The following is a 57,671-nucleotide window of genomic DNA, read 5'->3' as shown; positions in this document are numbered from 1 at the left end:
CCTTTCCAAACGAACGTATCGTGCGGCATCCGGTTATATTGACTCCAGCTGATTTTGGTCGTCATAAATGAAGTGATTCCGGATTTGCGCAGGATCTGCGGCAGCGCCCAGCTGTAACCGAATACGTCCGGAAGCCAGAGGTAAGAATTTTCCACCCCGAACTCTTCCCGGAAGAAGATGGTGCCATGCAAAATCTGACGCACCAGCGATTCTCCAGAGCTCAAGTTGCAGTCCGCTTCCAGCCACATGGCTCCGCCGGCTTCCCATTGTCCGGTGCGCACTTTCTCCCGGATTTGAGCATACAGCTCCGGATAGTCCTGCTTGATATAAGCGTACAGCTGGGGCTGCGTCTGAAGGAATACATAATCCGGATAATGCTTCATTAACTCCAATACGGTGGAAAACGAGCGCGCCGCTTTCTCCCGCGTATGCCGCAGCCTCCACAACCAAGCTACGTCGATATGCGTATGCCCGATACAGCGAACGGTTATGGGATCGGCCGGCTGAGGATAATCGGTACGCAGAGCGTCCAGACGGCGCTTCAACTCCGTAAGAGCTTCTTCCGTCGAGGCGTAGAAGGATTCCGAACCTGGCCGCGACCAGTCGAGCAGACGCAGCGAACGGTCCAGCGCAAGCAGCAGTTCGTGCCGCTCGGCTCGGTCGTCGCCGAGAACGAGCGCCGTTTCCAAGGCCGCCCGGCCGGTGTAATACAGATCGTCCGCCGCCTCATGCAGCAGCGCAATATCCGCCCGGGCCAGTACATGTTCCTGCGGCGTCTTCGGTCCGCCTCCTTCCAGACCGGACCACAGCCGGAAATGCAGCTGGACATTTCCACCGGCCAGATCGCCGAGAAAGACCTCGCGGTGATTCGTATCAACCCCTTGTCGAGGCTGCCCGTTCACGAACAGCAGCGATTCAAAGCCACGGCTGTTCCCGTGATGGGTACGGCCGAAATCGAACACGCCGACAAGCCGATGCCCGGGCGGCTCCTGTGGAAGTTCAGCATTCAGGCGCAGCCATAAATAACGATCTCGTCCGATCCAGCGTTCGCCGAGGGAGACACTTCTCCAGTCCGGCGCCTCTGCTTCCGGCGGAAACGCCGCAATCTCGCCGCTCTGATCCGGCAAAATATCGAGCTTATCGAATATCAGCTGCGTCCGATGCCGAAACACCTCCAGTTCTTCCAAGCGAGCTTTCAATTTTTCCTCCGTTTTGAACATGCGTTGGAACCTCCGTTCGATTGAATTTAGGGACGGTCGAATACTAGTCGAAAACCAGCAGACCCGGCTTTCATTTTCATCTTCCATAAACCCGAATCCGGGTCCAATATCAATTTCGATTCTTGAGCGGCACGTTCCGCTTCGTGGTCAGAGTTCGCGCCTTCATCCTGCGCCGCTGTCTCTTCGCCGGGCGGCTCCAATGAGAAATAACACCATGCATCGGCAGACAGAAACGTTCCCGCATGCAATCCGCCACGATAATCCAGCACCGCACTTGCTTTGAGCAGCGAACTGAACAGGCAGCGCCCATCCAACTTGAGATAGCTTCCGTTATGAAGCGAAATTCGGGACAAACGGCCTTCCGCATCATACGAAAGTGTACTTATAAAAGCATCAGTCTCGAGACTGCTGTATGAGGCATGAGAATTCTCATGCATCACGCGGCCATCGGCTTGACGGTTAACGAAAATATCGGTATGCCCGCTGCCCGGGCAGTCCAGCCGGGTGACTTGGATATCTTCATTCCCGTCCGATTCCGTATCATTCAGCCGAACCGCTGTCATTCCACCTTCCACAGCCTTCGGCAGCATGAATACACTGACAAACTTAATCCGTCCGTCGTCCGAGACCGAGCGGATTTTCATATAATCCGCTTTCGGGAAAACGTCTTCCAGACCCGTATCCCGATGGTAAGAATTCAGGTATCCGCTCTCCTTCACATATTCCTTGCTCTCCGGATAAGGATGCAGTACCTTCATCTCCTGCTCTCCGGTGCGGATCGAGACAGCCGGCTGAACGGTACCTTCCTCAAACTTCAGCCCTTCCGGAATATGCAGTACCCATTCGAATGCCCCTTCTCGTTCCGCCTGAAGATCGTCAATCAGAACGATCGCCCCTTCCAAGCAGAGGAAGTGCCGATAGAAGCGCCGGTACAGCCCTGAATAAGGTCCGGTACAGTCCGCCAATAAGTATTTGTATCCCGGCATATCTAATCTGTCGGGGATAGAGCCGGGGAACTTCGTTCCTTCTTCGATCAGTGCGGACGGCTGTCCTTGTCCATCCAGCAGAACGACATTGTGCGCGATAGACTGCCGATAGTAATCGTTATATAGCGGCTTGGAATACGCACAATGACCGGAATCGTCGACAAATGTGCGGCCGCCGACGGTCAGCACGAACGTCCCAACGTCCAGATGATTATGGTTCCAGCTCTCTCCGGTCTTCACCGCCAGCACGACTTGTTCTCCGCCGCTGTGCCAGCGGACAAAGCCATAACCGGAATGCTCCAACACAGTGATGCCCTCCTTCTCGTCCGATACCGGCGCTGTGGCAGGCAGATCTTCCGGATAGAAAGCAAATTCCGCCGCCTCGCCTGGATCGCCCTTGATCTCGGCAAAAAGTCCAAGCAGTTCTCCCCGGCGCCGAAGATCGGCCAATCGCAGCCAGACATAGGCATGCTTTTTCCGATCGCCGTCATCGCCAAAGTGAAACGTGCCAACATGCCCTTTCCAATAGATTGTCTCCAGATATACATCCGGAATTTGGAAGAGCACCGGCAGATCGCCCAGCGAGGGGTCATCGGCATACCGACGGTATGCCGCCTCAAACACCAAGAAATTGCCGAGCGCATAATCCAGATATCCCATCGTCTCGATATAATCGCCATCGGGTCCGAAATTCGCCTGCTTGTTTTGAAGCACGTTGCCGGGATAAGCAAACCACTCGCGGATACTTTCGGTTATCGTATGCATCGCCGCCTCGGCGTGCGGCACACGATCCCCAAGCGTCAACAGCAGCAGCCCTGCCGCAGAGACACAGACGATCCACCAGTTATGGCCCATTGTGTCGAGTGCATGAATTTTTTTGAGCGGATGCAGCCAGTCTTCATACAGCGGCAGATACGCTTTGCGGTACAGCATATCCTCGATCGCCGCACGCTCCTCCTCGCTGCAGGATGTCCGTACAGCATCATAAGCCGCAGCCAAATACACACCGATATCCGCAGTCCAGAGATCGGAATTGCGCCCTCCCCCACTCTGATACAACCACTGCTCTTCTTCACCCAGTAGTTTCAGAAGACTGCGCACAAGAACCTCCGCTTCTTCACTTCCGGTCATTCCGGCGTAAAATGCCAGATTCTGCGTCTCTTTCGCCAGCTCCCGTACTTCATTCCCCAACGTAAACCGCTTGCTCCCGCCATATGTCAGCCAGCGCTGACGCAGCAGCTCGATCCGTTCCCGCGCCGCTTCCGACCATTTTACGTCTCGCTCCTTCATCCGAGATTCGAATGCGGTCCATCCCCGCTGCACTGACGGATTGGAGTCGATCAACCTTCGGGTTCTTTCCAACGTTTGTTCGTCGTAAATGAGCATAATACCCCTTTCCAACAAGCGGCTTCGGAAGGCAAGCCTCCGAAGCCGTAAGTTTGCAGTATTCGGTTCGGCTATTCCATGATGCGTTATTCAATCATGCTGGATTTGATTAGAACTTCATTGTGTACAACTCATCCATGAAGATCCACGAATCTTTATTTTCTTGGTACCAATTCTTATACCAGTCTTCGAGCTCCTGACCGCCGGAAGCATACCACGATTTCTTAACGTCCTCGACGCCCTGATCGACCGTATAACCGCTGCCGCTGACGATTGCTTTGGCCATTGTATCGTTCATGTTGTTCCAGCCGTCATTGAACGTCGTCGTCATAGCCTTATCGAGCGAAGGACGGAATTTGGCGTGTGTAAAGCCCGGGTGAGGAGTCTCCGGATTGAGGTAGAGTTTGTCCATTTCCGCCGAGACCGCCAGCCACTCTTGGTCGATCGGATCCGTCGAGTCCAATTGACGTCCGTCTACGCTGTTGCTTTCCACGATGTACTTCGGCATGAACATCCGGTAATCGTTCAGATAACCCATCTCGGTCTCGTTTTTCTTCTCGTCGATCGGTTTGGTCTTGTCGCCTTCTTTGGTGTAATGCTCGCCTTCGATACCGTTAGTCAATGTCTCGACCGTCGAAGGAGTGACCATAAAGTCGATATACTTCATAACAGCTTCCGGACTTTTCGCATTGGCATTAATCGCACCTGTCATTTGAACCGCCGGGTTGAAGTCAGGACCGAAGCGGCCGAATTCGCTTTCCGGGAATGCCATTGCGGTCACTTTTGCGTTCGGATCGGTATTTTTCAGCGTATCGAAGTTTTTGCTGATTACCGAACGATACGCCAGGTAGATGCCCAGCTTGCCGCTGGCAAAGTCCTGCTCGGCTTTCTGTCCGTTTTTATCCGAGAGGAAGTCTTTATCCACAATGCCGTTCTCAAACAGCTTTTTCTTGAAATCGTAAGCCGGCTTGATTCGGTCGAACTGGCGAACCAGCTGGCCGTCCTCAATAATGAACATTTCATTCTGGAACATGGCATCGACATAGAAGGAAGCGAACTGGCTGAGGTTCATACCGTAGGTATCCTTCACGCCATTGCCGTCCGGGTCCTGATTGGCGAAAGCGTCAGCCACCGCATACAGCTCGTCGACAGTCTCCGGAACTTCAAGCCCCAGCTTGTCGAGCCAGTCCTGCCGGATAACCATGGCCCCGAGCACTTCAGGCTTGGTTACCATGCCAATCTCATACAATTTGCCATCCGGCTTGGTGCCCAGCGTTCGAAGAGCCGGTACCTTTTCCAGCAGTGCCTTGTATTCGGTACTGTGCTGCTCGATCAGATCGTCCAGCGGAAGCAGCTGCTTCTGTGCCCAAAGCGAGTTCAAGAAATCCGTATCATATTCCAATACAAGATCGGGTGCATCGCCGGAAGCGAACAGCATACTGTATTTCTGCTGCGACTCATTCCGGGGAATTGGAACGAAGTCGACATTAACCGGTCCATTCTCGTTAATCCACTTTGTCCAGCGGTTCTCCGCATAGGTGCCTTCTTCTTTTGGAATTTGGCCGCGATCGTAGATTGAAACGCTGATTTTCTCTTTACTTTCGCCTTCTGCACTCTGCCCCGTAGTGTCGTTCTTGTTCGTACTCTCATTTGTTCCACAGCCTGCCAATACCATCGAAAGTGCTGTAGCTGCCGCGACTCCGCCCATCAGCTTTTTGCTCCAGTTCATTCTGCTCATACGTTTACCCCTCCGTTTTTGGTTTTTTAGCCTTTTACCGAACCAATCAGCATGCCTTTAACAAAATATTTTTGTAAAAACGGATACACGATCAGCATAGGAAGAATCATGACCATAATGCCAGCGGAACGGATAGATTCAGGTGTCAGCTTGCGGAATGCATCCGGGTCAAGCATCGCCAGTTCCGACATCAGCGACTGGCTCTGAATCATGTTTTGTACCAGCACCGACAGATTGAATCGAGCAGGATCGTTGATATAGATCAGTACGTTAAAGAAGGAATTCCAGTGTGCTACCCCGTAGAAAAGGGCGATGGTTGCAATAACCGGGATGGACAACGGCAGTACAATCTGCAGAATGATTCGCCATTCCCCGCTGCCGTCGATCCGCGCCGCATCCTCAAGTTCTTCCGGAATATTTTCGAAAAAGGACTTCAACACAAGCAGGTTGTACACGCTAACGAGACCCGGCAGCCAGAGCGCACCATAGTTGCCCACCAGTCCAAGCGACTTTACCAACAGGTAGTTGGGGATCAGACCTGCGGTGAACAGCATCGTGAATACGATAGCTAGTGTAAGCGTCCGTCTGGCGTAGAAATGTTTGCGAGACAGCGGATATGCCGCAAGTATGGTAAAGAGCATGTTCAGCGCCGTACCTACCAGCGTAATAACCAGACTGTTGCGGAACGCGCCGACAATATTTGTATCCTGAATCAGCTTACTGTATGCCGTCCAGGTGAAGTCGCGCGGCCACAGCCCTACTTTGCCCAGCGTAATCGCTTCGTTGCCGCTCAGTGATAGCGCTATAATGTGGACGATTGGCAGCAAACAGCTCAGAGCCGCCAGCGCCAAAATGAAGTAATTGACTCCGTAAAACACTTTCTCGCCGGTTGTCGGCTTCATTCCTGCATCTCCCCTCTCGTTATAAATGCTGCGGCCGTAAAGCTGAAAAACTCAGGCTTACCACAGTCCGCGGCCCGACCGACGGGCAATTCCGTTAACAATCAGTACCAGTGTCAGCCCGATCAGAGATTCGAACAATCCCATCGCCGTTGCATAACTGAACTGTCCGGATCCAAGACCAACTTTAAAGTTCCAAGTGCTGATCACCTCCGCTACATTCGTAACGACTGGATTCTGCAGCACATACACCTGGTCAAAGCCTACATCCATGACATTGCCGATATTGAGGATGAACATCAGGATGATCGTCGGCATCAGGCTTGGCAGCGTAATGTGGCGAATCTGCTTCCACTTGCCAGCTCCATCCATCCCCGCCGCTTCGTACAGGCTGGGATCGATCGAGGTCAGGGCGGCCAGGTAGATAATCGCCGACCAACCTGCCGCTTTCCAAATGCCCGAAGCGACGAAGATGGCAATCCATGAACCTTCTTTGAATAAGAAGGGATACGAGCTGCCTGTCAGCCGCTCCAGCATATTGTTAACAAATCCTGTTTCGATTGAGAACAGCATCAGCACTAGACCGCCGACAATAACCCAGTTTAGAAAATGTGGGAGATAGAGCAGCGTTTGCGTCCATCGCTTAAACCAGGAACGCTGCACTTCATTCAGCAGAATCGCCAGAATAATTGGAAAAGGAAATCCGACGAAGACGGTCAATGCGCTCAGCACCAAGGTATTGCGGATGATCCCCAGCGTATCGGGGTTCTGGAACAGGTATCTGTAGTTGTCCAAGCCCACCCATGGACTGCCCAGTATTCCGTCCGCAAAATTATAATCTTTGAACGCAATCACGAACCCGAACATGGGCACATATTTGAATAAAATGAAGAAGACAACGATGGGAAGGAACATAATGATAAGGGGCTTGTTCATATTCCATCGTCTGCGTTTGCCCAGAGCGCTTTTCTCTCTCATACGACTTTCTCGGTCTTTACGCGCCCCGATATCCAGGCTGCCCATTTTTTCACCTCCGGATAAAATTGGATTGCTGCCTCTGTGATAAACATAGAAGCAGCGATCAATTCGACTTATGCTGCGAATAACGAGTCTGCGCAAGCAGGTTCGTTATTCGAGGAAGCGCCTCCTCCGCAATCGGAATAATCTGCCGTAAAAGAAAGCGCTTCCTCGTTGCTGCACCCTCACTGTACCGAAGGCGAAGAAATTCGGCAATTGTCAGGTTTCGAGAGCCTAACGTTTTTTGTGATTGGGGTTGTACAGGAGGGAAAAAGCAGTCAGAAAGCCAGTAACGGTAAGGGGTTCACGTTTTTTGACGGGGTTTCGAAATTTGCTGCGAGGCTGCTGCACATTCACTTCCATAAAAAAAGCTGCCCGCGATGCTTGCGCATCTTTACGGACAGCTTTTTTAATTCAGTCTCCAGATAAAGACAGAACGTTTTTAAGATTTGAACCCTTGTACTTCGCTCTTGATCTCGGAAGCTGCAGAAGTCGCTTCTTCCTTAAACTCGCGTGCAACTTCCGCCGACTCTTGAAGCAGGCCTTTAATTTCTTGACCTTTCTCCTGAAGGTCTCCACTGCGTTCACGAAGCGTCTGACCCTGATCTTTGAGCAGGTCAACCGTATTCATAAATTTCTCGCGCAGGGAAGCCCCTTCTTGTGCAGCGACCAGCACAGCTAGACCCGCTCCAATCAGTGCTCCTGCAACTGCTCCAATAATAATTGTACTTTTTTCCGTATCTGCCATTGTTATTGCTCCTCTCGTTCTCTGAATAAGTTTGCTGCTTAGCTTCTCTCTTAGGTATTACCCACTCTTCGGCTCTTTGCCTTCACTTCTTTTCATACCTAAATTATTCTATGCGGCTTCGGCTGCGATATTCGCCGGGTGTCGTCGAAGCTATTTTCTTGAATGCCCGGCTAAACGACATATAATTGGCATAGCCCACGCGGGTTGCGATGTCCTGAATAGGCTGATCCGTCTCTTTAAGCAGCTGCTTAGCGGCATCGACACGTACGCCTGCCAGATAGTCGACGAAATTTTCTCCGAAAGCATCCTTGAACAGCCGGCTCAGATAACTGGAACTGAGGCCGAACCGCTCGGCGATCAATGACAATGACAGATTTGGGTCGCTGTAATTGGCATCAATAAAGGCCCGTACTTCTTGGAGAGTCACATGGCTGCTGCGGCTTTCTCTAAGCAGCTTAAGCCGGACGGCATATTTGTCCAGCAGACTGCGGACCGATGCTTCAAGCTCGTCCAGCGTATCGAACCGTTCAAGTGCCGCGCTTAACTGAGGAGCGGCTTCGCTGCGCCACAATTCTTTCGCCTCGCCCGGCAGTTCCATCATTTCCCTCAACAGTTGGTAAGCCAATACATTCATCAGCCCTGACAAATCGTCTTTGGGCAGCAGTGCGGCTCTTAATTCGCCGAGCAGCTCGTCAAGCCGCTCTTTCCACTCGGGTTCTCCCAGCCGATAAGCTAACGCCAGCTCCCGAATGGTACGCAGCACACCATACAATTCGGCAGCCGCGCCCCGGTGCAGATCACGCCGGGCAATAACCCTCGCTCCTCCGAGCGAAGATCTGTAACCCATTGCTTCGGACGCTTCGCGAAATCCGCGTGCAATATCTTCAGGCGCGGCAAGTTCTTCTCCAAGTGCCACAGTTACCGTACATTTCAGATGTGCGGCGACCCAGGCGACCAGTTCACCCGCGATCATGGATGCGGCCGATACCGAGTCGATGACGGCGGCAGGAGCTGCAGAAATTTCTTCCACCGTATCAACAGCCGGCTTCACATCCGATGCGGCCGCATGATCCGACACTTCGCTTTGCCCTTCTTTTTCGTCAAAAGGTGTTTGTCGAACGTCCTTGCTCTCCTTGAAGCGCAGCAGCATACCCAACCGCCCTCCGGGCAGCCATTCCGCCCACAGCATTGCACCACGTTCCGCTGCCAGTTCACCGGCGGCGCTGGCAAGCGCATAACGCAGCAGTTCTCGACTTCGCTCCGAATATGTACGATTGAAGTCGTCGGGTCGATCAATCTCCAGCAGGCCGACAACCGCCCGGCCGAATCCTTCGCTGCTTGGCTGATCCGATCCGTGACTTTCTTCTTCTCGGATAGGTTCCGCTTCCAGTCTGTGCGTCTCCAATTCCCATTCTCCTGCGTTTAAGACCCGCGAGCCTTCCAGCAGTTCGCGGAAAAATTCGCGCCGCCGGTACACAATGTCTTCCTGCTGCCGCCGGCGATCCGCTTCAGCTCTTGCGATCATTGCGCTGAGCGTTGATTCAATCCGCTCGAATTCATCCAAACCCTGGTCGCGGCGGCGCCTGCGTTCTCCCCTCTCCGCCGACTCATCGTCGCGGCCTCCATCGGAGTGCTCTTCCCTTCCTGACTCCGATACGGACGTTCTACTGCGCTCCGCTGCTTCGCTCAATGCCGCAGCTGCCTCGACCGTTCCCGGAGGGAGCGCATCCAACCGCTGCAGCAGACGAACGACCGGCTCATAATTGCGCCGGGACACATGTGCAGCCCAGCCGATCCCCAGGGCAACGATCAAAACCGCTGCGCCAAGCCATATGTACCAAATACTCGTTAAGATGCGCGACAGCGAATCGCCAATTATTCCGCTGCGAATTTCCCAGCCTGTATAAGTGGATGTCACCGCAGACAGCTCTTTGTTCACATCCGCAGACGTTCGCGATTCTTCGCTCTGGAGCTGTTCGACATCTGCCGCTGGCAGAGCCGCTTCGGTTCCAAGCATCAATACCCCTTCCGCTGAATACAGGTGGATAAAACTCGTTTCCGTTCCGATCATTTCCCGCAGCAGTTCCCGCACCGAATCAAGCGATACGTTGACGACCATAAGACCCCGTTCTCCCGTCAGCAGCGGAATTCCCCTGGTCAGCGTTACTACCGTTCTCGGCTGCTCGCCGAGCCCCGAAATTTCTCTCGGCTCCGACCAACCTGTCGGCAGCGGTCCTTCCATCATGTTCTCGATAAACCTTTGATCAGTGAACTCTTCCAACTGCCCAATCGACAAATGACTGAGCACTGTTCCGTCAGACAGACGATAGACATAAAGTGAGTCGATCAGCGGATTGCTTAATTTGAGCCTTGCTAACCGCGTCGAGGCTTCGTTTGCGGCAAGGTAAGGATTCTCTGAGGCAGAGAAAAACGGATAGAATTCACCCGACAGAATTTCGCGGTTCATCATTTCGCCGATCGAACGAAACGAATAATCGAGCGACTGCACCGCCTGACGCGAAAACACTTCGTTGGCTCTAGCCGTTTCCCTCTTCGACAACTCGGCCGATCCGATAAAAAACAGCAGCATCAGGATAGCCGGCACGATAATGAGAATGGGCAGATACGAGAACGTCAGCCGATTGAACCAGCTTCTGGACACGGGCATCCCTCCTAATCTCCTTATAAAGTTACATATTTTTTCACCTACTGCAATCCTTTTCGACGTTTGCCTCCAAAAAACCCTTTATTCTGTTTCTTCAAGCTAGCTACTCAGAATAATCCTAATATTTCCAATAAAATATTTCGAAAAACTAATCCAACCCCGATCTTTTTGCGTACAATAAGATATAGAAACAATTTGGACTCTTTCATCTTTGGAGGTGACACTTCTTTGCCTGCTGAATCCCTATATGTCGGAAGCGTGCTTGCGGCGGGGGTATTATCCTTCTTTTCGCCCTGCATCTTCCCTATGCTGCCCGTATATTTTGCCTTTCTTGGCGGTTCCGAAGCGGAACGTGCAAACGCTGCCGGAGGCGGCACGGCTGCAGTCAATCCGCCGCGCTTTCGAGTCGATCCCAAGCTGATCGGCCGTACGTTAATGTTTATTTTGGGCCTCTCCACCGTCTTTTTACTTTTGGGCTTCGGCGCAGGCGCATTAGGCGGTGTGATCAACAGCTCTTGGTTTATGATTGCCTGCGGCGCTGTCGTCATTCTGTTCGGTATTCACCAGACCGGCGTGCTGAACCTGATGTTCATGCAAAAAGAAAAACGCCTGACGTTTGATACCCACAAACAAAAAGGTTGGATTGGCGCTTTTCTGCTCGGTTTTACGTTCAGCTTCGGTTGGACACCCTGCATCGGCCCCGTACTTGCCGCTGTGCTCGGTGTTGCTGCGGGAGGAGGCTCAGCCGGATACGGTATCTGGATGATGTTCATTTACACTGTCGGAATGGCTGTACCGTTTCTGCTGCTTGCTGTATTTTCCGATTTCCTGCTGCGCCGTCTCAAAAATCTGTACAAGTACATGGGCAAACTCAAAGTGGTGTCCGGCGTCGTTCTGATTGCAATGGGAATTCTGCTGATGACCAACAATTTGGCCGTACTTACCGCAGCGTTCCAGATTTGATTTTTGCTTCATGCTTCAGGTTTGATATTTAATTTTCATATTCGACTTTTGCATTCAGGTCTTATATTCGGGTTTTACAAAAGGAGATGACCGATTTGCATCGTGCAAAAAAGAAATACCTTTCCTTCATTATGATTCTCTCTGCGGTTCTGCTGCTGTCCGCCTGCGGACAAAATGGCTCGTCGACTTCCGCTTCCGGCGGTACGGCAAGCGTCAATCCGGCCCCGCAGTTTGCTCTGAAAGACTTGAACGGCAGCGAAGTTAAATTGGCCGATTTCAAGGGAGAAAAAGTTTATGTGAAATATTGGGCATCCTGGTGCTCCATCTGCCTTGCCGGCATGGACGAACTGAATACACTCGCGGGTCAGGACAACGATTACAAAGTTATTAGTATTGTGGCTCCGAACTTCAAAGGCGAAAAATCGGAAGCCGACTTCAAGAAATGGTTTGAAGGACTGGGTGAGGAAAATACGACTGTACTGCTGGATCAAGACGGCAAATATGCGCAGCAGTTCGGTGTCCGTGCCTACCCGACTTCATTCTACATCGATTCGGCAGGCAATCTAGCGAAGACGGTTCCGGGACATAATACCAATGACGTAATTGCAACGAATTTTAACGACATTCCTTAAGTCTGCTTATAGAAATATACAATACGAACCAAGGAGGATTTGCGTATGAAAAAAAGAACCCGGCCGGCCGCATTGCTGTCTCTGATTTCGTTGATGCTGCTTGCCCTGCTGGTATCGGCCTGTTCGCCAGCGGGGCTTGCCATGAACGGTTCCGAATCTTCTTACGGAAACGTCACGGCCGCCAGCATTCCCAACCCTAACGCCGATGTCGACTATTCCAAATCCGATCTCAAAAAGATATATCTGGCCGGCGGATGCTTCTGGGGCGTCGAGGCTTACATGGCCCGTATCTACGGCGTACAGGATGCTGTATCTGGCTATGCCAACGGTACAGGAGAGAATCCTTCTTACGAAGAAGTCATCAAAGGAAACCGCGGTTTCGCGGAAACGGTCGAAGTGACTTACGATCCGGAGCGCATTGCTCTCGATGAGCTGCTGACCCAATTTTTTAAAGTTATCGATCCGACGAGCGTCAATCAGCAGGGCAACGACCGCGGCATCCAATATCGTTCCGGTGTATATTACACAGATGACAGTGAGAAATCAGTTATCGAATCCGTTATTGCCAAGGAACAGAAAAGATATAACAAAGACATCGTGACTGAAGTACTGCCGCTTGAAAACTTTTATCTGGCAGAAGAGTATCATCAAGATTATTTGGAGAAAAATCCGAACGGTTACTGTCATATCGATATGAATATTCTGACTGAACAAGAAGTTCCGGCTGAAGGCGCTGCGGCAGGATCGGACGACAGCACTTCGGCTGCCGGCGTTACTTCTACAGGCACGAAGTCCGCTGCCGCAACCAAAGCCGCAGGTCAGATCGTGATCGATCCGTCCGATTATCCAAAGCGCAGCGCGGAAGAATTGAAAAGCCTGCTGACCGACATCCAATACAAAGTTGCCGTCGAACAGGACACCGAACACCCTTATTCCAATGAATATTGGGATACGTATGAAAAAGGCATCTACGTCGACGTCTCCACCGGCGAGCCTCTTTTCGCCAGCGAAGACAAATACGACTCCCAATGCGGATGGCCGAGCTTCGTCAAACCAATTGTACCGGAAGTCGTAACTTACGAAGAGGATACCGCCTATAACATGGTTCGTACTGAGGTGCGAAGCCGTTCCGGCGATATTCACCTCGGTCACGTATTTGACGACGGTCCAGAGGATCGGGGCGGCAAGCGCTACTGTATCAACAGCGCTTCGATTAAGTTCGTGCCGCTGGCCGATATGAATACTCAGGGATACGGGTATTTGATCAGCGTAGCGAAATAAGTGTAGGAAAACACAGTAAAAAGCCGTACCTCTGCAGCATAGCGGGGTACGGCCTGTTTATTGGCACTTGGCTAATGTGTTAATTATGCTTCTTTCTTGATTCGCTTCTCCAGCTTCTTTAGAAGCTTCTTTGGCGTCTCCGCCTGTACGATTTCGCCTTTGACGATAGCGAACGGGTCGCTCCGACAAAGCCGGCACTCCTTCAGACACGATTCTTTTTTGACTTTGATATCGTCATATTCGCCTTTCAGCGCTTTGTAAACCGGCTTCGAAAAGCGGTCCAAATTTTTTTCGCAAAATTTGATTTTCATGAGTTTCCACCTTTCCATTGAGTTGTGCGCCGTTACCTTTTATAATGAAACGGAAAAAGTTTAATCGAAATCTAACAGAAAAAGGTGTCTTTCATTAATGAGTATACTAAATGTAGAACGACTCAGCCACGGCTTCGGCGACCGTGCTATTTTTAAAGATGTTTCTTTCCGCCTGCTCAAGGGCGAGCATATCGGTCTGATTGGCGCCAACGGCGAAGGCAAATCGACGTTTATGAATATCGTGACAGGCAAGCTGCAGCCGGATGAAGGCAAAGTGGAATGGTCCAAGAGAGTCCGCGTCGGCTATCTCGATCAGCATGCGGTGCTGGAGAAAGGCATGACGATTCGCGACGTACTCAAAAGCGCGTTCCAATACCTGCTGGATATGGAGCAGGAAATGAACGACATGTACGGACGCATGGGCGACGTTACTCCGGAAGAGCTTGAAGAACTGCTGGAGCAGGTCGGCACAATTCAAGATACACTGACTGCGCAGGACTTTTACCTGATTGACGCCAAGATCGACGAAACGGCGCGCGGACTGGGTCTTACCGATGTCGGCCTGGATAAAGACGTTAATGATCTGTCCGGCGGACAGCGCACCAAAGTTCTGCTGACCAAACTGCTGCTCGAAAAGCCAGATATCCTGCTTCTCGACGAGCCGACCAACTATTTGGACGAAGTGCATATTAACTGGCTGACCCGCTATCTGCAGGAATATGAAAATGCGTTTATCTTGATTTCGCACGATATTCCGTTCCTGAACAGCGTTGTTAATATCATTTATCATATGGAAAACCAGGAGCTCAACCGCTATGTCGGCGACTACCACTACTTCCAGGAAGTCTATGCGATGAAAAAGCAGCAGTTGGAATCTGCGTTCAAGCGCCAGCAGCAGGAGATCTCGCAGCTCAAAGACTTTGTTGCCCGCAACAAAGCAAGCGTAGCAACCCGCAACATGGCGATGTCCCGTCAGAAGAAGCTCGACAAGATGGACGTGATCGAGTTGGCGCAGGAGCGGCCAAAGCCGCAGTTCAACTTTAAAGTCGGCCGTACGGCCGGCAAATTGATCTTCGAAACGAAAGATCTGGTGATCGGTTATAATGAACCATTGTCCCGTCCGCTTGATCTGAAGATGGAACGCGGTCAGAAGATCGCCCTCGTCGGCGCCAACGGTATCGGTAAGACGACGCTGCTGCGCAGCATTCTCGGCGAAATCCCGGCTCTGTCCGGCACCGTCGAACGCGGTGAGCATCAGCAGATCGGCTACTTCGAACAGGAGATGAAAGGCGATGGTTCGAACACCTGTATCGAAGAGATCTGGAATGAGTTCCCTTCGCTCAGCCAGTTCGAAGTGCGTGCGGCATTGGCCAAGTGCGGCCTGACGACCAAGCATATCGAAAGCAAAGTTACCGTTCTCAGCGGCGGCGAGAAAGCCAAAGTCCGTCTGTGCAAGCTGATTAACCGCGAAACGAACATTCTTGTACTCGACGAGCCGACGAACCACTTGGACGTCGATGCCAAAGATGAGCTGAAACGTGCCCTGCAGGCATACAAAGGCACCATTCTTATGATCTCCCACGAACCGGATTTCTACCGCGATATCGTTACGGAGACATGGAACTGCGAATCTTGGACGACCAAAGTATTCTAATTTCGAACGGAATGAAGAAGCTGTGTACAAACCCTGTGTACAGACGTAGACAGACGAAGGCTCCCAAGCGGGAGCCTTTTTGTATACTTTCATCTTATTCGGCAGCATATTCAAATTCTCGAGAATCAAAACTTCCAGCAGTATGCAGTACAATAAAGTCGCCATCCTCTTCCCCAGCGATCAAGAAATGCGACCAGGGAATGATAAGGGTTAGATTGATGCCGTCCGCACTGGTCCTTCCCTCACCCGATTCTGTTGGTCAGCTCGCCCAGGCCTTCAATTGCAATAGTCACTTCGTCGCCGCGCTTCAGCCAGACACGTTCCTCTTCCGGCCTACCGAGAATGACTCCTTCCGGCGTTCCGGTCAAAATAACGTCTCCCGGACGAAGCGTCATATGCCGGGACAAGAATGCGATCAGCTGTCTGCAGGAAAAGATCATGTCTGATGTGTTCGAATGCTGGACAATTTCGCCGTTCACCCGTGTCCCGATTGACAGAGCATTCGGATCGGCAACTTCATCCGCAGTCGCGATAAACGGGCCCAATGGAGCAAATCCTTCACCCGTTTTACCGAGCAGCCATTGACCCGACTGCATCTGCAGATCGCGAGCGGAGACATCGTTTGCACAGCAGTAGCCGAACACATAGTCCAATGCCTCTTCCTCTTCTATATTCGACACCGTACGTCCGATCACGATCGCTAGCTCAGCTTCATAGTCGAGCTGCTCCGTCTCGGTCGGATACGGAATCTCTTTGCCGTGAGCGATTACCGAATCGGAAAATTTACTAAAAATGACCGGCTTGTCCGGAAGCGCCATTCCCGTCTCTTCCGCATGGCGCTTATAATTCAACCCGACACAGATCAGTTTGCCCGGGTTCCATACAGCAGGCAAAAATCGAATTTCTTCATCGGCAATCGCAAACTTCGACCGTTCGGACGCACTGCGCTCCCAGGCGGAACGAATTTGTTCGATCTTTTCCGGGGATCGGATCAGTTCGTCCGTCGTAGCCGGTGGAAATGTCCAGCCGTCCAGCCAAGGACCAAGAGCCGCAAGTGGAATCAGACCGTTGTCCGATACAATTCCAATTTCAGCTGTACCTTTTCGTTCGATATTCGCAAATTTCATGCTCTGCTACCTCCTTCGGCACTCGAATACTCGGTACATGATGCAGTACCCCTCACCTATTATCATAAGCTTAATGCGGGAAAAGAAAACCTTACTTACCCAAGTTATCCTGTGAGGAATATCCGCAAAAAATAAGCACCCGCTCTGCTGAGGCAGATGCGGGTGCTTCCCGTATAATAGTGCGACTTCTATTCGGTTCTCGTTTCATACGAGCTTTCCCGATAAGCGCTGTCCCGGAAATGTTCGGACCGCTTCGCCTGCTTGGGCGATTCAGTCTCTTGCGGTGAGGAATGCCAGGCTTCAATCTTCTTCTTGCGTTTAAATTTCAGCCAGCGTTCGAGCCGACCCGCCGACTGGCGCTCGGCCAACGTCTTCTTGATTCCCTTCATCAGCAGCTTGGAGCGATCCTCATCGCTGCGTTCCAACTCGTGGAGGTCCTTCAGAAATTCATCATTCATCGTATGCATCTCCATTAACAAGGTCTCCTCTCATTATATCGAACATACGTTCCTTTGTCGAGTTTTACTCTGTCCTTTCGTTCTATACTTTTTTGCCTTCTTCGTCTTCCCTCGGAAGAGTTCCACCTTCCTCACGGATTTTCACCCGGATTCTCGGAATCAGATCATGAAAGGAACCGATCTCGCTGATATCCGAAATATCTCCGATATCCAATGTATAGTCTTCGGCTTCCGTCTCTTGGTCAAGCAGAAGACGATATTCCGACTGATATTCGTATTCTTTCGGTTTGCGGAAATATCCCCATCGACCTGTAAAATTTTCGACTTCATGGTACTCCACCATTCCTTCACGCAGTCCAAATCCGCCCCGGCGGCAGGCTGCGTCGATCCGATCCCGGAATTCTTTGGGGTTCGTAACTACGACTGCATAATCTCCGAATTTTTCATTCCAAGGATGAATCAGATGTTCCTGTTCTCCCTCCACATGCCGTTGAACCAATTCATTCGTAATACCGTACAAACTGAGCGAGTACTGCCGGTCCGCTTCATTTTCCTGCAGTACAATCGGCCCCTCTATATCTTCCAGCTGTTTGCCGCCCACATAGACTTTGTAATTGCCCGGATTATAGATGACTGAGGCCGCTTCGAATTGATCGTTGCGCCCCGACTCGTCGGGCTCTGGATTTTTGAAGGCGCTCAGACACTGGAAATGAAGCTGTCCGCGCTGAAATTTTTCCATAAACCGCTTTTCGCCGAACTTGAGCAGTACATATATTTTAAGTGGTTCTTCCATGGCTCTCTCTCCCTTTTCTGTATTTAGAAATCGTGATAGTTATCAGGGATGTACTTATATATAACCAAATATAGAGATCTTTCTGCTTAACTCGCTTAAGGATACAAATCATCGCTTAAGTCTGCTTTATCAATGGACTCTGCCAGTTGGAGTATGGAATGCCAGAACATTCAGGCTTGTGGAAAGGGTGGCGAAGAAGACATCCTTATCATTGCAAAGATGTCTCTGCGAAATCTATGAACCCGGAGCTTCACAAATGTTAATAAGAATTTTTGCACAAAAAAACTTTGTTTCTGAAGAAACAAAGTTTATCCTTCTACAGCTATTCAAGTTTTTTTCATTTTCATCCCAAATCTCATAAGCAAGCGCCGGGCTTCTTTTCGAATTTCCGAATCGGAATCCGCAGCCGCCCGCTCAAACAATTCGTATGCCTGGCTTCCATACTCTTCGAGACGCCGCAGCACCGCCAAGCGAAGCTTGTTTCCCGACGACAGGTCGCTCAACAGCCTTTCGTATTGAGGCAAGAACTCAGGCAGAGGCAATCCTTCCAAAGCTCCGACTGCGGTACGACGTACCATCTCGTCTTCATCTTCCAAAGCTCTGCCAAATGCGGAGGCGTAGGCTTCATGACCGGGTAGCTGGCCTGCATGAAAAATCGCTTCACGTCTCATTTTTGGATCGGTATGAGAGAAAAATGGAACAAGCGTCGGCAGCGGATTCACCGTTCCCTGCTCCAATATGCGCGTTATTTGACAAAGCACCCGGTGGTCTTCTTCCTGAGGCAGCAGACGCTCCAGCAAAAACGTGTGTTTTCCGCCGCCAACTTCACCATGAATATCAATTTGTCGAGCCGCATTCAACCGCTCCTCCGCCAGTCCACTTTTGAGCGCTCGTTTCAAAAAAATGTCGGCGGCGGCATAATCCTTTTGAGTCAAAACTTCCAGTGCCGCCATTCGTACAGCCGCCGAAGCATCCGTGCACTGCTCTAATAGGAAATCGAGCGTGTCTCCTTTGAGCTTGGGAAGCTTATGCATGCCTTGAATGGCACTCACCTTGACTTTCTCCTCGAGATTGGACAAATAGAGGTCATTGAGCATTACATCATCTTCGGCACGATCCATGGCAAACCAACCTGTGTCGTACCTTCCAATAACCTCGTCCAACCAGCGTTCATACCACTCCAGAAAGTTAGCTTCATATGTAAAGAACGGAATCTGGAAGCTTCGATCTATATATACAATTCTGCCGCGGTAATCGCCTGTCATCACCAGCATCATCTCAAACGTCCAGCCCATCTCCCCAATTCGCAGCAAACCGCCGTAGAGCTCCGCTTCTATGCTTTCTTTTTGGGCTGCGCCCAGGGTAGAATTGTCCAGGAAAGCAGTCATCTCTCCCCACTGCTGCTGTGTCATTTCGGGAAATAAACGACAGTCATGATTTAAAAACTCTGTCGGTTGGTCGAAATCAAGTTCCGCAATGCCGTAATAAGGACCCGCACCTCCGTTGCCAATCTGCTGAATAAATTCCGAAAAGGGTTCGGGCAGCGAAACTCCGTACTTTTTTTCAAATACTGCGATCTCTTGAGAACCGAGCGGCTCGTTCATCCTATATTGATGTCGGCTTGCCCCAAACTCTTTCAAGGCCTCGTCGCGCCGGGCAGCCATTTTCAGTTTCCAGACAATACGCTCAAGCTGCCGCTCCAACTGCGCCTGTTTCTCCACTTGTTTCCCTCCCTAAAGTAAGCCGAACTTATCTGAAAACTACCCGCACAGAACCGTTTCCAAACCGAACGTTTATTGAGCAGATTCTAGGCCTAACATTCTATTTAATGCCGGATAAACTTTCCAAACTCTTCCACTATGCTTGATTGTAACTCTTTGGCGTGTTTTGTGCAAAATTCCAAATGTCCTATTTTCCTCTCATTATAAAAACATAAAAATAGTAAACTTCATAACTTTTCCTTCAAAATATCGTTTATGAAATATCGTTTATTAGATGATATTATTCACTACAAAATGCGTGTTACACGGGAGGAATAAGGATGAATAAAAAGAAAACGACTGCTCGGCTCATTCGATTTGCATTAATACTGATCGTGTTGGCTGGATGCGCACCGGAAGTCGATTCGAAAACAAATCCAAAAACCATCATGACAAACACAAAAACGGCGACCTTGTCCGAGAATAATGAAATGTCTGATCATGCACTACAGAACGAGCGCCAAAGACTCCAAGACGTTTACGGGCTGGATGCACCCGAGGAGTCCTCTTCCGTCATGCTCGGCGACTTTGCATTCAACTTGTGCGGCGTGCAGGGCGTCTTTGGCAGCTCGAACGTCGGCTTCACGGATCCCGATTCTGCCAGGCTGTCACTGAACCGATTCGCTGCTCTGCTGAGCCATCCGCTTCCGTTCGCCGCCGAGTGCCTAGTACGCAATTAAGAACACCAAATTTATTCAAATCGAATCGGTGCGACATTCTGGCTGCTGCAATGACTTTCATACTTATTGCGGTCTGCAGCTCTCAGGGAGCCGTGTACACCATCATTGGAATTTGTCTAAGCAGCCTGACTTTGCTTGTCGACATGCTGCTACTTTTTATCGGTCTTGCAATTTCTCTATGATTCGTTCTTGGGCGCTTCCTTCTTAATGAAGGAAGCGCATTTGCTATAGAAGAACTGCAAATTGCAGCCCTAATCTATAAAATTCGTCATACATCGACTAGCGGATTTTGGCGAAAATTGTTAGGATAAATAAAATACAAATCCCACTCTTATTCGAAAAAGGGGTACTACAGATGGACCTGGGTTCCAACATCCGTACAATACGTAAACGCAAAGGCATCACGATTGCTACAATCTGCGCGGCCACCGGCCTATCGCAAGGATTCATGAGTCAAGTGGAGAACAATAAGACGTCTCCATCCATTTCCACATTGGAGCAGATTGCTCGGGCGTTGGATGTGTCACTGGCTTACCTCCTGCTGCAAAAAGAGGAACGGATGCAAATTGTTCGTAAACATGAACGGCGTCAGACGTCGGGTGGCACGGAACAGCTCAGCATTTCGCATATCGGTCATACGCCCCATATGCGAATGACCCTTGTTGAGCTGGCTCCCGGCGCTTCTTCAGGCGATACTCCTCATGCTCACGAAGGTGAAGAGGTCCATCTGGTTGTCCGCGGCTCGGTAACCGCTCAGCAGGGGGAAGATATTTATCGGCTGCACGAAGGCGATACGTTTAGTTGGAATGCCTGTGTTCCGCACCGGGTCTGTAATGATGGCGACGAACCGGCTGTTATTCTGATTGCCGTCTATACGGACAGCCGACGCGAATCAGAACTGATTTGATTGTCTTATCGGGTTCAACTCGTTTACCAAGCTTCATTCATTTCAACAAAAGTCCATGCAAAACGCCGTTCCCACCAGCAGGATGCTGATGCGGAACGGCGTTTTTGACTCTAATCGTTTTTGAGTCTATCTCAAGTTTTTGGGACGTCTTAATTAAAAAAATACGGTTCAAACGCTCAAACACTGCCCTATAAGTAGTGTTCCTGCAGGGAATTCTTAAAATCGGTTTATAGGAGCCCGGTTTACAGGCGCTCTATTTACAGGCCCAACGAGATATATTTGACCTCAAGATATTCTTCGATCCCATAATGCCCGCCCTCGCGTCCAAGTCCGCTTTCCTTGAAGCCGCCGAACGGTGCCTGTGCAGTCGAAGGCAGCGGATCGTTCAATCCGATGATCCCGAACTCAAGCCGTTCGGCAATTGTGATTGCTTCACCGATCTGTTCGGTAAACACGTAGGCAGCCAGTCCATACGGACTGCGGTTGGCGCGTTCGATTACTTCATTGATCGTACGGAAGGTCGTAATCGGAGCCAGCGGGCCGAACGTTTCTTCGTTCATGCACAGCATATCGTCGGCAGCATCTGCAATCAGCGTCGGCTGTACGAAGTGACCGGCTCCGCCTTCCATAGCTCGTCCACCGCCGACCAATACCCGAGCCCCTTTGGATGTGGCATCTTCAATCTGTGCCAGCACTTTGTCGACTGCCGCTGCGTTGATCAGCGGGCCGATGTCCGTGCCGTCATCCAGGCCGTTTCCTACTTTCAACTCTGCTGCTTTGGCCGCCGCCAGTTCTGTAAAGCGTTCCGCTGCCTTTTCATGAACATATATGCGATTCGTACAGACGCACGTCTGTCCGCCGTTGCGAAACTTGGATACAATCATCCCCTGCGCCGCTTTTTCCAAGTCGGCATGCTCCGTTACGATAAACGGTGCATGTCCACCAAGTTCAAGCGAAAGTTTTTTCATCGTATCGGCTGCGCCTTTCATCAGTTCTTTCCCAACGCGGGTAGAGCCGGTAAAAGACAGCTTACGCACGCGCGGATCGCGCTGCCAGACACCACCGATCTCACTTGGTACGCCTGTAACCATATTGATAACGCCTTTCGGAATCCCCGCTTCCTCTGCCAATTCTGCCAATCGAAGTGCCGTAAACGGCGTTTCTTCCGACGGCTTGACGACGATAGTGCACCCTGCTGCAAGCGCAGGTGCGGCTTTGCGTGTAATCATCGAAGCAGGGAAATTCCAAGGTGTAATCATCGCGGCAACACCAATCGGCTGCTTCGTTACCCAAATTCGTTTGTTCGGAGAAGAAGCGGGAATTGTCTCGCCGTATACCCGCTTACCTTCCTCGGCGTACCATTGGATGAAGCTGTTCGCATAGTCAATCTCGCCTGCCGCTTCCTTCAGCGGCTTGCCCTGCTCCAGCGTCATAATACGTGCGAGCTCATCGCGGTGCTTAATGATCAGCGCGTGCCAATTGAGCAGAAGGCGTCCGCGTTCGGCGGCCGGCAGCGTCGACCAGGACGGGAATGCCGAGTAAGCTGCGTCCACTGCAGCTTGAGCGTCGGCTTCGCTCGCTTGGGCCGTTCGGCCGATTACCTTGCCGTTCGCTGGATTTTTAACTTCTATATAGTCGGACGTCTCTTTCCATGAGCCGCCGATCAGCAGTTTTCCGTGCATCTCCATGCGTCACACTTCCTTTGTTTCGGTATTGGGAACAGAACGGGTTCGACTGTTGTGAGCCAAACCTCTATCATTTTAGTATACAATAACAGGTTGGCCCTTCGCATGCGCACCAATGCCAGCCCGAATCAATTGGACTTACAAACCTCCCAAGGAAGGCGGATTCCGAAAGATTACAACTCATTGTCTGCTCCTGCAGCGTATCCCATTTCACGAAGTATTGAAAAGAACAGCACTAATAATGGATAATGAATACAGCAGACTCGGAATCTGTGTCCATTATTTCAAAAGAAACAATGTGCCTATCCCAGAAATCTGGGGAAAGCGAGGAGGAAAGATATGGATCAGACAATCATCCGCTTATCAGGCAGGCTGCATCGATTGGCGGACAAGCTTCCGTCTCCGCGTGCCTACCGCAGTGCCTGCTTGTCCATACTGTCCGAAGTGATGCCGTTTGACGGCGCCTGCTTTACCGGTGTGGACGGAAATACCGGGCTCAGCACCGGATCGGTAACCGACGATGCCGTCGAAGCGATTCATCCGCGCCTCTTCGAGTACGAATATCGCGGCGAAGACTTTAATCGCTATGATCAGCTTGCAGCTGCGGAAGTTCCGGCTGCCGCTCTGCACTTGGCTTCGAACAGGCAGCCGGAACGCAGTGCGCGCTTCCGGGATATTTTGTCGCCGGCCGGCTTCGGCGACGAGCTGCGCGCCGTACTGACGGCGCGCGGTCGGCGCTGCGGCCATCTGACGCTGCTGCGCCGGAGCAAACGTCCTCCGTTCACGGAGGACGACGTGCGCCTGGTCGCGGCGCTGCTGCCGCAGATGGCCGCTTATCTGCGGCAGGCCTCGTTCTCCGCAGATGAGGCGGAGAACGAGGCCGGGCAGCCGCTTCCGCTGCCCCACGAGGCCGGCGTCTTCGTGCTGTCGGAGCGCCTGCAGCTGCTGGCCGCCAATGCTGCGGCCGAAGGCTGGCTCGCCGCGCTGCGCGGCGCCGAGCGTATTGGACCGGACATCATGCCCCGTCCGGTCCGCGCGGTCTGCGCCCGCGCCCTGTCGCCGTCTCCGCAGGACGGCTCCTCCGCCGAATATGCCGCGCGGGTCTGCGTCCCCGCGCCCGGCGGCTATTACATTGGCATCCGCGCCAGCCGGATGAAGAGCACCGACGGCGAGATTCAGCTCGCCGTCACGGTCGAGCGTGCACGACCTGCGGACATTCTGCCAGTGCTCGCCGAGAATTTCGGCTTGACCGAACGGGAGCGTGAAGTGGTGGACAGGATTGTCCAAGGCTTATCCGGCAAGGAAGCCGCGCTCTCGCTGCACATGTCGGAGTATACGCTGCAGGATCATTTGAAGTCGGCCTTTCGCAAGACCGGTACGAAAAGCCGCCGGGAGTTGGTCTGGCAGCTGTACTCGCGGTTCAGTTGAGTGAATAGACGCTGCATAAGCTACTAGAAACATAAGCCGCAGTAGGAGTACCTGAATAGCGAGCTCCCCTCAGCAACCAGCCGTAGAAATATTGATTCGAAAAGCAAAATTTTAAAAGTAAGATTTCAAAAATAAAAACCCTCGATCTCCGATATAAGGAGTCGAGGGTTTGATTTATTTTAAAGTTTACTATAAGAAAGTAGTCCGAGACGCCGACTTACTTACTTACTTACTTACTTACTCGCTTTCTTCCTTGCTTAATCTCTACCTGCCTTTGCTCATCGCAAATACATCGCCGCAAGTTCGGCGGCTTGGCGATTTTTCATCTCGATCTCCGCTCTTCTCGGCATCGGAGCCCACAAAGAAGTATCGTCAAGCCAAGTCTCAGGCAGCGGCTCGGGACTTTGCGGATTCCAGCGCTCCAACCATTCCTGCGGCAGCCGAAGATTCGGGCTGCTGTCGAGTTCCTTCAGCAGCGGATGCTCGCTCATCTCCATCCACAGCAGCGACCAGGCTCTCGGCACAACGCGCCATATATCATAACCGCCTCCGCCAAGCGCTACCCATCTGCCGCCGCAGTAAGCGTGCGCAGCCTTATGCAGCATTTTGGGCATCTCACGGTAAATTTTCATGGAGCAGTGGATATGAGCCAATGGATCCAATGCATGAGCATCGCAGCCGTGCTGGCTGATGATGATATCGGGCTGCGCTTTGCGCAGGACATCATCCAGCACGCTGCCGAAACATTCCAGCCACGAATCGTCTTCCGTATACGGTTCCATCGGCAAATTGACCGTACATCCGAACCCTTCGCCTTCTCCACGCTGTTCCACCAGACCTGTGCCTGGAAACAAATATTTCCCTGTCTCGTGAATTGAATACGTATAGACACCCGGATCGCTGTAGAATGACATTTCCACACCGTCTCCATGATGCACATCCGTATCAACGTACAGCACTTTTGCCCCGTATTCTTTTCGGATAAAAGAAATGGCAATCGACGCATCATTGTACACGCAGAAGCCTGAACCGCGCTGCGGCATGGCATGATGCAGTCCACCAGCCAGATTGACCGCATGGCGGGCATCGCCATCCATCACCATCTTCGCCGCCGCGACCGACGCGGCCGCAATAATTTCCGCGCTGCGATGCATACCGGGAAAAAACGGCGTGTCTTCCGAATTCAAACCGTATTTCTGCGCTTCGTCCACAATTCCGTTGTCGGGAACCGGTTCGCTGAGCGCTTTGACCCGCTCTACGTACTCCGGTATGTGCACAGCGTGCAGCAGCGCTTCATCCAAGCGATCGGCCGGCACAATTTCTCCGTCCGTCGGAAAAGCGCCTGCCGTCCGCAGCAAATCCCGGGTTAAGGTAATTCGGCGCTGATCAAATGGATGATCCTGACCGAACACGTAATTCAAACTGTTTGGATGAAACAAATAAACGGCATCCCGCATGCTGCGTTTCCCTCCTTCCGACTCTCCAACCTCTTCCGCTTTCAGTACATTTCAAACGTTTGTCACCCGATTTTTTAGTACATAAAGCGCTGTCTGAACCGGAGCCGATCGAACGCTTCGACGGATTCTTGAGGCACCTTTTTTCCGACACGTACCATGAGGCAGTTGGCCGGATGGCTGCAGATTTCCGGATCATCCGTCGCAAACCAGACCATGTCGACGTTTTTCATCAGATCCTCCATCATTTTACGATAATCCCAGACGCTCAATCCTGTGCTTTCGAGATCCCAATGCCAGTAATATTCCGTTGTAAAGACGATAACATTATCCAGTTGACCGCCACGAAAAGCGATTTCCAGCAGTTTTTTGCTCAATCCCAATCCTCTGTAATCGTTTGCAACTTCAATGGCGCCAAGTTCGATCAGATCGTCCATTTTCCCTTCCGACCAGCGCTCGTACTCATCTGCATAATGAAACGTGACGTAACCGACGATTGTTTTATCTTCAACAGCCGCTATAATGCGTCCTTCCGGCAGTTCCGCGATCTCAACCAGCGCTTCATGCTGCTCTTTCGGGCGGCGGAACGCGTCGAGCTGCGGATGCAGACTCATTTTTTGCAGGCGTTCCGAAGGGATCGGCCCCTGAATGACCAACTTATTTCCTCCTTCGCCAAATGTCTCTTCATAATTGATCTTAATATGTTCCATACGGCCTCCTTTCGCTCTGAACGGTATCCCTTCCAAGCAGGCCACCGCCGAAAAAAGTTGAGCTTATGGCAGACGATGCTGTGTTCTTGTATTTATCATAGCCGCTTTGTCTGCCGAACACCATCGTCAACCTGCTGATGAACTGCAGCTGAACGATAAAATAAACGTTTGAACCGAAGGAACGGTCCTCCAGACTGCACTTTTCCCTATTGAAAAATCGACAATCTCTACGATTATGTTATACTACAGAAAATTCGACGTTTTGCTTCCCGGCCAGCCGATCATAACGTCCCTCTGCAGAAAGACCGTGACAGCCTAACGCCGAAGCTTTAAGATTTACCGTTTATTTGTAAGCGCTGCATCTGTAAGAATGGTAAGGTCTATTACTTGATCCTGCACCTCATTCTCTTACGCGACTGGAGGCTCTTATGGAAAAAGACACGGTAGAAATCATTGGCGTCGAAACGCAGCACTCGAATCTGGGCGATTACGAAGAGGCCCGGCGCGAGTTCAATTGGATGGACGAGGAAAAGCGATTCAGCTGGCATGCAACCGGCCGTGTCAATCTCGCTTTCGAAGCGATCGATCGACATGCGCAGTCTGGCCTCGGCGATAAGATCGCCCTGCATTACAGTGATCCGGAGCGCAGCGAGTCGTACACATTCGAACAGCTGCGGCAGGAATCGAACCGGGCGGCCAATATGCTGCGGAGTCTGGGTATCGGAAAAGGCGACCGCGTGTTTATCTTCATGCCGCGCACGCCGGAATTGTACTTTACCCTGCTTGGCGTAATCAAGATCGGTGCGATTGCCGGACCTCTGTTCGAAGCGTTTATGGAGACAGCCGTACGCGACCGTCTGAAGGACAGCGGAGCCGTCGCGATCGTGACCACACCGAAATTGGCCGAACGTATTCCCGCGCACGAGCTGCCGGAGCTGAAGCATGTGATTCTGGTAGATACGTCCACAAGCGGCGAGACAGCGGAAGGCGAAAGTATGCTGCCAGAAGATTCTCCTTTTGCCGATTTCAATAAATTGATGAGTGAGGCATCCACAGAGACCGAGATACAATGGGTCGACCGCGAAGACGGGCTGATCCTGCATTATACGTCAGGCTCAACAGGTAAGCCCAAAGGCGTATATCATGTACACGGCGCCATGATTCAGCATGCGTATACAGGCCGGGTCGTGCTGGATCTGCGGGATGATGATGTCTACTGGTGCACCGCCGATCCCGGCTGGGTAACGGGAACCTCATACGGCATTTTCGCTCCATGGTTGAACGGCGTCACGAATGTCATCCGCGGCGGCCGCTTCAGTCCACAGGACTGGTACGAGACGCTTCAGCGCTATAAAGTCACTGTCTGGTACAGCGCGCCAACAGCATTCCGCATGCTGATGGGCGCAGGCGACGAATCCGTCAAAGCATACGACCTGTCTTCGCTTCGGCATGTACTAAGCGTCGGAGAGCCTCTGAACCCCGAGGTGATCCGCTGGGGTCACCGCGTCTATGGCCAGCGCATTCACGATACTTGGTGGATGACGGAAACAGGCGCTCAGCTCATCTGCAACTACCCGTCCATGGAACTGCGCCCGGGTTCGATGGGTAAACCGATTCCCGGCATCGAAGCTGCGATTATTGACGATCAAGGGAATGTTCTGCCGCCGCTGCGTATGGGCAATCTGGCCATACGTACGCCATGGCCGTCGATCATGCGCAAGATCTGGAACAATCCTGCAAAATTCGAAGAGTACACGCGTATTGAAGGCTGGTACATTTCGGGTGACTCCGCCTATATGGATGAGGACGGCTACTTCTGGTTCCAAGGCCGCATCGATGATGTGATCAATACATCCGGCGAGCGGGTAGGTCCGTTCGAAGTCGAGAGCAAACTTGTCGAGCACCCGGCCATCGCCGAAGCGGGCGTGATCGGCAAGCCGGACCCGGTGCGCGGCGAAGTCATCAAAGCGTTCATTTCGCTGCGCGAAGGCTATGAAGCAAGCGATGAACTGAAAGCCGAGATTACGAAGTTCGTCAAGGACGGTCTTTCTGCCCATGCCGCCCCTCGCGAGATCGAATTCAAAGACAAGCTGCCGAAAACGCGAAGCGGCAAAATTATGCGCCGCGTATTGAAAGCTTGGGAGCTGAAGCTGCCGGCCGGCGATTTGTCGACGATCGAGGATTAAGAACTTGAGAACTTAAGAAGTCTGGATTGTCCAAAAGCCCGTTATTCGCAGAGGCGGATAATGGGCTTTTCAACGTATTCAATATTATATTTCCATAACACATTTTAATCCTTAAGCCTAGTACCTTTCTCGAGCAGTTCAGCCGCCTCCATTCAGCTTTATTCTATCCTTTTGAAATTCATAAATGTAAATCAGAGTTACTATAAATGTAAAATTATATTATTTCAAACTTTTTATGTTTCTAAGAAAAACCCCCTGTTTATTAAAAAGTGAAAATACATATTCTCAGGAGGAATGCTCAATTGAATAGTCGAATGAGAAAGACGCTGTTAAGCTTAACGACGGTTTCTTTGGCTGTACCGTTTCTGCTTGCCCCTCTTCCTTCTCCTGTTTCTGATGCCGTTCTTCATGCCGCTTCTGCCGAAACTCCTGCTCCAATGGATGATCCGGCTCGCGCGCAGCTGCTGCGAGAGATCGAGATGTTCAAGCACGCTGCCACTCACATGTCTCAATATTCCATGCAGGGCAGTCTGATTTCGCTATACTCGGAAACGTATGCCGACCGGATCGCCGCCGAAACGACGAAGATCGCAAAGAGCGAGAGCTCTACACCGGCGCAGTTGGCTCGAGCACTCAAGTACGTGCGGTTCAACCTCGACGATTATATCGAAAAAGGCAAGCCGTATACGTGGTACATGCTGCATAAAATGTTGAGCTATTTGCAGCTGCATTTCCCGACAGGCGACGGACCGGGCGAATATTCTCAAGCAACAGTGGATGCCTTTATTGCGAAGGCTGTAAGGTATCTGGAACGGGTCGACGCCGGAGAAGACAGTGTCGTCGTATTCAGAGAGTATATCGCAGCCATGACGGACTTCTATGCCAGCACCAATCCGTAAAGCAAGCCCAGTTTTGAAGCAGTATGTTTTGCCATCTACTCTTCAATGATAACGGGAGGTAATCCATTGAATCTATTCAACCGCAAAAAGGTCGGCCGGCTTCTGCTTCCTGCTCTTGCCACACTTCTCTGCTTCGGTTCTCTGCCTGCACTGGCCCAAGAAGACGGTGTCTCCTCTTCCGCATCCATATCCTCCGATGCCCAAACACCTTCGGGGATCGGACTGCAGGATGCCGAGCGTCTGGAAATTCTTCGAAACGCCAGAGCCCTGTATCAATTTAATGAGCATTACAAAAGCTCCTTCGAGACTCAAGGCCTTTACTCCACATACAAACAAACGAGTTTTGAGACCTTCGCAATCGCTTTCAACCCAAATTCAACACGCAGCGATCTTACAGCTGCTTCGCAGCGCTTGGACGCTTTCCCACCGTACGAGTTGTTTTGGGATGTAGGTGGTTCCGGCCTTGACGCAGTTCTGTTCGAAGCGGAAATGCAGCTTCACTTATATACCGAGTTCGGAAGCGAATCCGGCCAGTGGAGCGAAGCGGTCGGCGAACAGTGGATGAACGAGATCGCTCTGATTCGTGATGAGTTCTATCAGCTCATGTATAACTGGGATGAAGGTCAAGAAGCTTGGCGTTTATACTGGGAATACTTGAACGCTATGGCTGATTTCGAAGACAAACGCAACGGTCGGACAGACATTTGGGAACAAACTTTCCAGACTCGCGCCGACGTACTGAATCGTGTGGCTGCCGGCCAGCTGTCCAGAGAACAAACGGCTGAATTCGATTCAGCCGTACAGAAGTTGGAAACGCTGCTCGCCGCTTTGGGATCGCCTGAAGAAATCCAAGCAGCATTTTCGCAGGTTCAGTCGGCTTACGAAGCACTGCCATCCTCCGGTAATCCAGGCACAAGTCTAGCGGCCGACATCGAAGCTGCACACAAACTGCTCGATCTGCCAAAAGGTATCCGATCCGGTCAATATCCGGCTTCGGCATTCGGAACTTTGCGCCGGGCAATTAACGAGGCCCAGCTTTCTCTTACGAGAGGTGGCACGGAAGCGCAGCTTAAACAGGCGCAGGACAAACTGGCCTCTTCCGTCGCAGATTTTCTCAGTAGAAAGAAACCTTGATTTCCTGACTGCACCTGAACACATGAAAAATCTCAGCACCAAAAGACTCGAAGGCGTCAAAGCGCACTTCGAGTCTTTTTTGTTCACTAACTAAACTTTATACAAAGAAGATGACTCCAAACACAACCATTCCCAGAACCGCCAGCACCAGCATAATGAGAGACACAACGTACTGCTTCGATCCTTTTAAAAATTTCCATTCGATCCAAGCCTGCAGTCCTATTTGAGCTGCAAAATAAACGATGAAAAAGCAGAACGTGCCGGCAAACGTCAACCGTTCCGAAACGAAATACAAAAAGTACAGCGTAGGCAGTGCAATGGCTACCAGTATAAGCCTGCCTATAATTTCGATCTTACGTCCTGCCGGGTCAGTGACTCTCTGCAAACCGTGCCCAAGCAGGCACCGAGAAAGCAGGTAATAGACGGAAAAGTACAGCACAAGAAATGCCGCCAATCCTATAAGCACGTTTTCGGCCTCCTTGTTTTGACTTCATCCGCAATCTTTTTTCGCAAAGTCAATCATGTAACGGCTTATACGTTAAAAAGCGGATAAGGTTACAAAGGACTGAAAAGAAGCTTCATCGTCAACTATGTTCTTATTGAGCCATTATCTCCTCCATTTCTTTAATGCTGCTCTTCATATCAATGCTACCCTTTACTTGGATGCTGCTCTTCGTTTCGATGACCGGCCTCCGCCGCAAATATTTGCATCGCCTTGCTCATAAACGCTGCCAACCCTTCACCGTACTGGTCGATATTTTTCGTGAAGCGTTCATCCTGCACATACATCTGTCCAAGTCCGGCAAAAGCTTCATACGAGTATGATCCGAAATTGTCCAGAAATGTGTACCAGTGCCCGATTGCCTTCTGCGCTAGCGGCGAAGAAGGATCTTCATGACGCACTTCCGCAAGCTCCATCATTCGATCCTCCCATTCCCGCTGCAGCTCGGCCTTCATCTGCTGCGTTCCGGTGCGGTCTGCCAGTCTGCGCTTCGATTCATCGATCGCTGCATCTCCCCAGCGCTCACGTGCCTCCTGCTCATACGGATCGTTCGTAAAGTCGATTCCTTCAAATCGCTGTTGATTCGTCATTTGTATCTCTCCTTTGGCATGTTGTATCGTGCGGTCAATATTGTCGATCATGCGCCGCGTATGCTCCAGTTTCTCCTCCAGCATCCGGCGCTGAAGCTCCAAAGCTTCTAACCGGTCGAAGGCAGGGTTATCCAGCATTTGTCTGATTTCCTTCAGCGAAAAGCCCAGTTCCCGAAAAAACAAAATCTGCTGCAGTCGTTCCAGATCGTGGTCGGCGTAAAGCCGGTAACCAGCATTCGAGACGGCTTCCGGCCGCAGCAGTCCGAGCTCGTCGTAATGATGCAGTGTACGGACGCTGACTCCCGCAAGCTGCGCTACTTCTTTGACTTTCAAAGCCAATCAGCTCACCTCCTTCATATACACAGCTTAGAGGATCACGTTACGTGAGGGTCAACACTCTTTTACGAAAAAAGAAAAACTTTCCGAATGCGCTTATTCGACGCATGTTGGAAAGTTTAGCGATATGAGCCATTCTAAAACCCTAAGACCAAATGCCGATTCTGCTTTCGCCCATTGCCAGCTCGGCAACAATCGGATAATGATCCGACGGGTATTTGCCCGTAAAGTCACGTCGGTCAATAAGGGTTTGCAGCACGACCAAGGGAGGCACCACGAAAATATAATCGATCGGTTCTCCTTCGCCCCCGCCTTTGAAATCGTGAAACGTACGGCCGGGTTCTCCGGCAAGCGCCGTATAGGCGTCTTGCAGATCCGGACGATCCCCAGCTTCCGTTATTTCGCCGCGCAGATAGCGCAGCGGCGTATCGGATGGACCGCCATTCATGTCTCCCATCAAAATGCCGACGCTGCCCGGATAGTCGCTATCGTGCCGGAGCATGACGGACGCAATCAATTTGGTGCCTTCCATTCTTGCCGTTTCTCCAATATGATCAAGATGCGTATTATACACACGGATCTGCGTTCCGGAAGCGGCATGTATAAACCGTCCCCATGTGCAGATGCGCGGGTAATCGCTGTCCCAGCCGATCGACCCCGACACTTCCGGCGTTTCAGACAACCAGAACTGCCCCTGCTCGATGATTTCGAAATCTTCTTTCCGATAAAAAATTGCGCAGTATTCGTCCTCTGTCCCTCCGCAGCGCCCTTCGCCAATCCAGCCGTAATCCGTCAAATATCCCTGAAGATCTTCCAGCATAAGCAGATATCCTTCCTGGATACCGACAAAAGACGGTGCATGTTCCAGGATCGTCTCCCCCGCCAGCGGCGCGCGGTTGACCCATTCGTTTCCCGCATCGTTGGCGGTATAGGTGCGCAGATTGAAGCTCATCACTTTAAGTTTAAGCGTCGGGCGAGCGCCACGTTCGGCTTTCGTAGCTCGATTCATTTTTCATCCTCCTCTAACCTTACATTTTTGCTTTGTTTCAAACTTCCCCCGTGTTTTGCTTTTCAGAGGTCAAAACGTTACTTTTAATAACAGGATAACCCTCTAGGATAAAAAAAGCCCGTCTGCAGACCTCTGTCTGCAAGCGAGCTTCCTTGTTGTATGGATAATGACCGGATGCACCAAAACTTAATCTGCGCGGCTTACAACTTTTGTTCCGTCACGCTCAGTTTCTGCTGCTTTGATCTTAGCAAAAAATTCCGCACTGTCGACCATCGGTGAACAATCGGTATGGTCTCCCGTCAGATTAATTTCGAAAATAAAATCTTTGCCTTCGACATATGGCTTGACTCGGTTCCACTCAATCAGCCCTTCTCCTAATGGAAGCGAATCATGTCTTTGTCCCATACTGTCTACCAAATGGTAATAGGTCGCATATGGAGCCGTCCGCTGCAGCACTTCTTCTAACTTGTCATTGCTGCCCTGAAACCCAATAAAGGTATGGCTGACGTCTACATTCAGCGGCAGACTCAATGGAATAATCAGATCGTCGATCAGATACGGATTACTGTAGCAGAACAGCCCCTCAGTCGAATCCTCCCAGAGCAGCAGACCGCTGTCATATCCGGGAATCGAGCGAATAGCCTCCCGCAGTTCAATTGTTCGTTCTCTATTGACCGGCAGATCGCCAAGACCGACATAATGAGCGTGAATCACACATTTTGCATCCTCTTCCTGACAGATCTGCAGCAGTTCTTCAGTAGATTTTCGGTAAAAGTCCCTCATCTCCGGATCTTCGCTCAAAATATCCAGGTATGCTCCTCGGTATTTCGACGGATGATGCATATAGGCACTAATACCTCTACGCCGCAGCTCACGAATTCGTTCCCGAATTCGATTGGTATACTCCATATCTTTCTCAGTCAAATAAAGCTCAAGTATTTCCGGATCGTAACGCAGCCGGTTCTCAAAACTTTTATCGTCGATCCCGCCCTTCAGACGTATGCCTTTCCGCATGGTTTTGCCTCCTATACTCCAATTTTCTCTATACGATTCTTTGTCCGGTATATTTTCCGCATGTGTTCAAATGAATGTCCATTCGGAAATGACCGTTTCTTTCTCCATCTTAACGAAAACTGGCGTACGGCACAAAGCCGATTTTTGGAACAAACAAAAAATCACAATATATCCAACGTACTACGAATCGCTTTAGATACAAAAAAGCCCCTGCCCGTTTTGGAACCAAAGTTCCTTGAACGAACAAGAGCTATAAATATTTTTTGAATGATAAGAAGAAGGTCAAGTACTCTTCCTATTTTACGAGTGAGCCAGTTCCTCTGCCGTTGTATCCGGTCTCGGAGTACCGAATTTCGGTGTACCGTCTTCGTTCCACTCGACTACCTGTACACGAGCATGACGGTTTGGATCATACAGCGGATCACCGACGATTTCTTTGTAACTTCTTGCGTGATAGACGAGCAGATCCTGTGTGCCGTCTTCCGAAACCGTGAAGCTGTTGTGCCCCGGACCGTATTGTCCATTCTCTTCGGAAGTAACAAATACCGGTACTGGCGTTTTCACCCACGATTTCGGATCAAGCAGATCGCTGTCTTCGTCTGCAGTAAGCAGTCCCATGCAGTAATTGAAGTCTGTTGCGCTGCCGGAGAACGTCATGAAGATTCGGCCATTTTTCTTAAGAACTGCCGCGCCTTCGTTCACGAGGAAACCGATCTTCTCCCAATCGTATTCCGGCGTAGAAATGCAGACCTGCTCGCCACGCAGTGTCCATGCATTTTCCATTTCGGAAATATAGAGATTGGAGTTGCCGTCAATTTCAGGATCTTTTTGTGCCCAGACATAATAGCGTGTGCCCCGGTGTTCAAATGAAGTCGCATCCAGCGCAAACGACTCCCATTTCGTTTTGATCTGCCCTTTTTCGATCCATTCGCCTTCCAGCGGGTTAACGGAATCGTTTTCGAGGACAAACATCCGGTGATCAAACAAACCTTCTTTGGTCTCGGAGGTGTGTGCTGCGGCAAAATAAATGTACCATTTACCGTCGATATAATGAATTTCCGGCGCCCAAATGTTTGCACTCATTTTTCCACTTTCATGTTTGTGCCAGATGTCTTTCGTTTCCGCAGTACGCAATCCTTCAATGGTGGATGCACGTCTAAGTTCGATTCGATCATATTCCGGTACCGATCCGGTGAAGTAATAGAATCCGTCGCTGTGTTTGTAGATGCAAGGATCGGCTCTCTGTTCAATCAGTGGGTTAGGAAGGTTCAAATTAGTCATGGTTTGGGCTCCTATCGACTTGACGACCGACTGATTAATCAGCGGTATGGCAGTACCGAACCGATCAATCAGCCGCAAACCTCAAGTTTTATGTTTTGAGTTTAAATTAAAAATTGTGATGAAGTTTAAACTTACGGACAACAGAAGATGCTTCTGTTACCCTTTGATTCCCGAGTTCAGGTTGATCGACTGAACGAAATATTTTTGTGCAAACAGGAACAGGGTGAGCGTTGGGATAATCGCCAGAATAGCCGAACCCATCAGTTGTCCGATCATACGGTAGTTTCCGTAGATATCCTGCAGCAGGAGCAGACCCGCCGTAACCGGCATCTTATCAACGTCCGTATAGACGATAACCGGCCAGAGGAAGTCGTTCCACGATCCTGTGAAAGAGAACAATGCACAGACAATCAGGACCGGCTTAATCAACGGCAGCATGATCGAGAAATAGATACGGAAATGGCTCGCTCCGTCAACTTTTGCCGATTCATCCAAGTCTTTCGGAATGGCAAGCATGAACTGACGTACCAGGAAGATGTTACCCATACCTGCGAGGCCAGGAATAATCATAGCCCAAGACGTATTCACCCATCCGAGTGCATCAATGATTTTGTAAGAAGGAATTAGGTTGACGACCGCCGGGAAGAATGAAATGCCCAGCAGTGCGAAGAACAATGCGTTGCGTCCGCGGAAATTCATGCGCGCATAACCGTAACCCGTCAGGGAAATCACGACTACAACGAGCAACGTATGCGATGTCGCAATAATAATGGAGTTCATCAGCCAGCGCATAATCGGAGCTGTCGACGTATTTTGCAGAATTGCGGTATAGTTGTCCGTGATCCATGTGACCGGCAGCAGTCGGAATCCGGTGCTCACAACCTCAGTCTGTGAGCGGAACGAAGTTGTAATGCCGAATACTACCGGGACGATCCAAATGAGACAGAGCAGTCCAAGGAATACATAGGCGATGATCTGCGAGATGCTAATTTTCGAACGCTTACGGCCGGTGGCCATTGCGGTTTTGTCCAAATCCATTACCTGGTTTGACATCGTGCACTCCTCCTTAATCAGTTAGAATTACGGTTCATGACATAATACTGCAGTGCCGAGATCACCAAGATCACGAGTCCAAGCAGTACCGCCATTGCAGAAGCCATCCCCGCGATAGATTCACCGCTGCCGAAGGCAAGCTGACGAATATACATCATGAGAACCGAAGTGCTCTGCTGAGGACCGCCGTCAGTCATCATCAGCGGCTGGCCGAAAACGTTGAATGCGCCGGCCGTCGTCATGACGAACGTATAGATTAACGGGAAGTTGATCGAAGGCAGCGTGATACTAAAGAATCTACGAATCGGACCTGCGCCATCCAGCTCGGCCGATTCATAAAGCTCTTCAGCCACCCCGCTGATCGAAGCGCGATAAATAATCATGTTGCCGCCAATACCGCCCCAGATCGTTAGCACAATGATTGTAATCCAGGCGTAAGGCTGGTGAGTCGTCCAAGCAAGTGCAGAACCGAATACATTGCTGGTAACGCCGAGCTGTTTGTTGAAAATGAGCGTGAAAATCAGCGCCGCAGCAGAGATCGAAATTAGGCCCGGAAGATAAAGCACGGATTGGATAAACGTTTTACCTTTAAGTTTTTTGTGCGACAGTGCAACCGCAATCATCAATGGAAGAACGATAAGTGGCGGTACGGTAAAGAGTACAAAGAGCAATGTGTTTTTAAGTCCGTTGAAGAACTGCATATGGAACGTCGAATCGCTATCGAACAAAATGGTCTTGTAGTTGGCAAATCCTACCCAGTTAGGTGAGCCGGCCAAATTCCATTGTGTGAATGAAGCATAAATACCGTAAATAGTCGGAATAAGTATAAAGACCAGGAACAAGATCAAGTGCGGTCCCACGAATAAGGCAGGAGCCAGATTCAACTTCTTTTTCATAGGCTATTAATTCTCCTCTCAAGGCTGTCCCGCATGGGGTTCCAGACTGTTCATACCAATGAATCGGCGAACCGGCCCGGAAAAAGCAATATGCCCGCTTCGGGCATATCGCCTGTTCCCTTAACTGTAAATTGCTTAGTCAGCCAATTATTCGCCGGCAGCAGCTCCGCCGCTTGCTTGTCCAATCTTATCTGCAACTTCCTGCTGCATAGCTTGCAGACCTTCATCGATATCAATGTTTCCACGAATCAAATCGATCGCGTATTTGTCGACTGCTTCAGCAACGTAGGAATAGTACTCATAATCGTAGATGTAGAGAGACTCTGTTTCCTTCTCAGTCGAAGTGAAGAAGGACTGCATGTACTGCTGATATTCTGGGCTTTCTACAACGTCCTTACTTGCAGGAATCTGACCTGCTTTGGCCCACTCAACCGAGTTACTGCGAAGGAACTCGAGGAATGCGGCAATGCCTTGTTCCTTTTCATCTGTACGCTGTTCGTTATTGAACATTGCCAACATGTGGGACGAAGCACGGTTTGTAAATTTATCAGGACTTGCCGAGTAAACGTTGGTTACGCCGAAGTCCAAGTTTTCAACAGTGGCGTGTGCCGTGGAGCTCCATGTACCGTCTGTCGAGAAGAGAACGTTACCACCTTGGAACATCAGGTAACCGTCTTCACCGAACGGAGTCATCAAGCCTGCGTCGTTGAGTTTTTTCACATCTAGAATTGCTTGTTTCATTACGTCGGTATTAAGATCCGGCTGGCCGTCTTTTTGAATGTCGCCGCCAAGGTTCTGGATTTGACCCAAAATAACCCATCCGATCAGTGCGTCGTTTACAACGTAATGACCTTCATCAAGTTTACCTTCCAGACTCAACATTTCATCGATGGTTACGTTATCATCTTCGAGGAAACTGTCTGCACCGTACTTGGAAACCAGTTCTTTATTGTAATACATAACGTTACTATGGATATCGAGCGGAATTGCATACTGTGTTCCGTCAATATTACCGGCTCCCCAGGCTTGTGGAAGGAAGTTGTCTTCTTTCAGTTCTGGTTGCGCTTGCATGACTGCGTCCATTGATTCAAGTCGATTTTGCTTCACATAACCTGGTACGCGATCGGCGTGAATGATTGTCAGATCCGGTATACCTTTGCCGGAACTCAATACCGTCGATACTTTCGTGTACATATCAGCTGTTACAACGTGTTTAACTTTAACTGCTGGGTCAGTATCATTGTATTGTTTGACGAGGTTGTCCATGTATGCGCCATCTTCACCTGTCAGTGGTGTCCAAAATGTAATGGTATTTGGATCGTTAGCGTTGCTGCTTCCGCACCCCGCTAATACCGTTGCCGCCAGTGCTACACTTGTTGCCAATGCCCCCAATTTTCTTTTCAATCTTTTCTCCTCCTGTCATTGTAAGCCCTTAACTTGAGTTTAGTATATCGTTAAGCTGAAAACGGTGTCAATAACTTTTTTATAAACTCAAAACTTAATTTAAGCATTAGATTAACCTTTTTGTTTACTTAATAATGATATGTAATCGCTTTTTTGCTTTGAAAATACTATATTCGTTAATTTATATACAGGTTAATAACCTTTATGGTATTATTAATTTCACTAAAGCCCTTGCGGCGGATTTAATGAAACCAAGCGAAAGAAGTGGGATAAGATGCAGTTGGAAATCGATCAGTCCTCCCTTGTCGTCTATGAAGCCTTAGCCAGTGAAGTTCGAATCAAGATCATACAATTACTGTCCAAAAACAAGATGAATATCAAAGAGCTTGCCGAAGAATTGAAGATAAGCAGCCCAATCGTGATCAAGCACATCAAAAAGCTGGAAGATGCTGGAATCATTAAAACAGAAAAAGTTCCGGGCAAATCAGGTCTTCAGAAACTCTCAATTTTGAAGGTCGATCATATCGAAATCAATTTCCCGAAAAAGATCTTCCATTCTTTCGATTCTTATGAAACTTCAGTACCGGTCGGTCACTATACCGATTTTGATCTCAAGCCGACATGCGGCCTGGCCTCGGACAAAGATTTCATCGGTCCCGTGGACGAACCGAAGTATTTTATGGACCCAAAGCGGATGGATGCAGAAATCTTGTGGTTTACCCAAGGATTTGTACAATATAATGTAGCAAACTTCCTTACGCCCGAGGAGAAACTGCAGCAGTTTGAGATCAGCATGGAGCTCTCTTCCGAATTTCCGTTCTCTAACGACGTCTGGCCTTCGGATATTACCTTTACATTGAACGGCATCGAACTTGGCACTTGGACAAGTCCCGGCGACTTCGCCGACACACGCGGCAAACTCACACCTGATTGGTGGCCGAATAATCTCAATCAGTACGGCCTGCTTAAGACAATCCGGATCACGGGCCATGGCACATATGTCGATGGCGATCCGATGTCTGATGTTTCCATTGCCGATCTCGACACAGCCTGCGATCGTTGGACACTGCGCATTGAAGTAAAAGAAGATGCGAAGAACGTAGGCGGCGCAACTATTTTCGGAAAAAAATTCGGAAATCATCAGCAGGATATTTTGTTCAAAATGTATTATCTGTAATCTTCCCTATCGTCCTCCGCCCGATGTTCCAAAGCCCCGCTCGCATGAATCGATGCGAATGCGGGGCTTTTTTTGTGGAAAATTTATTATTTATGCAACGACTTCCGCTTTACACGCATCCTATCCGTAAAGGGGGTCATCATCTGGAGCTCATCGAGAGGATCAAAGCCAAAGAAGAAAATGCTCTTCGGGAGCTGATGGAGCAATACGGCGATCTCCTTCTGCGTACGGCATGTCTGCTGGTTCGAGACCGGCAGACTGCCGAAGAAGTCGTACAGGATGCTTTCGTTCAAGCCTACAATAAAATCGATCAGCTTGACGATCCCTCCAAACTGCGTCCCTGGCTGATTCGTATCGCAGTTAATGGGTGCCGGATGCGGCAGCGGACTTGGAGCTGGAGGCATATATTTCCCGGAGGAGGAGCCGGGGAACTTCCGCTGGATGCAGATTCTTTCTCGACTGGAGCAGATGAAGATTTTATCACCCAGTGGAAAAAAGAACATTTGGCAGCAGCCGTAAGAAGCCTTGATTATCGCTACCGTGAAAGTATCGTCTTATACTATTTTGACGAATTGAATGTACGGGAGATCGCTGAGCTTCTGGAAACGAACGAAAATACGATCAAATCCAGGCTGTCCCGCGGTCGGACATTATTGAAGAAAACAATCGAGGAGGAGGAGCGACTATGAACGGTTTGGACAATGAAAAAGATCGTGCGGCGCTGAAAAGTCGACTGGAGGAAGAATTGGCGGATACCACTTTCACTTCGCATACCAAAGTCCTACAGCGTACACATCCCTCATCCCGGCGTGCCGGTCTTCATGCGCTCTGGAATCGGGAATTGGAATTTACGGTAAAGCCGGGAAGTCTAATCATCGGGACTGCCGCCCTCCTTCTCCTACTCGCCTCTCCTTATGCCGTTCATACTCTGCACAATACGCCCTTTCCTTCAGACAAACGCGAATTGATCGAAGCCGGAGGAAATGTGTATTGGGAAGACATTTACCGAAAAGAGGTGAAGCGTCTTGAAAATTAGAATTAAAGTTAAGCATCTAGTCCTTTATGTACTGCTGCCCCTGATTGTATTGGCTGCAGCCGCGATCTGGACGCCGACCGCAATCGAACGCTATCAAGCTTCGAGAACCCCGGAGGCTCTTCGCCTTAAAACACTTGAAGAGATCGAGCAGGCAAGCAGTAAGCGCAAGCTTGAGCTGATTGTGCAAGAAGCGATTCGGCCTTCCCGTTACGATCTTTATCGATTCGACTATCAACCCGGAGGAAATAGACTTATGGTCGCAAGCGAAGACACGGAAGAAACGGGGTTTCTCACTCCCGAAGATCGGCTCCCTCTGCTGGAACGATATATTCGTGAAGGAGAAGATGAAGCGCTGCTGATTCGAGCTGCCAGGCAGTTGGCTTATGAATATGGCGCTCTGGGCCGAAGCGAAGATGGAGAAAAGGCACTGAAGCAAACTTTTGATCGGATGCAGCCAGGCTCACAAGGACGGCTGGAACTGCTGCTTGACCGGGCAGAGTATGCTTTAAATCAAAACGACGCTGACAAGGCCGAAGGGCTCTTTGAACAGCTCCGCAAACAGACCGGCAGCCGGGGAGCAGATCTGAACACACGTACCGACCGGATTTCCAGTCAAATTCTTTTTGCTCAAGGTCGGCCTGAACAAGCTGCAACAAGAGCAGGCAGCAATCTTCACTCCGGCACTCCGATTCCCCGGTTCGTATCTCCCTCTCCCTCTCCCTCTTCCGCCGATTCCAACCATTCAAAGCCTGAAAGCGAACTGATGCTTTATCGGAACTTGTTGGAACGGGCACTTAGCCGAGGAACAACATCGCCTGCTTCTTTTTCCGGCACGCTGACTTACGGTGACGGTACACCCGTTGTACGTGCGGGTCTTTTTCTTCGGAGTGAAAAAGATCCTGGGCCGGTTCGTGAAGGTGAACCTTATCGAACCGTAACAGATCAGAACGGTCGATTCGATATTCGGAATGTTGTTCCAGGTTCCTACGTACTTGAACTGGGATTGGATTTTGATCAATTGGACGGCTGGAGCTGGCCGGTACAGGCGAAAGATTGGATGGTCGAGATCGGAGACGGACAGCATGTCGAGTATCCAATCGTCATCCAACCGCTGATCGAACTTCAATCGCCGGTTAACGATCAAGAAATTACAGGCGATACGATCGATTTCAGCTGGTCGCCTATAGAAGGTGCTGCCTACTATGACGTGATCGGCAGTATCCCTGATCAAGACGGCAACGCTTATGTCGGGACTGCAATCCGCAATCGCATTCCCGAAAATCGCTTGTCTCTTACACTCAATGAGCTGTATGGAACATCGGGCGGCCTGACGATGCCCGATGACGGAAGCTGGGAAGATACAGATCCCAACCGCCTGCTTGCCTATATGAATCCGGACGCCCGTTTCTCATGGAACGTCAGTGCTTACGATGCGGAAGGACGAATCATCAGTCAAAGCGGCGGATACCGGTTGAGCGAAGACAACGTCGGGAATATGCCCTTTTTCCACGTCCGGCAGCGCTCGCTGACCGAAGCCGATCGGCTGCTGCTGGATGGCAAGTTGGAACAGGCGCTGCAGCTTTACCGGCGTAATATTGACATAGATCCTCAGGATACAGAATCCTTGTACATGGCAATTCGTCTATTGAATGCCAAGTTCGAAATTGGAGGAGACATTGAGGCGCAGTCTGAAGAAGCAGAGCTGCGGAAGCGGCTGCCTAACAGCGATTCTCCCTAATTGTAAAAAAAGCTTATCGGCAGCGTCGCCCTACTCTCGGCAGGACAGCACTAAAAAAAGCCGCCGTACATTTATGTACGAGCGGCTTTTCGCTTTTTTACTCTGGAGACTTTTATTTCTGTACACGGCGATCAAGCAGTTCCCATGCTGCCTTAATGATTATTCCAAAATGATCTCGGGACCAAGCGGCTTTTTCCGCCCATATTCCTCATACACACGTACACGAAAGACGATATCCAACAGATCTTCGGGAAGAGGTGGGCTAATTACGAAAGTTTGGGACATTTGCCCGTTCGTTCCCGATCCGTTGCGCATCCGACAGTCATATTCCTGATCGCCTGTCACCTCGAGCACACATTCCCAATGCGTTCGTTCGCTGTGGCGAAGGTTCTCCTCCTCTTCCCAATCGGCATTCAGCATAATAACACTAGCATTATCGTACTGGCGGACCGTTACGATGGAATAGAAAATGTTATTCTGCTCGGCCGATCGAAGTACCGGGACCTGGCGGCGGAACCCGGTTGGCACGACTAACGGTTTGTAAACCGCTTCGTTGGCAAGAGTTCCGAATATTGATTGTAGGTAATCTTCGTAAAATCCGTACTTTCCCGACCATTCGGCAATCAACGCTTTTTGGGGCTGTCCCGGCTCTCCTTGCGAGATGTCCTTACGCTGCTTCAGCAGTTCACAAATTTGTTTGTCGATCGGCTTTAACTTTTCGTTGTAAGGCCCGTCTTCACGTTCATTCGATTCTGCTTCCATCATGTTCTACACTTCCTTTCGCTTCCGGCCGCTAAACGATCCGTTTATTGTGTATCATGTCGATCATTCAATAAACGCTGCAGGAGTGTGATTCCTTCTCTTTTAATTTCTTGATCGAGAACTTATACTTCTATTAAAGAAAAAAGGCCGGACTCGGTGTCCGCCCTTTTTCTCTGCGTTCAATAAGACTACCGACCACCTTTTCACGCCGCATCGGCTTCCCGCAGCTGCTTACGCAATAACGGATAGAACACGATTCCGCTCGCCAGCAGGAGCACACCGAACAGGAACGTTTTCAAATCCCCCATTCCAGCGTAAACGACCCATACCGAGTAAACTGTTGCCAATACGGCGATGACACCGTCCATTCGGCGTTCACGCATCGCCGTATAGCCTTCTCCGGTCAGCGTCAATCTTAACTGATAGACCGAAGCGATCAAGTACGGGACAAGATACGCCAGCGTCGCCACGACAATAATGAAGTCGAATGCCTGCGAAATCGATCCGGAGATCGTCGAGAAGATCAGCAGTTGGCCGAGTGCGTTCGAGATCCACAGAGACAGCTTCGGCATGCCCTTATCATTCTCCCGGCGGAACGGTTGAAGAAACACGCGCTGCTTGGCCGCTTCGAACGGTACTTCCGCGCTGAGCAGCACCCATCCGATCGTAGAACCGATCAGACTGATCAGGCCAAGTGCCGCCAGCAGGTATCCACCGTAGGGACCGAGCACCGCCGTCATGGCGTCGACAAGCGGATTTTGCGACTGCATCAGCTGTTCTTTTGGCAGCAACCCCATGGTCAAGATGCTGATACCCACGTACAATACAATCGCAATCAGCAGACCAGCAATTGTAGCCCGGCTGACATCCCGTTTACGTCCGGCTCGTGCTGCGAATACTGTCGCCGACTCCACACCTATAAACGCCCACAGTGTAACTACTGCTGCGCCGTTTACCTGCGACAGCAGCGACATGGAGCGGCCGGATTCATCCAGATGCGCTGCAGCAAATTCTCCCATTGTTGACGATTGAAAAGCGAACAGCGCAATCCCGATAAACAAGGCGAAGCCGATCACTTTGGTTACTGTTGCGATCAAATTCAGCCGTCCTGCTCCCTCAATCCCGCGCAGCGCCAAAAAATGCGTCCCCCACAGCAGCAGTGAACAAACAACAAAGTTCAAAGCATGCCCGATCGTCAGCTCGAAACTTCCCAGGCTGAACAGCACACTTACGCTGTTCATTACAGGGAAGAACGTAGACAAATAGCTGGCGAACGTCGTAATAACCGCTACAAAACCCGCAATATTGCCGATCCAATACCCCCAGCTTGACATAAAGCCCGACAGCAGCGACAACGCCGGACTGTTTGGGAACAATTCTTTTGCATAAATTTGCGGTCCACCGTTCAAGTGCGGCTTGCGCAGCGCCAAGTTGCCGAAGACGAGCGCCAGCATCAGTACCCCAAAGCCGGTTATTCCCCATGCCAGCACCGTGCCTGCTGGACTTGCCGCTTCCGCAAGCGAGCGCGGCAGCATAAAGATGCCTGAACCGACCATATTACCAACGACCAGAGCCGTCAGCATCCAGAACCCTAATGTTTTTCCCTTACCCAACTTCATTGCCCCTTTTCCCTACATACTCTATCTCTCTACCAAGGAGTCGTAAAAAAGCACCCCAGCCTTCTATTATACTCTTTCCTCTGGTAAAGCGAAAGAGCATACGGATTATTCCAATGACAAATAAATGAACACCGGCGGAAAATGCTTATCGGAATTGTGCAAACCCACCTCGCTCCTGTAGAATGGTAGAGACAACTTATTCGGAGGCATTCATGAATCGATACAAAAGTGAAAAAGACGCTTTCTTCTTTGTTCTGAACTGGTCAATTATTATTATTCTCCTGATTCTTGTCTGGATGGGGCTCTCTTCCGGCGGCTCTCTGCTGTTCATTCCCATCTGGCTGCTCATTCTGATGTTCGTTGTCTCAACCTGGTATATGACCAATTACGAGATTGACAAAGCCCATCTGCATGTGCGCTCAGGCCCGCTGAATTGGAATATTCCAATCGACCGCATTGAGAAGGTTCGCCGTAAACGCAGCTTCAATTCGGGACCGGCTCATGCACGCGAACGTCTGGAGATCATTTATTCAGGCGGCAGCATTCTGATTTCTCCCCTGCAGGAAGAACAATTCTTGAAGGAATTGAAAGCCATCAATCGCAAGATTGAAATCGACGTTCCCAATGTCAAAAAAGAAGCGCCAACCCCATCCAATTAACAAAAAAACCTTCTCCTTGACGGAGAAGGTTTTTTGTCAATGATTCAGCTTTGATTCAACTTTCGGATTGTTTGGTCAGCTAACCATTCCACTTTAGTCTTCAAACTCCTGCAGCTTCACCCAGCGCTTTTCCGCCGCAGAACGTTCTACTGCTTCAAGTACTGCCTGACATTTTACACCGTCGACAAAATTCGGTACCGGCTGCCGATCCTCAGCGATCGCCTTCATTAATTCGTGCATCTCATGCGTAACCGTATGCTCGTACCCAATCGTATGTCCGGCCGGCCACCAAGCGTACATGTAATCATGCGCAGCATCAGTGGCCAATACCCGGCGAAAGCCTTGTACGTCCTCCGGATCATCCGAAAAGTAAACTTCAAGCTCGTTCATCCGTTCGAAATCGAAGCGTACGCTGCCTCGGCTGCCGTTGATCTCAAAGGAATTGGTGCTGCGATGACCGTTTGCGAACCGCGTGGCTTCGAAAGTGCCGAGCGCACCGTTATCGAAGCGGGCCATAAACATCGCCGCATCATCGACCGTTACATCCCCGTGCGGGCCCTCCTTGCTCCCTTTCGCGGTAAGTCCTGTCATCTCGGTCGGCATGGGTCTCTGCTTAATAAACGTCTCCGTCATGCCTACCACTTCCTCGAACTCGCCGACCAGATAGCGGGCCATATCGATCGTATGTGCACCCAGGTCACCGAGCGAGCCGGAGCCCGCCACTTCCTTGCGTAAGCGCCAGACGAGCGGAAAGTCCGGGTCCATAATCCAGTCCTGTAAGAACAATCCGCGGAAATGATAAATCCTGCCCAGTCTTCCTTCCTCAATCAACTTTTTTGCTAAACGTACGGCCGGCGCGAAGCGGTAATTGAAGCCGACCATATGCTTAACTCCCGCTCTCTCGGCCGCCTCCAGCATCTTCCGCGAATCGGCAAGGTTCAGCGCCAAAGGTTTTTCGCAGAAAATATGTTTGCCGGCCGCCGCTGCAGCCAACGCAATTTCCTTATGTGCGTCGCTCGGTGCATTAATATCGACCAGATCGATATCGTCTCTTGCGATAAGACTGCGCCAATCAGTCTCTACGCTTTCCCATCCGAACTGCTCGCCCGCCTTCGTTACTGCCTGCTCATCCCGACCGCAGATGACTTTCATCCGCGGTTTCGGCACATCCGGCAGAAACATTGGCAGCGCCCGATATGCATTGCTGTGCGCCTTACCCATAAACTTGTAGCCGATCATGCCTACATTTACGAAATCACTCAAGAAAATTCTCCGCCTTTCCGGCCATCCCTTGTTTTTGATATCGCTTTCATAAATATTCTAGCTTAAATAACTGTTTGCTGCAAAAAAAAGCCTTGTTCCGCCTACTGGTGTATGTTGTAAACATACAGCGGAACAAAGCTCTTCAGTTGTAAAACGTATACGCATGCCGCGCAGCCGCGCAAACTTTTGCGTTTTTCGATTCTTTTCTACGGCTGCACTTCAATACTTGCCCCGCCTAGAATCTTCACTCCCTCTCCCTGATAAGCATGAAGATCACGCATCAGCTGGAAAAGCGCTTTGTCTTTATGCTTGGCTTCCAGCATCACGTCAATATGCGGGGACGTCTTGGCCGCTTCCCGCAGAAAGTCGAGCAGTGGTCTCGCTTCTACACCATCGGCATGGCTGCGACGATCGGTCTCGCTTTTCGGGCTTGACGCATGAATCTTCGGCGGCAGCATCTCTCCTTCTGCCAGATCTGTTCGGGCCAGCGGCGATTCCCAGGTACGCGCCACTTCAGGCCACCAATCGGACGCTGGTTCGCCCGCGCTGTTCACCCAGTGATGGTGAATATCGAGCACCATCGGCAGGCCGGTACGCTGCGCTACAGCGAGCGTTTCTCCGGTCGTAAAAGTCTTGTCGTCATTTTCCAGCGTAATTCGGGTCTGAATATCGGAATCCAATTGTTCAAAATGTTCGACGAAACGATCGGCAGCGACAGGCTTATCTCCGTAAGCGCCGCCGATGTGGATATTATTTTTTGCACGGGCATCCAGCCCCATCGCTTCAAGCATCCGCACGTGATACCGCAAGTCGCGGATTGATCCGATCAGCACCTCCGGCCTTGGCGTGCTCAGTACAGTAAAGTGATCGGGGTGAAAAGACACCCGCAGATTATGCTTGCGCACATAAGCTCCAATCTCAGCAAAAGGTTCCGCTAATGCAGCAAAAGGATCCCAATCAAGCAAATCGGCATGAGTAGCCAGCGGGATTAACTTGGAGGAAAAGCGATACACTTCGATTCCTTCCGCCACATTATGACGCAGCAGACGCAGCGTATTGTGCAGATTAACGGTGGCGATGCGTTCCAGCTCTCTAAGTCCTGCCTCACGGTCGGGCAGTTTGGCAAAGCGGGCCATCGTCATTGTTTTGGAAGGCGAGGAATCTTTAATTTCAAGCGACATGGCGACATATCCGAAACGAACGATCATAAGCAGCTTCCTTTCCAGTAATTCGATTCAAAACCATAATAACAACATACCGCAAAGCGCCCTTCCATAATCACCCATCCGTTCGCTCTTTTTATTTCCGTTTCCTCTTCTCGTCTTCTTCCTTGCTTTTATTGTATTACATCTTCATTTTTTGCATACCAAAAAACCCTGCCGGGAATTCAACTGTTCCACAGCAAGGTTTATGGGTTCTGCTCAGTTGTCGTGCGTGTTCAACCGACATCTGCTTACCTTATTTTTCCTGATTTATACTGACTCACTTCATTTTACTGGCTTTGCTTGCTTTGTCTTCTTGGTGGCTTGACCTACTTCGTTTTACTTTTCGAGGGCAAGTTCCAGCTGTACGTTAATGTTGTTCTCTGTACTCAGTACGACCGAATGCGGATTTTCCAATCCAAAGTCTTCGAAGGTGACCGTCGTTGTACCGGACAGGAGAAGCTTGCCATCCTGGTAAGATGTTTTTGCGTCAAACTTTACAGGCTTTTCGATTCCCCGAACCGTCAGAGTACCCTCCATCACAAAGTCGTACAATTCGCCTTCCGTCCATTCTTCCGGCACTCCCTCAAACGATTGTGCAGTAAACGTCGCCTGTGGATATTGGCCCATCTGGAAATAATCGTCGCTCTTGATATGTTCGTCGCGCTGTGCGTTGCCCGAATCGATCGCATCAATTTCGATAGCTCCGCTGCCGCTCATCTGTGTCGCATCGTTAACGTTTACTTCCCATGTTCCGCTGACCTGATCGTTAACAAAGTTGACTGGTTCCTGCGAAGTCGTTACGGAAAAGTATACTTTGGAATCTTCTGTAATTTCCCAAGCTCCGTTCAGTTCGTCCGCTGCGATCACCGTTTCGGCACCAGCGGCTTCCGCTGTCGATCCCAATGCAGGACTTGTGCTCGCTGCCTGAGTTGGAAGTACACTTTCAATTTCCACCTTGTTGCCCAGATAATTGTTCATCCATGTATAAGCTCCTGCCCCGCCGATAATAACAACTGCTGACGCTGCAATAATCCAATTCCTCGCTTTTTTGTTCATGATCTTCTCCTCCTGCATATCTATTTTTTAGTATCATAATTGTTCAATGTGTCGGGCATATGTCAAAGGGGGCTTTTAAAAATATATTGTCTGAAATGGTATAAAATCTTCAAAAAAGCTTGTTCTCATCTTTTTTGTTTGTAGAATAGAAGCCACAGCAATAAAACAAAGCTGCGCAATTACGCAAGAGGACCATCAGATATGAAGGGAAGATGCGAGTGACAACCATTCTGATTATTGAGGATGAAGAAGCAATTGCAAGGGTGCTCGCAGCCTATTTGAAAAAAGCCGGATTCAAGGTGGAACGGGTATCCGACGGAAACCTTGCGATGCAAAAATTTGAAGAAACGCGGCCTGTACTTGTTCTGCTCGATATTATGCTGCCCGGCATGGACGGTTGGGAGATTCTCCAAAAGATTCGCAATCACAGCTCATGCCCGGTTATTATGCTGACTGCGCTGGGTGATGTCGACTACCGGCTGAACGGCTTGAATAGTGGAGCAGACGATTATATGACCAAACCGTTCGTACCCGAAGAAGTCGTTGCACGGGTCAACGCGGTGCTGCGCAGACGACCTGTCTACAGCGGTTCGGATACCAGTAAAAGTTTTGGTACATTGGTTATTGATAACAGCGCCCAGCGGGTGTCACTCAATGGAGCAGAAGTGCCGCTCACGCCGCGCGATTTGTCGCTGCTGCTTTTCTTGTCGGAGTATCCAAACCAGATGTTCACACGGGAACAGCTGATCGAAAATGTATGGGGCATCGATTATGAGGGCAGCGACCGCGCGGTCGACCTTTCAATCAAGAGATTGCGTCAAGCACTGTCGCATTGGCCGCCGGAGAACGGCGAGATTCGTACTCTACGAGGAACGGGGTATCAATTTTGGATCGCCGAAAAAACCAGAATCTGACGACGCCGAGATGGCTAGAGAAAGGAAGCGCAGGCGAGCGCAGAGCGACTTCCATTCTGACCTATTGGACGCTGCGCTATTTTCTGATTTTATTTGCGGCTCTCGCAATCATTGTGGGAGTGGCTCTGTACGGTATTCGAGAAACGGCGATGGAGAACCGCTCACGCACCGCGGCCATGCTCGGTCAGGAGGTCGCGGACAGGGTCGAAGCCCCTTCCGGCTCTCTGACCATTCCGGAAAATCTGAACAGAATTCTGGATCAACGCATGGAATTGTTTAACATGAATCTTGATGTCTGCCTTCTTGTTACCGATCTGCAGGGCAACGCGCTGTTTACCCGACCTCAAATGACCGAGAGACAGATTCAGGAGAAATTAAATCCAAGTCTGCGTTCAGGCGAACCGGAATATCAGCTGATCAAGACGCCTATCATGCAGAATGGTCAGGAGATCGGCGGAGTTTATATCAGCCAATTTCGCAAAACTCCGGCTTACAGCTCCCGGGAGTTGATTCTATTTGCCGCCGTATTCGGAGCACTCGCTCTATCCGGCTGGTTTACGATCTATCTGCTCTCGCGTAAGCTGTCCCGGCCTATTCGGCGCGTAGCCGAAAGCGCCCGTCAGATTCGCAGTGGACATTATGATGTCAATCTGGAAATTGAAACCGGCGAACGCGAGCTTGGCGAACTGGTTGATTCTTTCCGCGGCATGGCCGGAAGACTAAATCAGCTCGAAGAATGGCGAGAGCTATCATTGGCAGGGGTTACACATGAATTGAAAACTCCTGTTACTTCAATCAAAGGGTTGGTTATGGCCGTTCGCGACAATGTGGTAAACGGCGAAGAAGCCAAAGAATTTCTCGATATTGCGCTGCAGGAATCGGACAGGATGGAACGAATGATTGCGGATCTGCTCGATTACAACGCCTTTTCCTCCGGCAATGTCTCTGTACGACGCGATCGAATTGATCTCAAGCTGCTTGTATCGGAAATCGTTTATCAATGGAAGCTCCCTCATGAATGCGATTCGATAAATATTGTCTATGATTTTCCGGAAGGATTGATTTATACAACCGGCGATGCTATGCGCATTCAACAGATCGTCGTCAACCTGCTCAACAATGGACAGCAGGCCGCACATCCTGATCGCCCACTTTGTCTGCAGATTACGATTCGCGAGTCTGTCGGTCGTATCGAAGTTCAAATTGCCGACAATGGCGCAGGAATTCCCGAACAAGATCGCGATTACATTTTTGATCGATTCTTTCGCAGTGAGGAGAAAAAACGTCGTGCGCGAGGGCTCGGGCTTGGTCTTACCTACAGTCGACTGTTGGCGCGCGCCCAAGGCGGAGAACTGCTTCTGCGAAGCAGCAGTCCTTCGGGTACAACTTTCTCGCTGGAACTTCCTCAGTAGTTCCTCCCCTGCAGAACCTAAAACAAAGCCGCTGCGTGTTTTTGCCACGCACCGCGGCTTTTTGCTGTCTATTTGAACTTTTATTTTTTGTTTTAAGATACTGCGGCTTGATTCTTCCTGTTATCGAATATTCGCTTGGCATCCACATGCACTTATTCACCCCTTAGTTATATAGGTCTTGCGAACCTTGAATTGAGGTAGTATTATAGAACCACAGATTGAAGCTTGACCACTAATAAGAGGTGATTCATATGAGTCTTTTGGTCGACTATTGTCCGAAATGTGGGACTATTTTTCAAAAAAACCTTCGTAACTTGTGTGTCCCATGCAGTACCAAGATGGATAGTGACCTTAACCTATGTCTGGATCGCCTATGGATGCGCCCAAACATCACGTCTAAAGAACTATCCGAAGTAACCGGCGTATCATTAAACGAACTGTACACCTTCATTAAATCCGGACGTCTGTCCTCTTCTTACCGCAATCTTACTTATCCCTGTGAATCCTGCGGCAGCGAAACCCGCAGCGGTCGGCTTTGCTTTTCCTGTCATCATGTGTTTCACGAAGCGGGAAAAGGTCAGCCCAGCTCGAAAACACCCGAGCGTCAAGTTGTCGTCAAGACGTCGACCAAAGTCCTTTATACTTCGAGACGGCAGCGTTAACCGTTTGCCGATTAAAACTCGCAGCATCAAAAAAGAGCCCACATGGGCTCTTTTTGCTGTTTACTGATGAAAACTTCGCTCAGCCTTTTATGCCGAGAATACCTAAACTCCCATGGGGGGTGAACAACCTGGAGACTCGTTCAGATACTTCCGGATCGGGTACCAGAGGCGGCGCTTGATGCGGCTTGGTGCGTGCGTCGATAATTACATTGTCGCAGCCCCAATGCTTATGTTCATAGAAAGCGTTTACGCCGTGTATATCATGCGACGGATTGCTTCGGGTGAAAGCCGCCCACAAAAAGTTATCAAATGAAGCGCCCATAAAGTCGGTATCGTCACACAAGACGACAAGTGGGCAGTTTTCAGGCGCTCCGCGCTGCGCAATCACTGCCGCCAAATCGCGGATTTCTGCCTCCGCTGATTCATAGTTCTTAAAAGCAGGTCCCTGCAGCAAAACTACGCCCGGCATTGACATAACCGGCTTGCTGAAGCCGCCCGGCAGATTTGCCAGCACACTCGGAACGTCGGTCGTCAGCTTCCGTATCGGCTTGCCGACAGCGGCAAAGATAACCTTGCTGCCGCTGTTAAGTCCCGTTCCGGAATAATCAAGCGTATCGATCGTCGTATTGGTCTGAAAATGCAGATCCCTACGCAGATCAATCCGCTCCAAAATATGGGTAAACAGCTCTTCGATCTGATGCGCATCGACCGGTCCATCGTCCTCGGCCGTGATGAATAGATACTTGGCCAAGCTGAGCTGTCCCGTACCCAGAATCCGGTTGGCAATCGTCAGAATCTCGGCCGGACGTTTGACTGCCTGGTACGGTGTATAGCGCTCGCTGCCTACAGCCAGCAGGAGTGGATGCACACCTGCCGCATCGACAGCGTGTACTTCCTTTACACCTGGAATTTCCTGCTTGATTGCACCTCCGGTCAGCTCATGAATCAATGCACCGAATGCCGTATCTTCCTGCGGAGGACGACCGACAACAGTAAACGGAAAGACTGCATTTTTTTTCGCATAAACTTTGTGTACTCGCATTACAGGAAATTCATGCACCAAACTATAATAACCTAGATGGTCGCCGAACGGGCCTTCCGGCTTGGTTTCGTTAGGATAAATTTCGCCTGTTATTACAAAGTCTGCATCGTGGCTTACGCAGAACCCATCGACGTAGCTGTAGCGGAAATGCCGTCCTGCCAACAATCCCGCAAACGTAAGCTCGCTCAATCCTTCGGGAAGCGGCATAACGGCCGACAGCGTATGAGCCGGAGGCCCGCCGATAAAGCAGCTGACTTTAAGCGGCTGTCCAAGTTTGGCCGCTTTCGACTGATGTACGCCGATTCCGCGATGGATCTGATAATGCATCCCGATTTCGCGGTCAGGCTCGTATTCGTTGCCGCTAAGTTGAACGCGGTACATCCCCAGGTTCGCATTCATAATACCCGGTCTATCGGGATCTTCACTGTAGACCTGCGGCAGTGTCACGAATGCGCCGCCGTCGTTTGGCCAACTTTTGATCATCGGCAGATCCGAAATACGAATTTCTTCGAAGTCGGACGGCAGGCCTGATTGTTTGAGCGGCAGCGCTTTGCGTGCGGACAATCCCGTACCTGCATAGCGCAAAGGCTGCTTCAACGCCTTCATCGGCTCGTTGCGCAGACCGATAACCTCCTGCGTCGATGTCCAGGTATCTCTGAACATGTACTTACTCCGCTCGATTGTACCGAACAGATTCGATACAGCGCCATACTTCGATCCTTTTACCTTTTCAAAATATAAAGCGGGTCCACCCGCCTCAAATACTTTTAGATGAATCGCGGCCATCTCCAGCTCCGGGTCAACCTCTTCCTTGATGCGGATCAGATGTCCGGCATTTTCCAGATCGGCGATACACTCCTGCATGCTGCGGTATCTCATTAGTATAAGCTCCTATTCCGGTTGTCTTTATCTTTTCATTTTACCTTACACAGCCGCACGACGCCAACTTGTTCCATGCTCTGTTTTTTTTGACTCATGTAGAATTATGTTAGCTCTCTTAAATCTTTGAAAACTGTACCGATATAAGAAAGGTAGAGAGAAAAATTTGAGAGGCAGGAAATTAAACATGACTCAACCCTACAGTATTCAAACCAATCAGGCGGCAAAAAAAGTAGAGATGAAGGTCGGCGGTACTTTCACTCCGCAGGATTATCAAAACTTCGTACGCGATTACGGCAAAATGGCATCTTCGATCGACGCGCCAGCTTTCACACTGGAAGTGGACTGCCGAGAAATGGATCTGCTTGCAAGCGAAGAAGTCGATAAACTGAAAGGTTCATTTGCCAGCTATAAAGAAACAGGCTTCCAAAAAGTGATCTTTGTTATCAATACAAAACAGACAATTATCAAAATGCAGTTGGGACGCGTTGCACGTGATGCAGGCTTAAGCAATCATGAAATCGTAACCAAGTAATTCCGCCCTATCCGGCGGTCTCGTGTTCAACTACATTCTGGCACAGCTCTGTCCAATCCGGCAGAGCTGTGTCCTTGTTTTGAGATATCTCTTATTTCACAAATTTCACAAATCAAAAGGAGAAAACCGTATGAGCCGTATTCGCATTGCTTCTGTAGACATCTATCATCCCGCAAACGCTGTCGGCAACGAATTTTATTTGGATCATTTCGACCGAAAAAATAACGACATTCGTAGATTTCTGGAACATATGGGACGGAAGTCTCGTTATGTCATCAATAATGAAGAAGAGAATGGGCTGACAATGGCCATCGAAGCAGCAAAAAATGTTCTGTCCAAATCAGGACTTCAAGGGTCAGACATCGATATGATCGTCTTTTCAACCCAAGTCCCTGAAACGACTTTCCCGGTCAATGCCCTGTATGTTCATGCTGCGATCGGTGCCCGCTCCCACACGATGGTACTGGATTCCAATGCCAACTGTGCCGGTATGGTGGTTGCCGTCGATCATGCCAGTCGATATATGCTGACAAGTCCCCATATTCGCCGTGCACTGATTGTTGGTTCTGATTACAATACGCTGGTGAGCGACCCGGAAAGTGCAGTCACCTATGCCAATTATGGCGATGCGGCGGCAGCAGTCATTTTGGAGCGTACCGAGGAAGAGTGTGGATTCATCGACTCCATTTACTATACGGACCCTGTGAACCGCGATTTTATTCGCTACCCAGCCGAAGGATTGACCAAAACGATTAAGCATGGTTCTGAGGCCAAAGGCATTCTCTGGCTGCCGTTTGAAGCCCATGCTGCAATGCCGCCGACATTCGAGATGTTTGAAACACTGCTTGGACGTCACGGCTTGACACCGCAGGATATCTCTACATACTGCCTATCGCAGTTCTCACTCGAAAACGTGCTGAAGATCCAACGTCAATTCGGGTTGAATGACGAGCAGATGATCTATGTCGGCGATCGATTCGGCTACACCGGTACGAGCAGTCCATTTATCGCACTGTATGAAGCCGTTGAGACGGGACGCGTCAAGCGAGGAGATCATATTCTATTCTGGTCGATCGGCTCGGGATTCCAATTGGTTGCCATGTTGTTTCAATATTAGAACATTAATTTTAGAAAATAAATAAATTGAAAAGACCGAGCTTCGCATGATGGAGATGCGAAGCCCGGTCTTTTTATATATAACGATTATTCAAACATTTAGGATACAGAAAACAGGATCAACGGCCGCCCATGAACGAAGAGATATCTACGTTCAGGCCCTGCGCAAGGCGCATCCCGTATTCGCGGTCAGCACGTACAAAGTTGCAGATTGCACGCAGCTTGATGTCTTCGCTGACGCCGCTCAGGTCGTTTACGATATTTGCAATCAGGTTATCACGCTGTTCAGCTGTATACGAACGGTACTGTGCTCCCGCTTGTGCGAAATCGTCCGTTTTCTCGATCTTCTGACGCGTTACACGGCCTTCGAGCGGTGCTTCGGAATCGCGGTAAGCTGGATCTTCTACTGGGCTTTCTTCATAACCGTTTGGTTCGTAATTTACTTTCGGCAGATCGGTGCGCATATTCATGGCTCCATCCTGCTGATGATTGCGAACCGGAGCATAAGGGCAGTTAATCGGAAGCTGCGTATAATTCGCACCCAGGCGGTAGCGCTGCGTATCCGGGTACGAGAATAGACGTCCCTGCAGCAGCTTGTCTTCCGAAGGCTCGATTCCCGGTACCAATGCGCTTGGAGAGAACGCGGACTGCTCGACTTCAGCAAAGAAGTTCTGCGGATTGCGATTCAATGTCATGGTTCCCACGGTATGGAACGGGAACTGCTCCTCCGGCCATACTTTGGTCGGATCAAGCGGATCGAATTCATAATCGTCAATGTTTTCCGGGTGAATGAACTGTACTTTCAATGTCCATTCCGGGAAATTGCCTTCTTCAATCCGATCGAACAAGTCGCGTGTCGCATGGCCGAAGTCTTCGCCTTGAACCTGGCGTGCTTCGTCCGTTGTCAGCGTACGTACTCCCTGCTTGGACTCCCATTTATATTTAACGTACACCACTTTGCCTTCTGCATTTACCCATTTGAAAGCATGTACGCTGAAGCCGTCCAGTTCCCGATAATTCGCCGGTGTGCCGTGATCGGAGAACAGCCAAGTCATCATATGCGTCGATTCCGGCGTGCGCGTCATGAAATCCCAATAACGGCTCGGCTCCTGCCGATTCGACTGTGGATCAGGTTTGAGCGAGTGTACCATATCCGGGAATTTGATTGCATCACGGATGAAGAACACCGGAAGGTGATTGCCTACGATATCGTAGTTGCCTTCTTGTGTATAAAATTTCACTGCAAAGCCGCGAGGATCGCGAGCTGTCTCCGGTGATCCAGTACCATGAATTACAGTCGAGAAGCGAACGAATACCGGTGTTTCAAGTCCAGCTTCCTGGAGAAACGCCGCACGGGTATATTTCGACATACTGTGCTCTGTCTTAAATACGCCGTGCGCTCCAGCTCCCCGTGCATGTACAACACGTTCCGGAATACGTTCACGGTCGAAATGGGCAATCTTCTCAAGCAAATGGTAATCTTCCAGCAGCGCAGGGCCGCGTCGTCCAGCCGTTCTGGAATTCTGATTATCGCCTACCGGAGCTCCCTGGTTAGTCGTCAGTCTAGAATCAGTCATAAATGATCTTCCTTTCCTGATTGAAGGTTCGTTTTTTAGAATTGGTTTTAGACCTTTTCTAAATCCATGTCTAAATACTACCATCAACCAGGCAAGTAATCATGATTGCTGTATAAGTATTTGATGAAGATCGGATGAAGACGAGCTGCGAAAATGATAAGTATGCCGCCTTCTACTTTTAATCCGCCAGTCGATATCCCACTCCCCGAACGG

General features: G+C 50.2%; 50 protein-coding genes (2 of these 50 running past the window's edge). 19 read left to right on the top strand and 31 right to left on the bottom strand.

The annotated features are described in order from the left end of the window. The 7 genes from F456_RS0108235 to F456_RS0108205 all read right to left on the bottom strand — a co-directional run. Nucleotides 1–1,220, bottom strand: partial view of an alpha-mannosidase gene (locus F456_RS0108235; RefSeq protein ID WP_018976538.1) — the 5' end (the start) only. The gene continues 2,029 nt to the left of window position 1, outside the view; only the first 1,220 of its 3,249 coding nucleotides appear in the window; its start codon is at nt 1,218–1,220; the stop codon falls past the left edge of the window. Between the two features lie 26 nt (nt 1,221–1,246). Beyond that, nucleotides 1,247–3,592, bottom strand: coding sequence for a heparinase II/III domain-containing protein (locus F456_RS0108230; protein ID WP_018976537.1), 2,346 nt, complete (start codon nt 3,590–3,592; stop codon nt 1,247–1,249). A gap of 109 nt (nt 3,593–3,701) precedes the next feature. After that, nucleotides 3,702–5,330, bottom strand: a complete 1,629-nt coding sequence (locus tag F456_RS22090) for an extracellular solute-binding protein (protein WP_018976536.1) — start codon at nt 5,328–5,330, stop codon at nt 3,702–3,704. A 26-nt stretch (nt 5,331–5,356) separates the two neighbouring features. Continuing rightward, nucleotides 5,357–6,232, bottom strand: a complete 876-nt coding sequence (locus tag F456_RS0108220) for a carbohydrate ABC transporter permease (protein WP_018976535.1) — start codon at nt 6,230–6,232, stop codon at nt 5,357–5,359. 57 nt (nt 6,233–6,289) lie between these two features. Next, entirely contained in the window at nt 6,290–7,252 is a 963-nt protein-coding gene (locus F456_RS0108215) for an ABC transporter permease (RefSeq protein ID WP_018976534.1), read from the bottom strand. 436 nt (nt 7,253–7,688) lie between these two features. Next, a complete protein-coding gene (locus tag F456_RS0108210; protein WP_018976533.1) occupies nt 7,689–7,994 on the bottom strand; it encodes a YtxH domain-containing protein in 306 nt (101 codons plus the stop codon). A gap of 103 nt (nt 7,995–8,097) precedes the next feature. Then, on the bottom strand, nt 8,098–10,656 hold the full coding sequence (locus F456_RS0108205) for an AraC family transcriptional regulator (RefSeq protein WP_018976532.1): 2,559 nt from the start codon (nt 10,654–10,656) through the stop codon (nt 8,098–8,100). A gap of 231 nt (nt 10,657–10,887) precedes the next feature. On the opposite strand from F456_RS0108205, the gene F456_RS0108200 reads away from it, so the two are divergent. The 3 genes from F456_RS0108200 (at nt 10,888) to msrB (ending at nt 13,535) form a co-directional block, all read left to right on the top strand. Next, on the top strand, nt 10,888–11,622 hold the full coding sequence (locus F456_RS0108200; RefSeq protein WP_018976531.1) for a cytochrome c biogenesis CcdA family protein: 735 nt from the start codon (nt 10,888–10,890) through the stop codon (nt 11,620–11,622). A 95-nt stretch (nt 11,623–11,717) separates the two neighbouring features. Then, on the top strand, nt 11,718–12,254 hold the full coding sequence (locus tag F456_RS0108195; RefSeq protein ID WP_018976530.1) for a redoxin family protein: 537 nt from the start codon (nt 11,718–11,720) through the stop codon (nt 12,252–12,254). A gap of 45 nt (nt 12,255–12,299) precedes the next feature. Then, a complete protein-coding gene (msrB, locus tag F456_RS0108190; protein WP_018976529.1) occupies nt 12,300–13,535 on the top strand; it encodes a peptide-methionine (R)-S-oxide reductase MsrB in 1,236 nt (411 codons plus the stop codon). 83 nt (nt 13,536–13,618) lie between these two features. Here the strand turns inward: msrB and F456_RS0108185 are convergent, their stop codons facing one another. Then, nucleotides 13,619–13,846, bottom strand: a complete 228-nt coding sequence (locus F456_RS0108185) for a DUF1450 domain-containing protein (protein WP_018976528.1) — start codon at nt 13,844–13,846, stop codon at nt 13,619–13,621. A 97-nt stretch (nt 13,847–13,943) separates the two neighbouring features. Here F456_RS0108185 and F456_RS0108180 point away from each other — a divergent pair, with 97 nt between their 5' ends. Beyond that, nucleotides 13,944–15,500 carry an ABC-F family ATP-binding cassette domain-containing protein gene (locus tag F456_RS0108180; protein ID WP_018976527.1) on the top strand — a complete coding sequence of 519 codons (1,557 nt, stop codon included), beginning with the start codon at nt 13,944–13,946 and terminating at the stop codon, nt 15,498–15,500. Between the two features lie 242 nt (nt 15,501–15,742). Here F456_RS0108180 and F456_RS0108175 read toward each other — a convergent pair whose 3' ends face one another. From F456_RS0108175 to F456_RS0108160, 4 genes are all read right to left on the bottom strand, one after another. Beyond that, a complete protein-coding gene (locus F456_RS0108175) occupies nt 15,743–16,627 on the bottom strand; it encodes a fumarylacetoacetate hydrolase family protein (protein WP_018976526.1) in 885 nt (294 codons plus the stop codon). Nucleotides 16,628–16,815: 188 nt separating this feature from the next. Further along, entirely contained in the window at nt 16,816–17,100 is a 285-nt protein-coding gene (locus F456_RS0108170) for a hypothetical protein (RefSeq protein WP_018976525.1), read from the bottom strand. Nucleotides 17,101–17,167: 67 nt separating this feature from the next. Beyond that, nucleotides 17,168–17,878: a hypothetical protein gene (locus tag F456_RS0108165; protein ID WP_018976524.1), complete on the bottom strand. Its 711-nt coding sequence runs from the start codon at nt 17,876–17,878 to the stop codon at nt 17,168–17,170. A 326-nt stretch (nt 17,879–18,204) separates the two neighbouring features. Further along, nucleotides 18,205–19,599, bottom strand: a complete 1,395-nt coding sequence (locus F456_RS0108160) for a HEAT repeat domain-containing protein (protein WP_018976523.1) — start codon at nt 19,597–19,599, stop codon at nt 18,205–18,207. A gap of 320 nt (nt 19,600–19,919) precedes the next feature. Between F456_RS0108160 and F456_RS0108155 the strand changes: the two genes are divergently transcribed. Continuing rightward, nucleotides 19,920–20,318 (top strand): hypothetical protein, encoded by a 399-nt coding sequence (locus F456_RS0108155; protein ID WP_018976522.1) that lies wholly within the window; start codon nt 19,920–19,922, stop codon nt 20,316–20,318. Between the two features lie 355 nt (nt 20,319–20,673). Further along, nucleotides 20,674–21,225 (top strand): helix-turn-helix domain-containing protein, encoded by a 552-nt coding sequence (locus tag F456_RS0108150; RefSeq protein WP_018976521.1) that lies wholly within the window; start codon nt 20,674–20,676, stop codon nt 21,223–21,225. Nucleotides 21,226–21,482: 257 nt separating this feature from the next. On the opposite strand, the gene F456_RS0108145 is transcribed toward F456_RS0108150, so the two are convergent. Continuing rightward, complete coding sequence (locus F456_RS0108145; RefSeq protein WP_018976520.1) at nt 21,483–22,913, bottom strand: NAD-dependent succinate-semialdehyde dehydrogenase; 1,431 nt, start codon at nt 22,911–22,913, stop codon at nt 21,483–21,485. A 336-nt stretch (nt 22,914–23,249) separates the two neighbouring features. Here F456_RS0108145 and F456_RS0108140 point away from each other — a divergent pair, with 336 nt between their 5' ends. After that, nucleotides 23,250–24,338, top strand: coding sequence for a helix-turn-helix transcriptional regulator (locus F456_RS0108140; protein ID WP_018976519.1), 1,089 nt, complete (start codon nt 23,250–23,252; stop codon nt 24,336–24,338). 278 nt (nt 24,339–24,616) lie between these two features. On the opposite strand, the gene F456_RS0108135 is transcribed toward F456_RS0108140, so the two are convergent. Both F456_RS0108135 and F456_RS0108130 read right to left on the bottom strand, forming a co-directional pair. Continuing rightward, complete coding sequence (locus F456_RS0108135; RefSeq protein ID WP_018976518.1) at nt 24,617–25,795, bottom strand: acetoin utilization protein AcuC; 1,179 nt, start codon at nt 25,793–25,795, stop codon at nt 24,617–24,619. 74 nt (nt 25,796–25,869) lie between these two features. Continuing rightward, nucleotides 25,870–26,502: a GNAT family N-acetyltransferase gene (locus F456_RS0108130; protein ID WP_018976517.1), complete on the bottom strand. Its 633-nt coding sequence runs from the start codon at nt 26,500–26,502 to the stop codon at nt 25,870–25,872. Nucleotides 26,503–26,930: 428 nt separating this feature from the next. Between F456_RS0108130 and acsA the strand changes: the two genes are divergently transcribed. From acsA to F456_RS0108115, 3 genes are all read left to right on the top strand, one after another. Beyond that, nucleotides 26,931–28,688, top strand: a complete 1,758-nt coding sequence (gene acsA, locus F456_RS0108125; RefSeq protein WP_018976516.1) for an acetate--CoA ligase — start codon at nt 26,931–26,933, stop codon at nt 28,686–28,688. Between the two features lie 302 nt (nt 28,689–28,990). Beyond that, entirely contained in the window at nt 28,991–29,587 is a 597-nt protein-coding gene (locus F456_RS0108120; RefSeq protein ID WP_157060033.1) for a hypothetical protein, read from the top strand. A 66-nt stretch (nt 29,588–29,653) separates the two neighbouring features. After that, entirely contained in the window at nt 29,654–30,721 is a 1,068-nt protein-coding gene (locus F456_RS0108115) for a hypothetical protein (protein ID WP_018976514.1), read from the top strand. 97 nt (nt 30,722–30,818) lie between these two features. Here F456_RS0108115 and F456_RS0108110 read toward each other — a convergent pair whose 3' ends face one another. From F456_RS0108110 to F456_RS0108070, 8 genes are all read right to left on the bottom strand, one after another. Then, nucleotides 30,819–31,187, bottom strand: coding sequence for a DUF4181 domain-containing protein (locus F456_RS0108110; protein WP_018976513.1), 369 nt, complete (start codon nt 31,185–31,187; stop codon nt 30,819–30,821). 182 nt (nt 31,188–31,369) lie between these two features. Next, nucleotides 31,370–32,152: a MerR family transcriptional regulator gene (locus tag F456_RS0108105; RefSeq protein WP_018976512.1), complete on the bottom strand. Its 783-nt coding sequence runs from the start codon at nt 32,150–32,152 to the stop codon at nt 31,370–31,372. Between the two features lie 142 nt (nt 32,153–32,294). After that, nucleotides 32,295–33,158: an endonuclease/exonuclease/phosphatase family protein gene (locus tag F456_RS0108100; RefSeq protein WP_018976511.1), complete on the bottom strand. Its 864-nt coding sequence runs from the start codon at nt 33,156–33,158 to the stop codon at nt 32,295–32,297. A 186-nt stretch (nt 33,159–33,344) separates the two neighbouring features. Further along, nucleotides 33,345–34,172, bottom strand: coding sequence for a TIM barrel protein (locus F456_RS0108095; protein WP_018976510.1), 828 nt, complete (start codon nt 34,170–34,172; stop codon nt 33,345–33,347). Nucleotides 34,173–34,472: 300 nt separating this feature from the next. Continuing rightward, complete coding sequence (locus F456_RS0108090; RefSeq protein WP_018976509.1) at nt 34,473–35,453, bottom strand: glycoside hydrolase family 43 protein; 981 nt, start codon at nt 35,451–35,453, stop codon at nt 34,473–34,475. 156 nt (nt 35,454–35,609) lie between these two features. After that, nucleotides 35,610–36,506 (bottom strand): carbohydrate ABC transporter permease, encoded by an 897-nt coding sequence (locus F456_RS0108085; RefSeq protein WP_018976508.1) that lies wholly within the window; start codon nt 36,504–36,506, stop codon nt 35,610–35,612. A 17-nt stretch (nt 36,507–36,523) separates the two neighbouring features. Continuing rightward, nucleotides 36,524–37,402, bottom strand: coding sequence for a carbohydrate ABC transporter permease (locus F456_RS0108080; RefSeq protein ID WP_018976507.1), 879 nt, complete (start codon nt 37,400–37,402; stop codon nt 36,524–36,526). A 147-nt stretch (nt 37,403–37,549) separates the two neighbouring features. After that, the gene (locus tag F456_RS0108070) at nt 37,550–38,806 is read right to left on the bottom strand and encodes an extracellular solute-binding protein (protein ID WP_018976505.1); all 1,257 of its coding nucleotides are present in this window, start codon (nt 38,804–38,806) and stop codon (nt 37,550–37,552) included. A gap of 274 nt (nt 38,807–39,080) precedes the next feature. Between F456_RS0108070 and F456_RS0108065 the strand changes: the two genes are divergently transcribed. The 4 genes from F456_RS0108065 (at nt 39,081) to F456_RS0108050 (ending at nt 42,757) form a co-directional block, all read left to right on the top strand. After that, complete coding sequence (locus tag F456_RS0108065) at nt 39,081–39,983, top strand: ArsR/SmtB family transcription factor (protein WP_018976504.1); 903 nt, start codon at nt 39,081–39,083, stop codon at nt 39,981–39,983. A 92-nt stretch (nt 39,984–40,075) separates the two neighbouring features. Next, on the top strand, nt 40,076–40,672 hold the full coding sequence (locus tag F456_RS0108060; protein WP_018976503.1) for a sigma-70 family RNA polymerase sigma factor: 597 nt from the start codon (nt 40,076–40,078) through the stop codon (nt 40,670–40,672). After that, nucleotides 40,669–41,019 carry a hypothetical protein gene (locus F456_RS0108055; protein WP_018976502.1) on the top strand — a complete coding sequence of 117 codons (351 nt, stop codon included), beginning with the start codon at nt 40,669–40,671 and terminating at the stop codon, nt 41,017–41,019. Before F456_RS0108060 ends, F456_RS0108055 begins: the two co-directional genes overlap by 4 nt. Continuing rightward, the gene (locus F456_RS0108050; RefSeq protein ID WP_018976501.1) at nt 41,009–42,757 is read left to right on the top strand and encodes a carboxypeptidase-like regulatory domain-containing protein; all 1,749 of its coding nucleotides are present in this window, start codon (nt 41,009–41,011) and stop codon (nt 42,755–42,757) included. Before F456_RS0108055 ends, F456_RS0108050 begins: the two co-directional genes overlap by 11 nt. A gap of 159 nt (nt 42,758–42,916) precedes the next feature. Here F456_RS0108050 and F456_RS0108045 read toward each other — a convergent pair whose 3' ends face one another. Together F456_RS0108045 and F456_RS0108040 are read right to left on the bottom strand one after the other, a co-directional pair. Continuing rightward, nucleotides 42,917–43,522 (bottom strand): hypothetical protein, encoded by a 606-nt coding sequence (locus tag F456_RS0108045; RefSeq protein ID WP_018976500.1) that lies wholly within the window; start codon nt 43,520–43,522, stop codon nt 42,917–42,919. Between the two features lie 200 nt (nt 43,523–43,722). Further along, a complete protein-coding gene (locus tag F456_RS0108040; RefSeq protein ID WP_018976499.1) occupies nt 43,723–45,138 on the bottom strand; it encodes an amino acid permease in 1,416 nt (471 codons plus the stop codon). A 212-nt stretch (nt 45,139–45,350) separates the two neighbouring features. Here F456_RS0108040 and F456_RS0108035 point away from each other — a divergent pair, with 212 nt between their 5' ends. Further along, complete coding sequence (locus F456_RS0108035; RefSeq protein ID WP_018976498.1) at nt 45,351–45,797, top strand: PH domain-containing protein; 447 nt, start codon at nt 45,351–45,353, stop codon at nt 45,795–45,797. A gap of 93 nt (nt 45,798–45,890) precedes the next feature. Here the strand turns inward: F456_RS0108035 and F456_RS0108030 are convergent, their stop codons facing one another. From F456_RS0108030 to F456_RS0108020, 3 genes are all read right to left on the bottom strand, one after another. After that, entirely contained in the window at nt 45,891–47,036 is a 1,146-nt protein-coding gene (locus F456_RS0108030; protein ID WP_040925071.1) for a Gfo/Idh/MocA family protein, read from the bottom strand. A gap of 230 nt (nt 47,037–47,266) precedes the next feature. Further along, entirely contained in the window at nt 47,267–48,268 is a 1,002-nt protein-coding gene (gene uvsE / locus F456_RS0108025) for a UV DNA damage repair endonuclease UvsE (RefSeq protein ID WP_018976496.1), read from the bottom strand. A 333-nt stretch (nt 48,269–48,601) separates the two neighbouring features. Continuing rightward, nucleotides 48,602–49,321 (bottom strand): YceI family protein, encoded by a 720-nt coding sequence (locus F456_RS0108020; protein WP_018976495.1) that lies wholly within the window; start codon nt 49,319–49,321, stop codon nt 48,602–48,604. Nucleotides 49,322–49,539: 218 nt separating this feature from the next. Between F456_RS0108020 and F456_RS0108015 the strand changes: the two genes are divergently transcribed. Together F456_RS0108015 and F456_RS0108010 are read left to right on the top strand one after the other, a co-directional pair. Further along, nucleotides 49,540–50,235 carry a response regulator transcription factor gene (locus F456_RS0108015; RefSeq protein ID WP_018976494.1) on the top strand — a complete coding sequence of 232 codons (696 nt, stop codon included), beginning with the start codon at nt 49,540–49,542 and terminating at the stop codon, nt 50,233–50,235. Then, nucleotides 50,208–51,647, top strand: a complete 1,440-nt coding sequence (locus F456_RS0108010; protein ID WP_018976493.1) for a sensor histidine kinase — start codon at nt 50,208–50,210, stop codon at nt 51,645–51,647. The genes F456_RS0108015 and F456_RS0108010 overlap by 28 nt, the downstream gene beginning before the upstream one ends. A 741-nt stretch (nt 51,648–52,388) precedes the next feature. Here the strand turns inward: F456_RS0108010 and F456_RS0108005 are convergent. Then, complete coding sequence (locus F456_RS0108005) at nt 52,389–54,230, bottom strand: UbiD family decarboxylase (RefSeq protein ID WP_018976492.1); 1,842 nt, start codon at nt 54,228–54,230, stop codon at nt 52,389–52,391. A 187-nt stretch (nt 54,231–54,417) separates the two neighbouring features. Between F456_RS0108005 and F456_RS0108000 the strand changes: the two genes are divergently transcribed. Both F456_RS0108000 and F456_RS0107995 read left to right on the top strand, forming a co-directional pair. After that, a complete protein-coding gene (locus F456_RS0108000) occupies nt 54,418–54,765 on the top strand; it encodes a hypothetical protein (RefSeq protein ID WP_018976491.1) in 348 nt (115 codons plus the stop codon). Between the two features lie 130 nt (nt 54,766–54,895). Further along, on the top strand, nt 54,896–55,882 hold the full coding sequence (locus tag F456_RS0107995) for a 3-oxoacyl-[acyl-carrier-protein] synthase III C-terminal domain-containing protein (protein ID WP_018976490.1): 987 nt from the start codon (nt 54,896–54,898) through the stop codon (nt 55,880–55,882). Between the two features lie 118 nt (nt 55,883–56,000). Here the strand turns inward: F456_RS0107995 and F456_RS0107990 are convergent, their stop codons facing one another. Further along, nucleotides 56,001–57,458 carry a catalase gene (locus F456_RS0107990; protein WP_018976489.1) on the bottom strand — a complete coding sequence of 486 codons (1,458 nt, stop codon included), beginning with the start codon at nt 57,456–57,458 and terminating at the stop codon, nt 56,001–56,003. 178 nt (nt 57,459–57,636) lie between these two features. Further along, on the bottom strand, nt 57,637–57,671 hold the end of the coding sequence (locus F456_RS0107985) for a response regulator transcription factor (protein ID WP_018976488.1). It continues 739 nt past the right edge of the window; 35 of the gene's 774 nt are visible here — the last part of the coding sequence; its start codon lies beyond the right edge, outside the window; the stop codon is at nt 57,637–57,639.

The organism is Saccharibacillus kuerlensis DSM 22868 (genome assembly GCF_000378145.1).
GTDB lineage: Bacteria > Bacillota > Bacilli > Paenibacillales > Paenibacillaceae > Saccharibacillus > Saccharibacillus kuerlensis.
Note: the sequence above shows the minus strand (reverse complement) of the source record. Positions and strands in the feature narration are given on the sequence as shown.

Bases quoted from the DNA above. Each gene is read 5' to 3' on its own strand.
- F456_RS0108230 (WP_018976537.1), bottom strand. From the start codon at position 3,592: ATGCTCATTTACGACGAACAAACGTTGGAAAGAACCCGAAGGTTGATC.
- F456_RS22090 (WP_018976536.1), bottom strand. From the start codon at position 5,330: ATGAGCAGAATGAACTGGAGCAAAAAGCTGATGGGCGGAGTCGCGGCA.
- F456_RS0108220 (WP_018976535.1), bottom strand. From the start codon at position 6,232: ATGAAGCCGACAACCGGCGAGAAAGTGTTTTACGGAGTCAATTACTTC.
- F456_RS0108215 (WP_018976534.1), bottom strand. From the start codon at position 7,252: ATGGGCAGCCTGGATATCGGGGCGCGTAAAGACCGAGAAAGTCGTATG.
- F456_RS0108210 (WP_018976533.1), bottom strand. From the start codon at position 7,994: ATGGCAGATACGGAAAAAAGTACAATTATTATTGGAGCAGTTGCAGGA.
- msrB (WP_018976529.1), top strand. From the start codon at position 12,300: ATGAAAAAAAGAACCCGGCCGGCCGCATTGCTGTCTCTGATTTCGTTG.
- F456_RS0108185 (WP_018976528.1), bottom strand. From the start codon at position 13,846: ATGAAAATCAAATTTTGCGAAAAAAATTTGGACCGCTTTTCGAAGCCG.
- F456_RS0108180 (WP_018976527.1), top strand. From the start codon at position 13,944: ATGAGTATACTAAATGTAGAACGACTCAGCCACGGCTTCGGCGACCGT.
- F456_RS0108175 (WP_018976526.1), bottom strand. From the start codon at position 16,627: ATGAAATTTGCGAATATCGAACGAAAAGGTACAGCTGAAATTGGAATT.
- F456_RS0108170 (WP_018976525.1), bottom strand. From the start codon at position 17,100: ATGGAGATGCATACGATGAATGATGAATTTCTGAAGGACCTCCACGAG.
- F456_RS0108165 (WP_018976524.1), bottom strand. From the start codon at position 17,878: ATGGAAGAACCACTTAAAATATATGTACTGCTCAAGTTCGGCGAAAAG.
- F456_RS0108155 (WP_018976522.1), top strand. From the start codon at position 19,920: ATGAATAAAAAGAAAACGACTGCTCGGCTCATTCGATTTGCATTAATA.
- F456_RS0108150 (WP_018976521.1), top strand. From the start codon at position 20,674: ATGGACCTGGGTTCCAACATCCGTACAATACGTAAACGCAAAGGCATC.
- F456_RS0108145 (WP_018976520.1), bottom strand. From the start codon at position 22,913: ATGGAGATGCACGGAAAACTGCTGATCGGCGGCTCATGGAAAGAGACG.
- F456_RS0108140 (WP_018976519.1), top strand. From the start codon at position 23,250: ATGGATCAGACAATCATCCGCTTATCAGGCAGGCTGCATCGATTGGCG.
- F456_RS0108135 (WP_018976518.1), bottom strand. From the start codon at position 25,795: ATGCGGGATGCCGTTTATTTGTTTCATCCAAACAGTTTGAATTACGTG.
- F456_RS0108130 (WP_018976517.1), bottom strand. From the start codon at position 26,502: ATGGAACATATTAAGATCAATTATGAAGAGACATTTGGCGAAGGAGGA.
- acsA (WP_018976516.1), top strand. From the start codon at position 26,931: ATGGAAAAAGACACGGTAGAAATCATTGGCGTCGAAACGCAGCACTCG.
- F456_RS0108100 (WP_018976511.1), bottom strand. From the start codon at position 33,158: ATGAATCGAGCTACGAAAGCCGAACGTGGCGCTCGCCCGACGCTTAAA.
- F456_RS0108095 (WP_018976510.1), bottom strand. From the start codon at position 34,172: ATGCGGAAAGGCATACGTCTGAAGGGCGGGATCGACGATAAAAGTTTT.
- F456_RS0108090 (WP_018976509.1), bottom strand. From the start codon at position 35,453: ATGACTAATTTGAACCTTCCTAACCCACTGATTGAACAGAGAGCCGAT.
- F456_RS0108085 (WP_018976508.1), bottom strand. From the start codon at position 36,506: ATGTCAAACCAGGTAATGGATTTGGACAAAACCGCAATGGCCACCGGC.
- F456_RS0108080 (WP_018976507.1), bottom strand. From the start codon at position 37,402: ATGAAAAAGAAGTTGAATCTGGCTCCTGCCTTATTCGTGGGACCGCAC.
- F456_RS0108065 (WP_018976504.1), top strand. From the start codon at position 39,081: ATGCAGTTGGAAATCGATCAGTCCTCCCTTGTCGTCTATGAAGCCTTA.
- F456_RS0108060 (WP_018976503.1), top strand. From the start codon at position 40,076: ATGCAACGACTTCCGCTTTACACGCATCCTATCCGTAAAGGGGGTCAT.
- F456_RS0108055 (WP_018976502.1), top strand. From the start codon at position 40,669: ATGAACGGTTTGGACAATGAAAAAGATCGTGCGGCGCTGAAAAGTCGA.
- F456_RS0108045 (WP_018976500.1), bottom strand. From the start codon at position 43,522: ATGATGGAAGCAGAATCGAATGAACGTGAAGACGGGCCTTACAACGAA.
- F456_RS0108040 (WP_018976499.1), bottom strand. From the start codon at position 45,138: ATGAAGTTGGGTAAGGGAAAAACATTAGGGTTCTGGATGCTGACGGCT.
- F456_RS0108035 (WP_018976498.1), top strand. From the start codon at position 45,351: ATGAATCGATACAAAAGTGAAAAAGACGCTTTCTTCTTTGTTCTGAAC.
- F456_RS0108030 (WP_040925071.1), bottom strand. From the start codon at position 47,036: ATGATCGGCTACAAGTTTATGGGTAAGGCGCACAGCAATGCATATCGG.
- uvsE (WP_018976496.1), bottom strand. From the start codon at position 48,268: ATGATCGTTCGTTTCGGATATGTCGCCATGTCGCTTGAAATTAAAGAT.
- F456_RS0108020 (WP_018976495.1), bottom strand. From the start codon at position 49,321: ATGAACAAAAAAGCGAGGAATTGGATTATTGCAGCGTCAGCAGTTGTT.
- F456_RS0108005 (WP_018976492.1), bottom strand. From the start codon at position 54,230: ATGAGATACCGCAGCATGCAGGAGTGTATCGCCGATCTGGAAAATGCC.
- F456_RS0108000 (WP_018976491.1), top strand. From the start codon at position 54,418: ATGACTCAACCCTACAGTATTCAAACCAATCAGGCGGCAAAAAAAGTA.
- F456_RS0107995 (WP_018976490.1), top strand. From the start codon at position 54,896: ATGAGCCGTATTCGCATTGCTTCTGTAGACATCTATCATCCCGCAAAC.
- F456_RS0107990 (WP_018976489.1), bottom strand. From the start codon at position 57,458: ATGACTGATTCTAGACTGACGACTAACCAGGGAGCTCCGGTAGGCGAT.